Below are 54268 nucleotides of genomic sequence, written 5' to 3' on the forward strand. Positions count from 1 at the left end.
TCGGACTGATGCTGATGGTCGTGCTGCTGGTCTTCTCCACGATCTACCTGCGGGTGTCGCGTGAGGAGGATGCCCGATGAGGACCTTGGTATCGCCGCTCGCGCTCCGCAGCCCGCGCGGCCGGGTGATCTACTGGACGATCCTGATCGTCACGGTGGTCGGGTTCACCGGCGCGTTCGTGTTCCCGCTGTACTGGATGGTGACCGGCGCGCTCAAGTCCCCGGACGAGCTCGCGCAGATCCCGCCGAGCTTCTTCCCGAAGCATTTCGACTTCAAGGTGTACGCCGAGGCCTGGGACCAGCTCCAGCTCGGGGTCTTCCTGAAGAACACCGTGTTGTACGCCGGTGGCGCGTGGCTGTTCACGCTCGCGGTCGATGTCAGTGCGGCGTACGCGTTGTCGAAGCTGCGACCGATGTTCGGCAAGCTGGTGCTGGGCGCGATGCTGGCGACCTTGATGATCCCGCCGATGGTGCTGCTGCTGCCGACGTACCTGGTCGCGAAGGACCTGCCGATCTTTCACGCGGATCTGCTGAACACACCGTGGGCGATTTGGTTGCCGGCGGCAGCGAACGGGTTCTTCGTGTTCCTGCTCAAGCGGTTCTTCGACTCGATCCCGCGGGAGCTGCTCGAGGCGGCGGAGATCGACGGGGCTTCGCCGGCCAGGATTCTCTGGTCGATCGTGCTGCCGGTGTCGCGGCCGATCATCGGCGTGGTGTCGATCCTGTCGGTGGTGACGGTGTGGAAGGACTTCGTCTGGCCGCTGCTGGTGCTGCCGGAGACGGACAAGATGTCGATCAGCGTCGGCATCGCCTCGCTGTCCGCCCAGATGCCCCAGAACGTGCTGATCGCGTCGCTCGTGATCGCCAGCCTGCCCACCATCCTCGTGTTCTTCATCTTCCAACGGAGCATCATGGCAGGCCTGACGGCCGGAAGCCTCAAAGGATAAGGAGATTCGATGGCCGACGAATGGTGGCGCGGAGCAGCGATCTACCAGGTCTACTTGCGGAGCTTTGCCGATGGCAACGGTGACGGGATCGGGGATCTGGCTGGGTTGCGCGCCAAGTTGCCATACTTGGCCGAGCTCGGTGTGGATGCGATCTGGCTGAACCCGTGGTACCCATCGCCGATGGCCGACGGTGGGTACGACGTCGCCGACTACCGCGCGATCGACCCGGCGTTCGGCACCCTGGCCGAGGCTGAGGCGTACATCGCGGAAGCACATGCGCTGAACATCCGCACGATCATCGACATCGTCCCGAACCACGGCTCGGACCAGCAGGACTGGTTCGTCCAGGCCCTGCGGGCCGGCCCGGGATCGGTCGAGCGCGAGCGGTTCCTGTTCCGGGCCGGCGTCAACGATGGTCCTCCCAACGAATGGCAGTCGATCTTCAACGGCCCGGCCTGGACCAAGGTCGAGGACGGCGAGTGGTACCTGCACCTGTTCGCGCCCGAGCAGCCCGACTTCAACTGGCGCAACCCCGAGGTCGTCGAGGAGTTCCACGACATCCTCCGGTTCTGGCTGGACCGTGGCGTCGACGGGATCCGGATCGACAGTGCCGCCGTACTGTTCAAGGACCTGGACAGCGTCGAGGAGTCGTACACCGACCACGACGAGGTGCACGAGGTTTACCGGGGCTGGCGGCAGATCACCGACGAGTACGAGGGCCGGTTCCTGGTCGGGGAGATGTGGATGCCGGACCAGGAGCGATTCGCGCTGTACTTGCGCCCGGACGAGATGCAGACCGCGTTCAACTTCGACTTCCTGTCTCGCCCGTGGGAGGCTGACGAGCTGCGTGCGTCCATCGACCTGACGTTGTCCACCCACGTCCCGATCGGCGCGCCGCCGACCTGGGTGCTGTCGAACCACGACGTGACCCGGCCGGTGACGAAGTACGGCCGAGCGGACACGTCGTTCTCGCACCAGGACCGCAAGCACGGCATGCACACGGACCTCGTCCTCGGTGAACGTCGAGCCCGAGCCGCTGCGCTGCTCGCGATGGCGCTGCCCGGCGGCCTGTACGTGTACCAGGGCGAGGAACTCGGTCTCCCCGAGGTCGAGGACCTCCCGGACGCCTTGCTCCAGGACCCGATCTTCACCCGCTCCGGCGGCACCGACCGCGGCCGAGATGGTTGCCGAGTGCCCCTACCGTGGTCCGGCAAGGAGCCCCCGTTCGGCTTCGGCGCAGGTACGTCGTGGCTTCCGCAACCGGCCGACTGGAAGAACCTCACCGTCGAGTCCCAGCACGACGACCAGAACTCGATGCTGACCCTCTACCGGACGGGCCTGAGGCTCCGTCGCGCCCACCTCGGCGACGGAACGCTGACCTGGCAGGACTCCCAGCCCGGCGTCCTCGCGTTCGCCCGCGAGAGCCTGACCTGCATCACCAACCTGACCGCCGATCCCATCGCCCTCCCAGCACACGACGAGCTGCTGCTGACCAGTACTCCGTTGGACGACGGGAAGCTACCTTCGGACACGACTGCCTGGTTGCGCTGACCAGGCAACGATCGAGGCAACGAACAACAAGCAGAATCCGGTAAGCAACGGCCACGCAAGTGGCTTCCCGGAGTTGAGCTCGTCGCGAGCACGGAACGCGGCGAGCAGTATCGAGCCGACCATGATCAGTTCGACCTCGAGCATCCGCCGGAGCGTCGACCAGCGGGCGTCACACCACGCCCAGGCACCGGCGCCGCCCAGGCACGACACGGCCGCGAGGGTCCGGCACGACAGCGGAGTGAGAGTCCACGGCCACAGGTCCAGGAACGTCGAGGGTGAGCCGAACATGGCGGCTCCCTGGGCCAGCGCGAGTACGCCGACGAGTCCGGCTACCCCACGTATGGCGGGTGGCAGCAGGTCGTCGTCCCGTCTCACAGGGTCGGCGTACCTGCGGTTTGCCAGCCAGGCGGAGAAGACGAGGACGGGCGCGGCGAAGTACAGAGCCGACCAGATCCAGAACGCCGGGTTGTGATGGCTGAACTTGTTCCAGTGCAGCACCGTCGTCACGCCGGCAGCGTCGCGAACAACGCGACCGACAACATGCCTGGGGCAAGGACATGCCACCGTCGCTCGAACACCGCACGAACGAAGAAGTAGGCGCCACCGAGGTACGCCGACGCGAGGACCATCGCGGTCATCGTCGGGTGGAGCGGCCAGGCCCACAGCCGTGCTGTGTGCTCAGGTAGCAGGTACAGGATCGCGAAGCCCGCGACCAGGAACGGCACGATGCAGAGTGACAGAACCCGGGTGTATAGCAGCACGCGGTCGTCAGCCGTCGTCTTCATCAGCGCCCCCTGACTCGCACGATCGACCGGGTCGTCGTGCGAGTCAAGGGGTCAGCTGAGGGACTTGAACCGTCGCAGTCGCAGGCTGTTGGAGACGACGAAGACCGAGCTGAAGGCCATCGCGGCGCCGGCGAGCATGGGGTTGAGGAGGCCAGCGGCTGCCAGGGGGAGGGCGGCTACGTTGTAGGCGAAGGCCCAGAAGAGGTTGCCCTTGATGGTGCGGAGGGTGCTGCGGGAGAGGCGGATCGCGTCGACGGCGGCACGAAGGTCGCCGCGGACCAGGGTCAGATCGCTGGCCTCGATCGCCACGTCGGTGCCGGTGCCCATACTCAGTCCGAGGTCGGCCTGGGCGAGGGCGGCCGCGTCGTTGACGCCGTCGCCGATCATAGCGACCACGCGGCCCTCGTCCTGCAGCTTCTTCACCGCGTCGACCTTGCCGGCCGGCAGTACCTCGGCGATCACTTCGTCGATGCCGACCTCACCGGCCACCTTCAGCGCGACCGCTTCGTTGTCACCGGTCAACAGGACCGGTCGGAGCCCGAGCTCGCGAAGCTCCCGGATCGCCTGCACGGACGTGGGTTTGACGGTGTCCGCGACGACCAGCACGGCCCGTGCCTCACCGTCCCAGCCGACCGCCACCGCCGTACTGCCCTCGGCCTCGGCGTGCTCCTTCGCGTGTGCGAGATCTGCCGGCAGGTGCTGGCTCCATTCGTCCAGTAGCCGCGTCCGCCCGACGAGTACGGCGTGACCGTCGACGATCCCTTGCACACCAAGGCCTTCGACGTTCCCGAAGTCCTCGACCTCGGGAAGCTTCCCGGCTTCCGACGCGGCCCGGGCGACGGCCTGCGCGATCGGGTGTTCGCTGGAATGCTCCAGCGCGCCGGCCAACCGCAGTACCTCGGCCCGATCCTGACCAGGAACCAGCAGTACGTCGACCAGCTCCATCCGACCCGTGGTCACGGTGCCTGTCTTGTCCAGTACGACGGTGTCGACCCGGCGGGTGGACTCCAGGACCTCCGGCCCCTTGATCAGGATGCCCAGCTGCGCGCCGCGACCGGTCCCGACCATCAGCGCGGTCGGCGTAGCCAATCCCAACGCACACGGGCAGGCGATGATCAGTACGGCCACCGCAGCCGTGAACGCGACCTCCGCCGGCGAACCGTTCCCGAGCCAAAACCCCAATGTGGCAAGGGCTAACCCGATCACGATCGGCACGAAGAACCCGGACACCTTGTCGGCCAGCCGCTGTACTTCGGCCTTCCCGTTCTGCGCGTCCTCAACCAGCCGGGCCATCTGGGCCAGCTGCGTGTCCGCACCGACCCGAGTCGCCCGGACGATCAGCCGCCCGCCGGCATTGACGGTCGCACCAACGACCGCGTCCCCCGCGCTGACCTCGACCGGCACGGACTCGCCGGTCAGCATCGACGCGTCGACCGCGCTGCTCCCGGTCACGATCACGCCGTCGGTGGCGATCTTCTCGCCGGGCCGTACGACGAACTCGTCGCCCGTGACCAGTTGGTCGGCCGGGATCCGGGTCTCGGTCCCGTCCCGCAGTACGGCAACGTCTTTGGCGCCCAGCTCCAGCAGGGTCCGCAGTGCGGCACCGGATCTACGCTTGGCACGCGCTTCGAAGTACCGGCCGGCCAGGATGAACGTGGTGACGGCGGTCGCGACCTCGAGGTAGATCTCCTCGGCTCCGCTGCCGCGGGACGGGATCAGGGTGAACGGCATCTTCATGCCGGGTTGGCCCGCGGTGCCGATGAACAACGCGTACAGCGACCAGAGGAACGAGCTCAGCACGCCGAGCGAGATCAGCGTGTCCATCGTGGTTGCCGCGTGCCGCAGGTTCGTCCAGGCGGCCTTGTGGAACGGCCAGGCCGCCCACGTCACCACCGGGAACGCCAACGTCAGCGACGCCCACTGCCATGAGTCGAATTGCAGCGCCGGGATCATCCCGAACGCGACCACCGGCACCGCGAGCACGATGCTCGCGATCAGCCGCTCTCGCAGGGGCTTGAGCTCATCGGACTCCTCGGCTTCCTTAGCGACGGCCGGCGTCGGCAGAGCCGCTGTGTAGCCAGTCTTCTCGACCGTGGCGACCAGGTCGTCGGTCGAGGTGCTGTCGGGGTACGTCACCTTCGCCTTTTCGGTGGCGTAGTTGACGGTCGCCGTGACGCCGTCCATCCGGTTCAGCTTCTTCTCCACGCGGGCGGCGCAGGAGGCGCACGTCATCCCGCCGATGATGAGTTCGACAGACTGGTTACTCATGGTCGTGTGCCTCCTCTGCGTGAGTTGGTACGGCGGTGGGCGGCGCGATCGTCGTACCGGTCGAGCTGACCTTGACCGTGAACTCGGCCGTGTGCACCGCGCCGGCGTGCTGGAAGTCCAGGAACAGGCTGTATGTGCCCGCGGTGGGGAAGGTCGTCATGAAGGTGATCGACGGGCCGCCCTTCATCCCGGCGTCGGCGTGCTGCGCCGGGTGGTTGTGCAGGTAGGCCAGGTCACCGCTGCGCAGTGAGACCAAGTGGCCGAAGGCACCTAGATACGGCTGCAGGTCGGTGACCGGCTTGCCGCGCTTGCTGACCGTGAAGGTGAGCTCGGACTCCTTGCCCGCGACCGGGGTGCCGGCCAGCGTCACGTCGTACCCGTGGATGCTGTAGCTGCTCGCCGGATCGTTCAGCGGGACGGGGATGTAGAGGCCGGAGACGTTCACGTCGGTGCCGAGGGTGATGTTCTTGTCGAGGCCGGCCGGCTGGAAGTCGGCGTACATCCGCCAGGTCCCGCCGGCGGTGAACGTGAACGGGATGCTCCACGTGCCGTCAGCCGCCATCGTCGGGTGGATGTGGTGGAAGCCGGACAGGTCGCGCCGGACCACGATCAGATGCAGGTCCTTCTCATGCGTCTTCGTGTACTGCGTGACCGGTTTGCCGTCCGGTCCCTGGATCGTGAAACGCAACCCGGTCTTTGTGCCGGACGCGAAGAACGTCTGCGCCGGAGCGAACGTGTAGCCGGCGTCGGAGACCGCGAGCCCGGGCAGTTGCCCGCCTTGCCCGCCGGAATCGTGTCCGCCCATGTCACTCATGCTGTTCGGGTCGCTCATGCTGTTCGGCTGATCGGCAGGTTTTGCCGCCGCGATCGGGTCAACCGCGGAGCCGATGCCGTACGCCGCCCCGAAGGCGAGCGCGAGCACACCGGCGAACGCGCCGAGCCGGAGCGCGGCGGCCCGGCTCACGACGCAGCCAGTTCGTAACCCGCCTCGTCGACGGCCTCACGTACGGCGGCCTCATCGAGCCCGGCCTCACTCGTCACGTGCACCGCGGAGGTACCACCGGCAACGAGATCGATCTTCACCTCCTGCACACCGGCAAGCTTGCTCAGCTCGTCGGTGACCGCCGAAGTGCAGTGCGCGCAGGTCATCCCGGATACGGAGTACGTGGTGGTGGTCATATAACTGCTCCTTGCTCGATGTGGTTCTAGACAGATCAACCGCGAACTAGGTAGATCAGCTGCGAACGGGGCGGGGTCGGCTGCGGACGGGGCGGGTCAGCTGCTCGACCGCGGACAGGTCGTGGGTGATGAACAGGCGGCGAACGGAGGCCGGACCGTCGTGCGCAACCACCGCCATTCGCTGCGGGTCAGCTGCGGACGAGGCGGGCGATCGCGTCCGAGGCTTCGCGGACCTTCTCCTCGGCCTCGGCGCCGCCCTTCTGCGCGGCCTCGACCACGCAGTGCGAGAGGTGCTCATCGAGCAGCTCGAGCGAGAACGACTGCAGCGCCTTCGTGGCCGCCGACACCTGAGTCAGGATGTCGATGCAGTACTTATCCTCCTCGACCATCCGCTGCAGACCGCGAATCTGCCCCTCGATCCGCCGCAACCGCTTCAAGTGGCTGCTCTTCTCAGCGGTGTACCCGTGTACGTGCTCGTCGGTCATCTCAAACTCCTCAGCTACCCCTCGGGGGTATGTCGACACCCAGAAGGTACCCCCTCCAGGTATCGCATGCAAGTCGTGCTCAATACCTAGAGGGGGTATTTGGTGCGGATGTGGTCTGCCCCACGCGTGCTACGCGGTCGCCTCTCGTCGCGGCGCTCCTCGGCGCACCCGCTCCCGCCCACCCTCCGGCTGCCGCCGCCTTATCGCCGGTCTGGCGAGTTGCCGCTCGCGGTGAGTACTTGGCGGACGTGCGGTGTGAAGCTGGACGTGGTGAAGGCCGCTGCGGTCTAGGTCCGTGGCGAGTTGGCAAGCTGATCGCATTTCCGCCGGATCTGATCCAAGATTGAACCGATCCTGCCGGCAACCGAAGGAGTTGGTCGTGAACGCTCGTCCCCCCTTGCCCCCGTTCACCCGCGAGACAGCTGTCCAAAAGGTCCGCGCTGCGGAGAACGCCTGGAACAAGCAGGATCCGCAGGCAGTCTCGCTCGCCTACACGCCCGACACCTACTGGCGGAACCGAGACGTCTTCGTGAACGGCCGGGCCGAGGTCGTCGAGTTTCTGACCCAGAAGTGGGCGCGCGAGCTGGACTACCGGCTGATCAAGGAGCTGTGGGCCTTCACCGACGACCGCATCGCGGTTCGGTTCGTCTACGAGTCGCACGATGCGGCCGGCCAGTGGTACCGCTCACACGGCAACGAGAACTGGGAGTTCGACGAGAACGGGTTGATGCGGGTACGGCGAGCCAGCATCAACGACCAGGTGATCGCGGAGTCCGACCGCCTGTTCCACTGGGACGCGCCAGGTCAGCGCCCAGACGACCACCCCGGGCTCACCGAGCTAGGCCTCTGACTACGGCCCCAACGACAGCAACCACCCACCACGCCTCGCCCGACGAAACACGCCTCGGACAGACCACCTCCACCACCCACGACGCTCACCTCGACGACGCGCGTGGGCGGACCACGTTCGCCCGAACAAACCTGTCACGCTGTGCGTCTGCTGACTGACGAAAGGGGCGTGGATGTCCGACGTGGCCATCAGTACGCGTGGGTTGCGTAAGACGTACCGGACCCGGCGGGGACGCAAGGTGGTCGCGGTCCAGGGCCTCGACCTAGACGTACCAGCCGGCGGCGTGCACGGGTTCCTAGGCCCGAATGGATCTGGGAAGACGACCTCGATCAGGATGTTGCTCGGGTTGGTTCGCTCCGATGCCGGGACGATGACGGTCTTCGGCAAGACGGTGCCGGCCCAGCTGCCGGAGGTAGTCGGCCGGGTCGGGGCGATCGTGGAGTCGCCGAAGTTCTTTCCGGCGTTCACCGGCCGGAAGAACCTCGAGCTGCTAGCCGAAGCGATCGGCGCCCCACGGACGCGAGTCGGTGAAGTGCTTGACCAGACCTCGCTCGGTGAGCGCGGCAACGATCGGTTTCGCTCGTACTCGCTGGGCATGAAGCAGCGGCTGGCGATCGCCGCCACGCTGCTCAAGGATCCCGATCTGCTGATCTTCGACGAGCCGACCAACGGTCTCGACCCGGCTGGTATCCGGGAGATTCGCGAGACGATGCGCGGTCTCGGCGACCGGGGCAAGACCGTGCTGGTGAGCAGTCACATCCTGGCCGAGGTCGAGCAGGTCGCCGATACCGTGTCGATCATCGGCCACGGCCGGTTGCTTGCCTCGGGCACTGTCGCCGAGGTGATCGGTGGGGGCGCGGCGCCAACAGTGAAAGTTGCCGTCGCCAACCATGAGGCCGCGACCCGGATCCTGACCGCGGCCGGGATGACTGTGCGGGCCGACGGCAACTACCTGCTGGTCGAAGGCGCGCCCGAGCCCGCCGACGTGACTCGTCGCCTTGCCCACCAGGAGTTGTACGTGTCCGAGCTGGTCCCGGTCCGTGCCGACCTGGAGTCTGTGTTCCTCGAGCTGACCGAAGGCGAGGGCCTGTGATGATCCGCCTCACCAAGGTTGAGCTTCGTCGGCTGACCGCGCGCCGGCTCACTATCGTCGGCCTCGCCGGGCTGTTCGTGATCACCGTGATGCTGCTCACCGCGACCTGGTTCAACGCGCGGCCGCTGTCCACGGTCGAGCAGCAGCGGGCGCAGCAGCAGTTCGAGCTGGCGCACAAGGACTGGGTCGACAACGCGGCCGTGAACCGGCAGCAGTGCGAGGCGGACTGGAAGACCCAGCCTGACCCGAAGCCGACGCTCGAGGACATGTGTGCGTATCCGGAGCCCAAGCTCGAGGACTTCGGCAAACCGAAGACCGTGTTCGCCGAGATCATGCCGGACCTGCTGCAGGGATCGTCGTACTTCCTGGCCTTCGCCGCGTTCCTGATCGGAGCCAGCTTCATCGGCGCGGAGTTCAGTTCCGGTGCCATCGGCAACTGGTTGACGTTCGAGCCGCGCCGGCTCCGGGTGTACGGGAGCAAGCTGCTCGCGGCTGCGACCGGGTTCGTGCCGATCGCCGCGGTGACGCTGGCGATTGTTCTCCTAGGCACGTTCCTGATCGTCGACCGGCTCGGCGACACCGCGGGTGTGACCGGCCATACCTGGGGAGATCTGAGCGCGATCGGCGGCCGGGCCGTCGTGACGACCGCACTGGCGGCCGTGCTCGGCTGCGTCGTCGGCCTGTTGCTGCGGCACACGGCCGCCGCGATCGGTGTGGTGATGGCGTACCTGGTCCTCGCCGAGGGCGTGTTCGCCGCGTTCCTGGAGAAGGCCCAGCCGTGGCTGGTGAGGGTCAACTTCGACGCCTTCGTCCGCCACGACGCGCAGTACTACGTCACCGAGTGCAAGTCCGGCAACGACGGCAGCTACGGCTGTGAGTCCGTCGTGAAGACACTCACCTTCGAGCACGGCGCCTGGTACCTGGCCACTCTGGCCGTTGTCATGGTCTTGATCGGCGGATGGGTCTTCCACCGCCGCGACGTCAACTAGCTGCGCGCCGTCGCCGTCTGAACGCGCCGATCAACGCGATCCCGAGCGTGAGTACGGCGGCGGCCGCACCGATGGCCAGGCCGCGACGCAGACCCGGTGGGACGAACGTGCAGTCGATGCGGTCCGCCGTACCCGTCAGTGGGATGGCGATCAGGCCGCCGTAGTCCCGCGGGACCTGCGCCTTGCCGCCGCCGACCGAACCCTCCCCAGTCGAACAGAGCCAGCCGTCGATCTTCGGTACGGCGACGATCGCGTACCCCTTGCTGCCCGGCCGCAGCGTTGCGTGGATCGCATGGCCACTGGCCTCGACATCCGTCGCCCCGCTGTCCCGCAGCCGCCGGATCGTGGTGGCGAGCGCTCGTTGGTCGAGGCAACCGATCGCGTTCTTCGGCGGAATGCCCTGCGGGTCCTCGCCGAAGTTGAGCTCGATCAGCACGACCCCGGTCTTCGGTACGGTGCCGAGCCCGATCATCGCGCTGCTCGTGTTGATCCCGGGCCGGCGGGTCGCGCTCAGGTCCCACCACCGTCCGCCGGCCAGCCGTGCCCGGCCGCCGACCCGCGGCATGAACAGGTACGCCGACGAGCCGGGCTTGCAAGTTGCGACCAGCTTGACGTCACCGGTCTCGAACCGGGTGCCTTTGTACTCCGGGACTTCGTACACCTTGGACCCGAGCAGTCGCTCCTGGGTGGCGTACGCGTTCGGGGCATTGAAGTCGGCAGCGACCGGCGCGCCGAGTCGCCGCCGTACCGTGACGAGCGGTGGCGCCTCGTACTTCGTGATCTGCGGTTCACCGTCGCCGACGAGCCGCATCCGCGCCCCGACCGAGAAGATCGCGTCGGTGACCGGGTTGTCGAGGGTCCGCGACGCGCGACCGTACCCGGACCAGCCGAAGCCGAGGCCGGTCAGCGTCTCGTTGATTGTGTGCGGCAACAGGCTGCTGTACAGCCCGGCGCCCTGTCCACCAAGGAGAATCGGGTCGTTCGGCGTGATCGACGTACCCGGCTCGGTCCGGTACTTCGGCCACCCGCCGGCCTCCCGAAGTGCGTCGAACCGCGCGGTCTGCTTGTCGTCCCACGGAGCCGCCGAGGCGCCCAGCACCTTGCTGCGGTACTGGTCGGTGATCACCGCGGTCCACGTGGTCTCCACCGCCACAACCACCAGCAGTACGGCGAACGCGGCAGCCACCGGCCACTTGATCCGCCGCGTCTTCGGGAATCGGCGCAGCGTCCAAATGGTGCCGAACGCAACCAAAGTCACCGCTCCGGAGACGATCAGCACGAACATCGAGTGATCGCTGAGCAGCGGACTGCCGTTGGACAGTACGGCGATCAGCACCAGGAGCGCACCGCCGCCCACCAGAGCAAGCGGTCCAGGCAGTCGATGAGCCACGGAGGCCCAGGCGACCACCACGATCACACCGCAGAGCACGAAGGCCTCGCGATACTGACTGCCGTTCGGGGTGTCGAACGCGTGCCAGAACTTCTGTGTCGGCGCCCACCGGATGGACAGCGCGATCAGGACGGTCGTGATCACCCACACCGTCTTCGTCAGCCAGGGTACGAACTTGTTGAACGGCAGCGTCAGCGCGAGCAGGAGGGCAACAGTTCCGACGTACAAGCTGGCGGTTCGGCCTACGCCCTCGGTCAGCGGCAGCAACCGGGAGAGGAACAGGTCCAGCGGGGACGCGTGGAAGATCCCGGACGGCGACGGCGTTGCGGCGCGGTTGGTGGTGATGATCGGTAGCAGGATGGGCGCGACCAGGGCCATGCCGAGCACGAACGAGATGCCGTGCCGGACGATCGCCCGCAGCCGCAGGGACCACTTGAGGTCGCTGGTCAGCAGCCGGGCGAGCAGATAGATTCCACCCGCGATCGTTGCCATGTAGGCGGTGTAGAAGTTGGACAGCCAGAAGACGGCGACGACCAGCACACTGAGCAGCCGGTTGGTCCGGCGCAGTGACCACTCCGCGACCATGAAGAACATCGGCAACGCGATCAGGCCGTCCAGCCACATCGGCACGTACGATCCGTCGTCGAGGGCCCAGCCGCAAACTCCGTACGACACGCCGAGCATTGCTGCAACCCAACGGGGGCCGGGACGCATCTTCATCAGTAGGGCCGCCATCGCGGCCGCTGCCAGGCTGAGCTTCAGGGTGGTGATGACGTAGACGGCCAGGTCGATCTGGTCGCGGGGGAACAGCCCCACCAGCAGGGACAATGGGCTACCGAGATCGACACCGAGGTCGGCCAGGAAGCCGACCCCGAACGCGCTCTGCCAGTTGTACAGCAGGTCGCCTTGGGCCTGGCCGTGCAGGACGTCCCACAGGTGGGCGAAGAAGGGGATGTACTGCGTGCCAAGATCGTTGGTACTGCGCGACAGCGAACCGAAGGGATAGGTACCGCGGATGATTCCGGAGGTGGCGAAGACAGCCGCCACCACGACAAAGGCGACGACGGCTGGCAGTAACGCCGTACGTCGCCGGACAGTTTCTGGTGGATCGCCGTCCTCGGAAACCATGCGCCGCCCCTTCGCTCCGTTCACCTGGTCGCCAAAACTAACCGGTGATTCTGGTCTGGACAACAATCGCATCGTGATCAACTACTGGGGCGGATGGGGACGACGATGCGTTTGAGTCTGGTGGTGCCGTGTTACAACGAGGTCGAGGTCATCGCGCGGTTCCATCAGGCCCTGACCCACGAGCTGACCGCCACCGGCCGGCCGTACGAGGTCCTGTACGTCGACGACGGCAGCACTGATGGGACGCTCGAGGCGCTCGTCGAGTTGGCAGCCACCGACGAATCGGTCCGCTACCTGTCCTTCAGCCGGAACTTCGGCAAGGAGGCCGCGATGCTGGCCGGCCTGCGCTACGCAGGAGGCGACGCGGTCGTGATCATGGACGCGGACCTGCAGCATCCACCGGAACTGATCGGCCGGATGCTGACGGAGTACGAACGCGGCTTCGACCAGGTGATCGCCCGGCGGAATCGGACCGGCGACCCGGCGACCCGGACGCTGGCCGCGCGGGCCTACTACTGGCTGATCAACAAGTGGGCCGACGTCGAGTTGATGGACGGGGTCGGCGACTTCCGGCTGCTGTCGCGGCGTGCGGTCGACGGGCTGCTCGAGCTGAACGAGTACAACCGGTTCTCGAAGGGGCTGTTCGCCTGGATCGGATTCGAGTCGATCCTGTTCGAGTACGACAACGTGAAGGCGGCGCCGGATCGGAAGAGTCGGTGGACGTTCCGGCGGTTGGTGGAGTACGGCCTCGACGGGCTGCTGTCCTTCAACAACAAGCCGTTGCGGATGGCGATCTACGTCGGTCTGCTGCTGACCGCGGTCGCCGCCGGCTACGCGATCTGGGTGCTCGTGGCGGCACTTCTGCACGGGGTGGACATGCCCGGGTACGTCACGCTGATCGCGGCGATCACCGGGCTCGGCGGGCTGCAGATGGTGATGCTCGGCGTGATCGGCGAGTACATCGGCCGGATCTACTACGAGACCAAGAAGCGGCCGCACTACCTGCTCAAGCAGACCAACATGGACCCCTCGAGCCGGGTAGAGAAAGCACCGGCCCCGGGCGGACGAACCACCCGGGGCCAGTAACTGCTGCTGCTGAGGATCAGGCGGTGAGCCGCTCCTCGGTGGAGGTGGAGAACAGGTGCAGCTTGTCCGGCACCGCCGCCAGGCGGATGGTCGAACCCTTCTCGACCGTCATCCGGGCGTCGATGCGGGCCACGATCTGCGCCTGGTCGCTGTGCTCCGTGGTGCCGTAGAGGTACGCGTCGGCGCCGAGCTCCTCGACCACGGCGACCTTGACCGGCAGGCCCTCGTCGGCGACCTTGAAGGCCTCCGGACGAACGCCGACGGTCAGCGTCTTGTCGCTACCGGCCTTGGCCAGTAGGTCGCGGCTGATCGGGATGGTGTAGTCGCCGACCTTGGCGCCACCCTCGACGATGTCGGCGGTCAGCAGGTTCATCGCCGGCGAACCGATGAAGCCGGCCACGAACTTGTTCTTCGGGCCGTCGTACAGGTTCAGCGGGGTGTCGACCTGCTGGAGCAGACCGTCCTTGAGGACCGCGACCCGGTCGCCCATCGTCATGGCCTCGACCTGGTCGTGCGTGACGTACACCGTGGTGACGCCGAGACGCTGCTGCAGCTCGGCGATCTGGGTGCGGGTCTGCACGCGCAGCTTGGCGTCGAGGTTCGACAGCGGCTCGTCCATCAGGAAGACCTGCGGGTTACGCACGATCGCGCGACCCATCGCGACCCGCTGACGCTGACCACCGGAGAGCGCCTTCGGCTTGCGGTCCAGGTACTCCTCGAGGCCGAGCAGCTTGGCGGCCTCCATGACGCGCTTGGCGCGGTCTTCCTTGGAGACGCCCTGCATCTTCAGCGCGAAGCCCATGTTGTCCGCGACCGACATGTGCGGGTAGAGCGCGTAGTTCTGGAACACCATCGCGATGTCGCGCTCTTTCGGCGGGCGGTGCGTGACGTCGCGGTCGCCGATGTAAATCGAACCCTCGTTGACCTCTTCGAGGCCGGCGAGCATCCGGAGCGAGGTGGACTTGCCGCAACCCGATGGGCCGACGAGCACCATGAACTCGCCGTCCTCGATCTCGAGGTTGAGCTTGTCGACGGCGGGAGTGTCAGAGCCCGGGTACACCCGGGTTGCCGCCTTGAAAGAGACAGTAGCCATGACGAATCTTTCCCTTCACCGGCAGGAACGTGCCGGACGATCCGAGTAAAGGCCCCCCAAGCCGGGGGAGTGCGCCTATCCTCCCCGGGCCCGCACGTCCTGACAAGACATCCGGCGTGTGACATGTCCGTTCTGTTCACGTTGTGGACACCTGTGTGCATCCTGCAAGTTCTTGCAGGATCTTGCTGAAATGTCAGGGGTAGCTCGGTACAGTGCCGGGCGTGAGTAGCAGAGCACGGCTGGCGGACATCGCGGCCAAGGCGGGGGTCAGTGAGGCGACGGTCTCGCGGGTGCTGAACGGCAAACCGGGGTCGCGGACGATACGAAGCAGTCTGTTCTCACCGCACTCGACGTACTGGGGTTCGAACGGCCGACCAGGTTGCGGCGGCGCTCGGCGGGGCTGATCGGGCTGGTGATGCCGGAGCTGATCAACCCGATCTTCCCGGCGTTCGCGCAGGTGATCGAGTCGGCGCTGTCGCAGCGCGGCTTCACCCCGGTGCTCTGCACGCAGTCGCCGTCCGGCGCGACGGAGGAGGAGTACGTCGAGATGCTGCTGGAGCGCGGCGTCTCCGGGATCATCTTCGTATCCGGCCTGCACGCGGACACCGGAGCGGACCACGAGCGCTATCAGGCTCTGGTCGACCGGCGGCTGCCGGTGGTGTTCGTGAACGGCTGGCTGCCGTCCGTCGAGGCGCCGTTCGTGTCGTCGGACGAGTACGCCGCGATGGAGCAGGCGGTCACGCACCTGGTTGCCCTCGGCCACCGGCGGATCGGGTTCGCCTCCGGGCCGGAGCGGTTCATCGTCGTACAGCGGAAGCTGACCGGGTACCGGACCTCGATGAAGGCTCAGCTGGGGTTGTCGGACGAGGACCTGGATCCGTTGGTTGCCTTGAGCATGTTCGGCGTGGAGGGCGGTGAAGCGGCCGGCCGTCAACTGCTCGACGCTGGGGTCACAGCGGTCGTGTGCGGCTCGGACATGATGGCGCTCGGTGTGATCCGGGCCGCCCGGCAGCGCGGTCTCGCAGTACCTGGTGATTTCTCGGTTGTCGGTTATGACGACGCTCCGATGATGGAGTTCACGGATCCGCCGATGACCACGATTCGCCAACCGGTGCAGGCGATGGGGCTAGCTGCTGTGCAGTCCCTGCTTGAAGAGGTCCGCGGTCACGCGACTCCTCATACCGAGTTCCTCTTCCGGCCGGAACTCGTCGTCCGTGGATCGACCGGGCCGGCGCGCTGATTCACTGCTGAACCAGTCGTCCGGACACTGCCCACAGCCGGGCGGCGGTCTCGGGGTCCAGTGCCCACGCCTTCACGCCGTGCGGATGGTCGGCGAGGCTCGCGTCGTCCGGCACGGTGTACGCCTCCTGGCAGTCGTCGAGGTAGTGGCCTCCCGAGCGGGCGAACTGCGGTGCGACCGCGGCGACCACCGTGGTGGCGGCGCCCTGCGCGACGGTCTTGTAGGTGAAGGTGCCCGCGGCCTCGGCTGCGGCGAGGGAAGCTCGCTGCTGCGTCGTGAAGTTTCGCTGCAGGCCGGTCGTGACGCCTCCCGGGTTGACCGCGTTGACGACGATCCCGTCCGCGGTCCACTGGCGTGCGGCTTCGACTGCGAACAGGGAGTTCGCCGTCTTCGACTGGGCATAGGCGAGTTGCGGGTCGTACTCCCGGCGCTCGAAGTGCAGGTCGCCGAAGTCGATTCCCGCCCGCATGTGGGCCGTCGAACTGACGGACACCACCCGGCTCCCGCCGTGGCCGGCCGCGCCGTCGGCCAAGGCATCGCGCAGTCCGGTGGCGAGCGCGAAATGCCCAAGATGGTTGACCGCGAACTGCCACTCCCAGCCCACCGGTGTTCGCTCGAGCCCACCCGTGACGACTCCGGCGTTGTTGACGAGCAGGTGCAGTACGCCGTCCCACTCGCGGACGAACCGTCGCACGCTGCGGAGATCGGCGAGATCGAGCTGCACGACCCGTGGCCGGGGTCTGCCGGTGGTGCTCGCGATGGCGGCCGCGGCAGCGTCTCCGGCTGCCTTGTTCCGGACGGCGATGGTCACCTCCGCGCCGGCGGCCGTGAGTGCGCGCGCGGTTTCGGCCCCCAGGCCGGACGACGCGCCGGTGATGACGGCCCGTGCGCCGGTGAGGTCGATGCCGAGCAGCACGTCGTCCGCGGTGCTGTCGGCGTTGAACGACGTGCTGATCAGAGGCATGCCTTGACCTTACAACTCTGACCAAATCTGTAAAGTTTGTTCAGTGGAAGACTATGCTGGGCCGGTGAGTCGCAGAGATCCTGCCGAGGCGGTGTCCGCACCCAGCCGTGCCGGCCGTCGTCGGGAGGCGGTGCTCGACAGCGTGCTGGCGACGTTCGCGCGCTTCGGCTACCAGAAGACCTCGCTCAGCGAGGTCGCGCGGGCGGCCGGTGTCTCCCGACCCACGCTCTACTCCTGGTTCGAAGCCAAGGACGAGCTCTTCCGCGCGGCGGTCGAACAGTCGCTGAGCCGGGACCTCGCGGCCTGTGAGCGTGCGCTGTCCGACTCGTCCCGTCGGCTGGACCGGCGAGTCCTGGACGCCTTCGACCACTGGGCGGGGCGGTACGTCGGACCCATGACTCGGGAGATTCCTGTTCTGATCGAGGCGAGTCCGGAGCTACTCGGGCCTGTTGCCACCGCGGCTCCGGGACGCTTCGAGCGGCTGTTGGCCGGGGCGGTCGCGGAGGCATTGGACGCCAAGCGCGCCCGAGCTGTTACTCAGACCCTCATCAGCACCTCGATCGGCATCAAGCACCAGACCGACTCCCGCGAGGAGTACCGCCGGCGGATGACGGTCGCGATCGATCTCATTCTGCAGGTCGCGTCCTGAACCGGCTCCGAACCTGGTCCTGTGACGAACCAGCTCCGGCCCGGAAACCGTCCCCTGCCGGGCGGCTCCGGGCCGGAGGTTTGTTAGGGCCTACTTAGAGGTGTGGAAGGCGGCAGCCGGGAGGCTGGTCTTGCCGTTGGCCCAGAGGGCGTTCACCTTGGAGACCTCGGTGGCGTCCGGGTTCGGGTTGGTGCAGGACGGGCCGGGGCCGCCGCCGGACATCAGCTCGGAGCACGGACCGGAGTAGTGGTCCGGCAGGCCGAGCACGTGGCCGGTCTCGTGGGCGGTGATCCGGGTCGAGTCGTACTCCTGCGCCTGGGCGTAGTCGATGAAGACGTAGCCGCTGCCGTGACCGTCGGTGGACGCGTACGAACCGCGCGGGTCGTTGCCCTCGGTGTAGTAGAAGTCGTAGTTGCTGCCCTCGACGAGCTTCACGTTGCTGACATGCGAGTTCCAGATCGACGAGCTGGACGCGATCTGGGACGCGAAGCTCGGCGCGTCGACGGCGTACGTGACGGTGACGGCCGTGACCTTCTGGCCGGCCTTGGCCTGCTTGGCCATCTTGGCGTGGGCGGACTTCATCACGGCGTCATAGAACGCCTTGCTGGCGGCTTCGTCCTGCGGCGAGCCGACGTACGCCGCACGGCTGGCGGCGGTGGAGACGTGTGAATCGGTGGCCGGCGCGGCAGTCGAGGGGGACGCTGCAAACGCGGGCACAGCCAAAGCGGCGGCGGCAAGCCCCGCGAGACTGCTCAGGATACGGCGATGCGACATGGGAGGGCCTCACTCCGGATCGGTGGCGGATAGCGACGGGCGGATTACCGATCGCCACCATCGGATGCTCCCAAGCGCCTCGGATTTCCGCATCACATCGCGGAAAACCCAGGGGATAACCCGCGTATCCCGACCGCCGTTCTATGCCGGCCATAACCCTCGCGCTATGAGTTCGACGCTGGTGGAGGCGGTCGCGTCGGCGGTCGACGCGGCGGCCGCCGCCGAGATGCTTGTCGGCGTCGTCGAGCGTGGGCTCCTGTAGCTCTTACGCCTCGCCGGGGATGCCGACGTTGAGGAGGCGGGCGCCGGGGCCTCGGGTGGAGAGCCGGTCGTCCTTGTTGTAGAGGTTGCAGCGCTGGAGGCTGAGGCAGCCGCAGCCGATACAGGTGTCCAGGTCGTCGCGGAGGCGCTCGAGCTCGGCGATCCGGTCGTCGAGGCGGCTGCGCCAGGACTTCGACAGCTTGCTCCAGTCGGCACGCGTCGGCGTACGGTCCTCGGGAAGTGAGTCGAGGGCCCCTTTGATCTCGGCGAGCGCGAGACCGACCCGCTGGGCCGCCTGGACGAAGGCGACCCGTCGCAGGGTGCTCCGCTGGTACTGACGCTGGTTGCCGGCCGTACGCCGGGACGCGATCAGACCCTGGTCCTCGTAGAACCGCAACGCCGACGCCGCCACTCCGGATCGCTGTGCGATCTCCCCGATCGAGAGCCAATGCTCCTTGCTCGGGACGTTCACCTCTCCCATGCCGCCACCCTAGAACGGCACACCAAAAACTCAACCGCCCTTGAACTGCAACCGGCAGACCAGTAGGGGTGATGGTCTGCGTGGTCGGGGTACGCCCTCGGTTCGGGTATACTTTCTTGGTGTCGGTGCGCGCGTCGCGTCACCAGAGATGTTCCCAGGCGCTCCGACCCGTCGGTTTCAGCATCCGCTGAGATTCCGGCGACATGGGTGCAACGCGATAGCACCCGCAGGTCGATGCCCGTCTCCTGCTGAGCACGTAGTCCGGTCATGTTTCGTGACCGGACCTTCGCTGCGGCTGCGATCCGGCGCCAATCGTCCGTGAATCCGAGAGAGAGTTTGCGTGACCCAGCACCACCAGCCCGACTCCGAGTCCGCTGACGGGCGGATCAAGAAGCCCCGACACAAGAAGTACCAGAACCAGTCGTACGGCGAGCGCCTCGCCGCCGATGCGACCTATGACGCTCCGCGCGAGGACCCCAAGCCAGTGGTTCGCGAAGACTCGAAGCCAGTGGTGAAGGGTTACCGCGCCGAGCAGGCACGCCCGGACCGCAGCCGCGACGACCGTCCGGTCCGTTCCGACGACCGCAGCAGCGACGAGCGGCCGCGTTACGAGCGGACCGAGCGCCCGTACGCCGGTAACGCCCGCGACGACCGTCCCGCGTTCCGTCGTGACGACCGCCCGCAGCAGAACCGCGGCGACCGGCCGTACGCGCGGACCGAGCGCGACGGCAAGCAGTACCCGCGGGCCGCCGAGCGCACCGACCGTCCGCAGTACCGTCGCGACGACCGTCCGCAGGGTGACCGGACCGAGCGTCCGCGTTTCAACCGGGACGACCGGACCGACCGCCCGCAGTACCGGCAGGACGACCGTGGGCCGCGTTCCGACGACCGTTCGTCGTACCGTCGGGACGACAAGCCGTTCGTACGGCGTCCGTCGCAGGAAGAGCGCCGGGGTGAGCCGATTCGTCGCGAAGAGCCGGTGATCGACCTCGGCACCGTTGCTGACGACAACCAGTTCGCCGCCCTCGGTATCGCGCCGCGGCTGGTACAGCGCCTGGCTCGTGACGGCATCACCGCGCCGTTCCCGATCCAGACCGCGACCATCCCGGACGCGCTGGCCGGCCGGGACGTGCTCGGCCGTGGCCAGACCGGCTCCGGCAAGACCCTCGGCTTCGGGCTTCCGACGCTGATGCGGCTGTCCGGCGGTCACACCGAGTCGCGCCGTCCGCGCGGGATGATCCTGGTCCCGACCCGCGAGCTGGCGATGCAGGTGCACGACGCCCTCGAGCCGCTGGCGCACGTGATGAACGTGTCGCTGAAGCTGATCGCCGGCGGTCTCCCGTACCCGAAGCAGATCGAGTCGCTGCGTCGGGGTGTCGACCTGCTGATCGCCACCCCGGGCCGCCTGATCGACCTGTGCGAGCAGGGTGCGGCCGACCTCGGCGCCGTTGAGGTCGCAGTACTCGACGAGGCCGACCACATGTGCGACATGGGCTTCATGCCGGCCGTCACCACGCTGCTGGACATGACGCCGCCGGAGGGTCAGCGCCTGCTGTTCTCCGCGACGCTGGACAACGACGTCGACAAGATCGTGAAGACCTACCTGAAGGACCCGGTGCAGCACTCGACCGAGTCCGGCCAGGCGACGGTCAGCACGATGGAGCACCACCTGCTCGTGATCGAGCCGGCGCACAAGCAGTCCCTGACGGCCGAGCTGGCCAGCCGGGACGGCCGGACCATCGTGTTCGTCCGGACCAAGCTGGGTGCCGACCGGATCGCGACGCAGCTGCGCGACCGCGGCGTGATGGCCGCGGCCTTGCACGGCGGCCTGACCCAGGGCATGCGGAACAAGACGCTGGACCAGTTCAAGGACGGCTCGGTTCCGGTGCTGGTGGCAACGGATGTCGCGGCCCGCGGCATCCACGTCGACGACGTCGGCCTGGTCGTCCAGGCTGACCCGCCGGCCGAGCACAAGGACTACCTGCACCGTGCCGGTCGTACGGCGCGTGCCGGTGGCAAGGGTGCCGTCGTCACGCTCCTGCTGCCGCACCAGCGGCGCGGGATGATCCGGATGGCGGAGTCCGCCGGCGTCAAGGCCGAGCCGGTTCGGGCCCGTCCGGGCGACGAGCTGGTCACCGAGCTGACCGGCGGTACCAAGCCGTCCGGCTACCCGGTGAAGCTCCCGGCCCCGAAGCCGCAGCGCTTCAGCAAGGGTGGCGGCGGCAAGCGGTTCGGTAGCGGCCGTCCGGGTCGCGGCGACAACCGCGGCAGCAGCGGACCGCGCCGCAGCAACGGCGGCCCGCGTCGTACCGACGGCAAGTCGTACCAGCACTGAGTAAACTCGGCCCTGATTCCCTGTGAAACAAGGGGATCAGGGCCGACTCATGTCAGGACGGCCCAGAGCCTGGCCAGCACCGTCGCGATCTCGTCGGCGTCCAGCGGGATGAGCTCGAGCATCAGTTCGCCCTCGGCCGTCCGGTCGGTCATCACGTAGATCGACGGCGTCCCGGCCTCGAGCTCGGTCGCGACCCGCTTGGCGTCCGCAACCTTGAGCAGGACCCGCGACACCTGCAGGCCCGTCGGGTCCTGGACCGTCTCGGCGATGACGTCCGGGATCCGGGAAGCCGCGGCGACGAACTCTTCCACCTTGGCCAGCTGGTCAGCCTCCCACTTCACCCGGTCGACCGCCTGCCACTCCTCCAAAGCCGCGAGTACGCCGACGATCGCTTCCTTCGTCGGCTTCATCCCCCGCCCGATGCCCTTCTCCTGGGCCCGCAGCGCCTGGACCAGCGGCCACGACCCGGCGACCAGCCCGGCGGTCGGGGAGCCGAGGTACTTCTGCCCGCTCACCAGGACCAGATCCGCGCCGGTCGCGAGCACGTCCGCGATCCGCGGGAACTGTGCGGCCGCGTCGATGATCGCGGGTACGCCGCGACGGTGGGCGGCACGGACCGCGGCCACCAGGTCGATCGGCTCGCCGCGCGTCAGCCGGGACGACACCAGCATCAGGCAGGCCACGTCCGGCCCGTCGAGCTCGTCCTCCAGTTCGGCGGCGGTGCATCCGTTCTCGTCACCGGCAAGATCGACCTGGGCTCCGGACAGCCGGATGCCCTGCAGGTTCGAGTGTCCGTAGTCGATCACCTGGCACGCCGGCAGCACGACCCGGTTGGGCATGTCGGTTGCGTCCGGCAACGCCGCAGTACGGCGGGGATCGCCGCCGGTCATCGTGGCCGCGACGGCCAGCGTGATGCCGGCCGCGGTGCAGTGCACGACCGCCCCGGCCTGGGCGCCGGTCAGCTGCGCGATGGCCTCACTGGCGCGGTCGCCGAGCTCGTCCATCACGAAGAATTCTGGCAACGCCTGAGCGACGGCTTCCGCGACCCCGTCCGAACTCCGCGACACCCCGAGCGGGGTGTACGTCCCCTTGGCGTTGATCACCACACTCAATCGGTAACGATCGTGGATGCTCATGGTGTTGCTGAGCGTAGTGGTCACGGACGGCAATTGGCGAGAGTCTGGACGTGAGTTCTTGACCCGATGCTACTGGTGAGTCATCCTCACTTTTACCGACCTGAGGAGGGAACCGTGCCCCGCCCCGCACCCCGAACCCGCCTTCGCGCGACCATCGCCGCGGCTGCCGTCGTGGCAGTCCTCGCGGCCTTGCCCGCACCGACCCAAGCGGCGCCACAAGCCTTTGCCGCCACCCCGGGTGATTATTGCCTCGAGCAATGTCGCGACATCCTGCCGCCGGGGCAGAACGGCAACGCGACCTTCACGGATCTCCTTGCTTTCAAGGCGTTAGGGGTCAGACCGCCGCACTTCAGCGACACGGTCAAGCCGTACCAGGACCTGGTCTGGAACTCCCAGGGCATCATCGACGACGGCCTCGCGCCGTACTACGACGACTCGTCGTTCGGGGTGAAACCGGACGACGTCGCCAGCACGATCCACCCGCGCGACGACGTCACGATCGTGCGGGACAAATCGCGCGGCATCCCGCACGTCACCGGCACCACCCGGCTGGGCACGATGTTCGGAGCCGGGTACGCCGGCGCGCAGGACCGGCTGTTCGTCATGGACGTGTTCCGGCATCTGGGTCGCGGACAGCTGACGCCCTTTGCGGGTGGCGCGGCGGCGAACCGCGAGTTCGAGCAGGAGTTCTGGCGGACCGCGCCGTACACCGAAGCTGATCTGCAGCGGCAGTTCGACGACGCCGACGATTTGTACGGCGCCGACGGCGTGAAGATGCAGCAGGACATCCAGGCCTGGGTCGACGGCGTCAACCACTACATCGACACGGTCGGCATCGGGTACCCCGGCGAGTACGTCGCGCTCGGCCTGGACTGGCCGACCCCGCACTGGAAGGTGACCGACGTGGTCGCCACGGCCGCCGTGGTCGCAGGCATCTTCGGCACCGGCGGCGGCGCCGAGGTCACCTCGGCGCTCGCATTGCTTGAAGCACAAGCGAAGTACGGTGTTGCTCAAGGCACCAAGGTGTGGGAGTCGTTCCGTTCCCAGAACGACCCGGAAGCCAGTACGACGGTGCACAACGGCACCAGCTTCCCGTACGGAACCACCGGACCGAACCCAGCCGGCCGCGCGATGCCGGACCGCGGATCGGTCACCGCAGAACCCGAGGTCATCGACCAGACCGTCAATAAGACGGCGGCCGCGAAACCGGCTCCCAAGGGCTCCGACGCGCTGAAGGGGATCTTCGACGACGGCCTGTTCCCGGAGGGCTTCGGGACGAAGGGAATGTCGAACGCGCTCGTCGTTTCCGGCGCTCATACCGCTAGCGGCAACCCGATCGCGGTCTACGGACCGCAGACCGGCTACTTCGCGCCGCAGTTGCTGATGCGCCAGGAGCTCCAGGGGCCGGGCGTCAGCTCGCGCGGCATCGCGTTCGCCGGACTGAACTTCTACACGCTGATCGGTCGCGGCCCGGACTACTCGTGGAGCGCCACCTCGGCCGGACAGGACATCACCGACACGTTCGCCGTACCGCTGTGTGAGCCTGGCGGTGGGACGCCGACGAAGGACTCGCAGTACTACGAGTTCCGCGGGCAGTGCGTCCCGATCGAGCGGCTCGAGCGGCACAACTCGTGGTACTCCAGCCTTGGTTCGTCGGAGCCGGCTGGGTCGTACACATTGGTTGCCCTGCGCACCAAGTACGGCATCGTCACGCATCGAGGGACCGTTGGTGGGAAGCCGGTGGTGTTCACCAAGAACCGGTCGACCTACGGGAACGAGGCCGGGTCGGCGCTCGGGTTCATGCAGTTGAACGATCCGGACCGGATCCACTCGGCCGCCGATTTCCAGAAGGCTGCGACGAACATCGGCTACACGTTCAACTGGTTCTATACCGACAAGGACTCGATCGCGTACTTCAACTCCGGCGACAACCCGGCCCGCGCGGCCGGCGCCGACCCGAACCTGCCGACCTGGAGCTCGTACGAGTGGCAGGGCTGGAATCCGGACACCAACCGGGCGACGTACACCCCGCCGGCCCAGCATCCGCAGGTGGTGAACCAGGACTACCTGACCAGCTGGAACAACAAACAGGCGCCTGGGTACTCCGCTTCGGACGGGCAATGGGGTTACAACGCAGTTTACCGCAGCCAGCCGCTCGACGACCGGATCAAGGCGGTCATCAACAGCGGGCAGAAGTTCACTCGCGGCAAGCTGGTCGAGGCGATGGAGGACGCGGCGACCGTCGACCTTCGCGGAGACCAGGTCCTGCCGTACCTGCTCCGCGTCCTCAAGAGCGCACCGATCACCGACCCGGCGGTTGCCGATGCGGTCGCCAAGCTGACCGCCTGGCAGCAGGCCGGCGCGCATCGGAAGACACCGAGCGCGTCGTCGAAGACGTACGACAACGCCGAAGCGATCCGCATCCTCGACGCCTGGTGGCCGCTGCTGGTCCCTGCCGAGTTCAAGGATCTTGGGCCTGACTTGTACGGTGCGATGGTCGCGAATCTGAAGATCGACGAGCGACCGAGCGCGCAGGGTTCGTCGTTCCAGAGCGGCTGGTGGGGCTTCGTGCAGCGCGACCTTCGGAAGGTCCTCGGCGACCCGGTGAAGGCGTCCCAGCCGGTGACGTACTGCGGTAGTGGAGCACTGGCCGCCTGTCGGTCGGTGCTGACGGACACGTTGCTCGCAGCAACCAAGGTGCCGGCGGCGACGACGTACCCCGCGACGGCGGACTGCGCGGCGGGCGACCAGTTCTGCGCGGACCAGATCGTGCACCAGCCGATGGGTGGCATCACCCAGGACCGGATGGCTTGGGTCAACAGGCCGACGTACCAGCAGGTGGTCGAGTTCCCGGCGCGACGCGGTGACGACGTCAGCAACCTGGCCGCGGGGAAGACGGCGACCGCGAGCAGTTCCGAGACCGGTTGGTACAACTCGCCGCCGGCGCAGGCGGTGGACGGCAACCAGGCGACGCGGTGGGCGAGCGACTGGTCGGATCCACAGTGGCTGAAGGTTGACCTCGGCAACGAGCAGACCGTTCGGCGGGTGGTGCTGAACTGGGAGTCGGCGTACGGGAAGTCGTACCGCGTGGAGGTGTCGCGGGACGGGTCGACCTGGCAGCAGGTGTACGCGACGACGACCGGGAACGGCGGGGAGGACGTGGTGCGGTTCGGCGCCGTGCCGGCTCGGTATGTGCGGGTGACTGGGACGCAGCGGGCGACGTCTTACGGGTATTCGCTGTATGAGCTGCAGGTGTTCAGGTGGTGATGCCAGGATGAGTGCATGAACCAGAACTTTCCTCCGAACCAGCCGTTCCCGCCGCAGCAGCCGGGCTACCAGCAGGGTCCGCCGCCGGGGTACCAGGGACCGCCGCCGGGATACCAGCAGGGGCCGCCGCCGCAGGGGTACGGGCAGCAGCCCGGGTATGGCCAGGCGCCGGGCAACTACCAGCCGGCCCAGCAGAACGCGCCGCATGTCGCTCCGCAGGGTTCGCCGTACCCGGTGCTGGTCTCGACGATGAACGACCTGCCCGGCTACACCGCAGAGATGGTGTTCGGTGAGGTCTTCGGGCTGACCGTGCGGAGCCGGGACTTCGGGTCGAACTTCACCGCGAGCTTCCGGTCGCTGGGCGGTGGCGAGGTGCCGGAGTACACCCAGATGCTGGCCGAGTCTCGGCACGTCGCGGTGATGCGGATGTGTCAGATGGCGCAGCAGATGGGCGCGAACGCGATCCTCGCGATGCGGTTCGACTGCAACGAGATCGCGCAGACGATGAGTGAGGTGGCGGCGTACGGCACGGCCGTGATCGTCCGCAAGGTCGTCCAGGACACCACTCCCGATGAGGATGATGCGCATGACAGCTGAGCTTTCGTTTCCGCCGGGATTTCGGTGGGGGGTTTCGACGTCGGCGTACCAGATCGAGGGTGCTGTGACCGAGGATGGTCGCGGCCCCTCGACCTGGGACACGTTCTGCGCCGAGCCCGGCCGGATCCTGAACGGCGACACCGGTGCGGTCGCGTGCGATCACTACCACCGGTACGCCGAGGACGTCGCGCTGATGCGGGAGCTGGGGGTGGACACCTACCGGTTCTCGTTCTCCTGGCCGCGGATCCAGCCGTCGGGGAGTGGGCCGGGGAACGCCGCCGGTCTGGACTTCTACGACCGGCTGATCGACACCTTGCTCGGCGCCGGGATCCAGCCGGCGCCGACGCTGTACCACTGGGACACCCCGCAGCCGCTCGAAGACGTGGGCGGCTGGCTCTCGCGGGACATCACGGATCGCTTCGCCGACTACGCATCGTTGCTCGGCGCCCGTTTCGCTGACCGGGTACCGATGTGGATCACAATCAACGAGCCGGTGGTGCTTACGTTGATGGGCTACGCGCTCGGAGCGCATGCCCCGGGCAAGGAGTTGTTGTTCGACGCGCTTCCGGTGGCGCATCATCAGCTGCTTGCTCACGGTCGCGCGGTTCAGGCGCTGCGGGCTGCGGGTGCTTCGCAGATTGGTATCGCCAGCAACCACGCTCCGACCTGGCCGGCGAGTGACAGCGCCGAGGACAAGGAAGCGGCGGCGCTTTACGACAACCTCGTCAACTGGCTGTTCGCCGACCCGATCCTGCTCGGGGAGTACCCGAACGGCATGGGTGACGCGATGCCCGGGCCGGTCGCCGACGACCTGGCGATCATCTCGACGCCGCTCGACTTCTTCGGCATCAACCACTACGCACCGGTCTCCGTCGGCGCGGCCACCGGTCAGGCGGATACTGCCGCGACGGATGGGGTGCAGTTGCCGCCTGGTCTGCCCTTCGAACCACGTCCGCTCACTGGCTACCCTTTGACCGACTTCGGTTGGCCGGTGGTGCCGGATGCGTTCGGCGAGCTCCTGCGGACCTTCAAACAGCGGTACGGCGACAAGCTGCCGCCGATCTACATCACCGAGAACGGGTGCGCGATCAACGACGAACCTGTCGACGGGGTCGTCTCCGATCAGCGGCGGATCGACTATTTGGACGGATACCTGCGGTCGCTCCGGGGTGCGATGGACGACGGGGTCGACGTACGGGGCTATTTCCAGTGGTCCTTGCTGGACAACTTCGAATGGGCCGCGGGGTACTCGCAGCGGTTCGGGTTGGTGCACGTCGACTTCGAGACACAGGAGCGGACACCGAAGGCGTCGTACCACTGGCTGCGTGATGTGATCGCCCAGAGTCGAGCATGATTCCTGAGCCCGGGGTGGTGCCGGCTGCGCTGGCGGAGCCGACGGTCCGGGTACGAGCGGGCTGGACGGCGGCCGTCGTACTGGCGAACGTCGGCGTGTTCGCCGCTTGGCTCGGCCCGATCCAGGTCCTGCTCGCGCAGCAGTCCGAGGCGGTTGCTCCAGGCAACAAAGAGTTCGTGTTCGGACTGGTGACCGGGGTCGGCGCTGCGGTGTCGGTATTCGCGAACCCTGCTTTCGGCGCGATCTCGGACCGGACCACGTCCCGCCGCGGCCGGCGGGCGCCGTGGGTACTCGCGGGTGCGGTCGGCGGCGCCGTCGGGTTGCTGGTCCTGGCCGGCGCGACCGCGGTCGGGTTGATGATCGTCGGTTGGTGCCTGATGCAACTGTTCGGCAACGCGCTGCTGGCTGCCGCTACGGCGACCGTGCCGGATCGGGTGCCGGTCGACCAGCGCGGAGTCGTCGGCGGCTGGGTCGCGATCTCGCAGGTATTGGGTGCGCTCGTCGGGACCGCGCTGGCGACTGTTGCCGGTGGCATCGGGCTCGGGTACGTCGCGTGCGCCGGGTTCCTGCTGTTGTCCGTCGTACCGTATCTGCTGCGCAGTCACGACGCGCCCCTGGTCACGCCGCCGCCACCGTTGGTACTGCGGGAGTTCCTGCGCGGCTTCTGGATCAGTCCGCGGCGCTATCCCGATTTCGGCTGGGCGTGGCTGACGCGGTTCCTCTTCAACGTCGGCAACGCGCTCGGCACGCTGTACCTCTTCTACTACCTGCAGGACGAGGTCGGACGTGCGGACGCAGACACCGGCGTACTGATCCTGACCGCGATCTACAGCGTCTGTGTGCTGGTCACGGCGATCGGATTCGGCGGATGGTCGGACCGGAGCGGCCGACGGAAGGTCTTCGTCACCGGCTCCGGCCTGGTGATGGCAGTCGCCGGCGTGATCCTCGCCGTCTGGCCGACCTGGCCCGGCGCAATCCTCGGCGCGATAGTCCTCGGCACCGGCTTCGGCGTCTACCTCTCCGTCGACTTCGCCCTCCTCACCGAAGTACTCCCCAGCGCCCGCGACCGCGCCAAGGACCTGGGCGTCATCAACATCGCCAACTCGCTGCCCCAGGTCCTTGCCCCGGCCATCGCGGCTCCGATCGTCAAACACCTGGGCGGTTACCCGGTGCTCTACCTCTTGGCGTCTGCCGTCACCCTCCTGGCCGGCGTACTCGTTCGCCAGATCCGCTCGGTCGACTGAACCCTGGTAACAGACTGCCGACGAGCGCCAGGGCTACGGCGAGCCCGGCTGCTACGACGAAGACCAGGTCGTAGCCGGCTGCGGTCGCGGCTCTGGTGCCCGCCACCGTTGTGAGTACCGCCAACCCGATCGCCCCGCCCACCTGACTTGCTGTGTTCGCTAGGCCACCGGCCACACCGGCGTCGCCTTCGGGTACGTCGGCGGTCACGGCGGCCATCAGGGTCGGGAAGGTCAGCCCGATGCCGATGGCGACCAGCAGCGTCGGCCCGAGCACGCTGGTGACGTAGCCGCTGCCGGCGCCGGCCTGAGCGAGCCAGCCGAAGCCGATCAGGAAGCAGGCACTCCCGGCCACGATCAGTCGACGTACGCCGGTTCGCGGCAGCAGCGTGGCGGCCAGCCGTGCGACGACCACGAACGTCACCGCCGCGGGCGTCTGCCCGAGGCCGGATCGAAGAGCGCTGTAGCCGAGGACGTTCTGCAGGAACAGCGACGTGAAGTACCACATGGCGATGGCGATCGCTCCGAACAGCAGCAGCATTCCGTTGCCGACAGCAACCGTACGGAGGGTGAGCAGCCGCAGCGGCATGATCGGCCGGGCGACCCGCGCTTCGACCACGGTGAAGACAACGAGCAGGAGCAGGCCCGCCGCCCCCGGCAAGGCGACCCGCAGAGAGGTCCAGTCGTGATCGGCGCTCTGCATGACGCCGTAGATCAACGCGGCCAGCCCCGCAGTACCCGTTGCCGCGCCGATGAGGTCGAGCGGCTCCCGGCGGCGGGTTCGGGCGGCGGCCAGTGACTTCATGGCCGCGCCGATCAGTACCGCGCCGATCGGGACGTTGATCAGGAACACCCATCGCCAGGACAGGCCGGTGGTGATCGCACCGCCTGCCACCGCACCGGCCATCCCGCCCACGCCGCCGGCGGCGGACCAGGCGCCGAACGCCCGGGCACGTTCGCGCTCCGCGGTGAAGTTGGTGTTGATCACGGCCAGTGTCGCCGGAGCCAGCATCGCGGCTCCCACGCCCTGCACGACCCGAGCCGCCACCAGGACGCCCGGAGCGGATGCCAGGCCCGCCGCCAAGCTCGCCGCGGAGAACAGGATCAACCCGGTCACCAGCATCCGGCGTTGGCCGAACAGGTCAGCGGCTCGGCCACCCAGCAGCATGAAGCCGGCGAACGTCAGCAGGTAGCCGTTCACCACCCAGGCGAGGCCGGTGACGGTGAAGCCGAGCTCCCGCTGGATGGAGGGCAGGGCGACATTCACGATGGACGCGTCGAGGATCACCATGAACTGGCTGACGCAGGCGAGCGCCAGAACCGCCCAGGTGGTTCTCTTGAGTGTGGAGGGCATGTCGAAGCACCTTTCTCAGCGCGTCGCGAGCGTCGGGTAGTCGGTGTAGCCGCGATGGTCGCCGCCGTAGAACGTGGCGCGGTCCGGCTTGTTGTACGGGCCGTCCGCGGCGAGGCGGGCCGGCAGGTCTGGGTTGGCCAGGAACATTGCCCCGAAGGCGATCAGGTCCGCCGTACCATCGCCGATCAGTGCCAGCGCGTCCGGACCGGTCGGTTCGGCGAGCGTGTGCGGATTGAGGATGAACGTGCTCGGCCACTGCTTGCGCAGCCGCTTGGTCAGGGCGCGGTCCGGGCCTTCCATCAGGTGCAGGTAGCTCAGCCCGAGTGGTGCCAGCCGGTCGACCAGAGCGTCGTACGTCGCCTCGAGGTCGTCTTCGGCGATGTCGTTGTTCGGGATGCCGGGAGAGATGCGGAACCCGAGCCGTTCCGCGCCGATCGCGTCGGCCACCGCGGTCGCCACCTCGACACCGAAGCGGACGCGTCGCTCTGCCGACCCGCCCCAGCTATCGCTTCGGCGGTTGGTGTTCGGCGCCAGGAACTGGTGGATCAGATACCCGTTGCCGCCATGCAGTTCGACCCCGTCGAATCCGGCGGTCATCGCAGTACGCGCGGCCGCGGCGAAGTCGTCGATCGTCTGCGAGATCTCCGACCCGGTCAGCTCCTTCGGCCTGACCAGGTCCTGGGGACCGTCCGGGGTGAAGACCTGTCCGCGGGCGGGTACGGCGGAGGGAGCGACCGGATGCAGGCCGGCCGGTAGCAGACTCGGGTGCCCGATGCGGCCGGTGTGCAGGAGTTGCGCGTAGATCACGCCACCGCTGCTGTGCACGGCGTCGGTCACCGTTCGCCAGGCAGCGGCCTGCTCGCTGGTGTGCAGTCCGGGAGTGTTCGGGTAGCCCTGGCCTACCGGCGACGGCTGGGTTCCCTCGGTGACGATCAGTCCGGCGCCGGCGCGTTGCGCGTAGTACTCCGCGGTCAGAGGCGTCGGGCTGGCCCCTGGTCCGTACGCGCGACTGCGGGTCATCGGGGCCATCGCGATGCGGTTGGCCAGGCGCTTGCCGCCCAGCTCGTAGGAGTCGAATGCGGTTGGCATTGAGTCACTTCCCGTCGTTGGGCAATTACCTGTTCGAACAGGTAATAACCCGAAGCGATTCCATTCGAACCTGTGAGCTGGCTCACAGTCGATGCGTCCGCCTGCGGAAAGACCTTCGCGTTGAAGCGGCTCGGTTGGTGGCTGCTTGAACAGGTATGATCGGTGAAATGGATCCCTCGATGCCGGCCGAACCGCTCACCAACGCCATCGTGCGAGTGGCCCGCCTGCACCGGATGATCGCCGCGCAACTGCTGCGCCGCGTCGGCCTGCGGCTCGGCCAGGAGCTCGTGATGATGCAGTTGTGGGAGCGTGGTCCGCAGAGTCAGACGGAGCTGGTCCGGACGCTCGGCTCCGACTCCGCCACGATGACGCGGACCGTGCGCCGGCTGGAACAAGCCGGCTTCGTGCGGATCACACCCAGCGCCACCGACAAGCGCGCCACGGTCGTCGAGCCGACCCCGGCCAGTCAGTCCGTGCGGCGCGAGGTCGAGCGCATCTGGGCTCAGCTGGAAGAGAGCGCGACCGGCGACCTCACCCCGGCCGAACAGGCCGAGGCGTTGGTAGTTCTTCAGCGCATCGAGGACAGCCTCAGTCGCGCGGCGTCTGCCTAGGCGGCGACCGCTTGGGCGACGGCCCGGCCGACGCGGCTGGTGGCGGTTACCTGGATGTGCTCTAGGTCCAGCCAGGCGGCCATAAGGCGGAGTTCAGTGGCCAAGGGGGCGACGAGGTCGGGTGGGTTCGGCTCTGCGGTGAGGGTGGGGACGACGAGCGTGGAGGTACGGCGGTCTGCCTTGAGGTCGACGCGGGCTACTAGGCGGTCGCCGAGGAGGAACGGCAGGACGTAGTACCCGTGGATGCGTTGTGGGGCTGGGGTGTAGATGCTGATGCGGTAGAAGAAGTCGAACAGGTGATGGGTGCGGTCGCGGTTCCAGATCAGCGGGTCGAACGGGGACAGCAGGGCGCGGGCGTTCTGGTCGATCGGGCGGTCCTTGGCTTCGTGCCAGCGGTAGCTCTGCTGGTTGACGCCTTCGACGCGGACGGGGATGAGTTCGCCGGCGTCTTTCAGTTCGCCGATCACCTGGCGGGCGGTTGCCGTGGGCAACGGGTAGTGAGCCTGACCGCTCGCACCGCAGAGTTCCTTGGCGGTAGCGATGCCGAGTCCGCGGGCCGCGATCCGGACCAGTTCGCGGCGGGCCTCGTCGGCAGTGGGTTCGGGAGCGGCGAGTACGTCGGCGGGCAGGACGCGCTCGGTCAGGTCGTACACCCGCTCGAAGTGCCGGCGGCCCGCGATCGTCACCTGGCCGGTGCAGAACAGGTACTCGATGGCGATCTTCGAATCCTGCCAGTTCCACATCCGGCCGGTGGTCGGATCCGGATCCGGATCGGTGCGCTTCCGCCGTACGCCGTCCGGACTCGCCTCGCCCGCGGTCAACGGGCCCTTCTCGGTGACGAGCTTGAGCACCTGCTCGACGTACCCGGGCCGCTCGGCGGTCAGCCGTCGCATCCCCGTCACGACCGACCATGGCACGCCTACGTCCGGGCTCAGTTCTTCGTCCCACACCTGCCGCTCGGCCGCCCGCATCCGCCACCGCATCAGTGGATAGTTAGTGAGCGGGATCAACGCCGCCTTGTGTCCCCAGAAGTACTCGAACAACTCCCGGCCCCGGCCCCACGCCAGCTTGTCGAGCATCTCCCGTGGATAGTTCCCCACCCGCGCGAACACCGGCAGGTAATGCGACCGAGTGAGCACATTCACCGAATCCAACTGCAGCACGCCGGCCCGCCCGATCGCCTTCCGCACCGCCCGCACATCACCACGCCTAGGCCGCCCGTCCCCGAACCCCTGCGCACCCAACGCAACCCGCCGAGCAACCCCCACCGACACCTCATCACCCACAGCCGCCACAAACCGAACCTATAGCGCGACACTGGCCAGTCCCTACAGATCCGCCTATTGCGCAGTCGTCTGCTCTGTTGCGTGTTGGCGGCGGTTGCGGTGCCAGAGGGCCCAGCTGACGAGGAGGCCTAGGGCGGCTATGTGCATTAGTGGTGACAGGTTTGCCATCGTGTTGACGGGGAGGGTGTAGACCAGCACCAGGCGGATGATTGCGTCTGCCAGGAGGACGCCGCCGAAGACTGCGGTGAGTGAGGTGAAGTGCTTGCGGAACGCCGGATCGTTGGGCCAGCGCGCGTCCCAGTCGGCGAGTACTTCGGGCTTGCCGGCGTTGGCCTTGCGGGCGAGCGTGTAGACGAGCGGTCGGCGAATCAGACACGAGCCGACCAGTAGCAGTCCCGCCGCGCCAGACAGCACGGACTCCTTCGCGAGCAGAATCCGGGGGTCGCCGGTGAGCAGGGATACGACGAGCAGTAAGGCGAAGGTGCCGCCGACAACGGCTGCGATTCCGTTCAGGCGCCGCTGTACGACGGCGACAAAAGCGACCCGCAGTAGAGCAGCACCTGCGGCGGCGGCGAGGGACGGGAAGACGTCGTACCCGAGGATGCGGCCGGCGTAGTAGACGACGATCGGCAGGCCGACGTCCCAGAGCAGACCGGTGAGGAGCTTGCGCATGATTCGAACCCTTCTCTTAAGATACTGCTAGTAGCTTAAGAGAGGGCAGAGGAGCCGAATTAGGCCGAATGTCATGAGATACCCTGAGTATCGTGACGACACGGCGGCGGGGTGCTGCGCTGGAGCAGGCGATCCTGCAGGCGGCGGTCGACGAGCTGATGGAGGTCGGGTACCGCGAGCTGACGATGGACAACGTCGCCGCCCGGGCCGGCACCGCGAAGAACGTGATCTACCGGCGTTGGCCGAGTCGGGCCGCGCTGTGCATCGCGGCGTACCGGCACATGCTTCCGACCGGTCCCGACTCGACGCCCGACACCGGCTCGCTGCGCGGTGACGCGCTCGCGCTGCTCACCCGCGCCAACGACCGGATGGCCTCGCCGTTCGGCCGCATCCTCCGTCAGCTTCTCGGCGACATCCAGTCCGACCCCGAGCGGATGCGCGAACTGCGCGACCAGGTCGGCCGCGCCGGCGTCTCGCACTGGCTGACCGTGATGGCCCGAGCTGCGAGCCGAGGCGAAGTCGGCCAATCCGCCCTCACCCCGCGCGTGGCCACGGTCGCGGTCGACCTGCTCCGCAACGAGTACGCCCTCAACGGCGCGACCGCGGTCTCGAACGACGTCCTGACCGAGATCGTCGACCAGATCTTCCTCCCGCTGGCAATGCAGTCGGGCTCAATCGGTCATGACTGATCGCAGCGCCTCGAAGTCCTCCGGTTCCAGCGGGACCAGGCCGCGGCGGAGTTGGTAGCCCCAGTTCGGTTGCTGAGTCAGCCTCAGCTCGACCGCTTTGACGTCTGCGCGATGCACCGGCAGGAACTCGATCCGTCGGCGCCAAGGTTGGACAACGCCATGCGAGCCCATGTTCATGGCCTCTGCCTGGTACGGCGTCGTGTCGGCGACGACTCCGAGCGCGGTGAACGCTCGGAGCGGACTCTTCTCGCCGTACCGCTCGGTCGGGGAGTAGATCACGAACCCGTCGCCCTGCTGGAGCCGTGCGACGCCGTACCGCTTGCCGTGGTTGAGCTGGATGAAGCCGCCGTCGACCGCCCGCTGGGTGTGATCCGCGGAGATCACACCCAGCCAGGCCCTCTGAAGATCTGTCATAGGACTACTGTCCGCCGGAATATACGACATCTTTCGTCATGATTTTGCGGCGGAGTTTCGCGACCAGCGGCCAGGCGATCAGCAGCAGGATGACGGCGTAGATCACGTACGCGACCGGACCGCCGATCAGGCCGGAGGCGTTGCCGTTGGAGAGCTGGAGCGCCATTCGGGCCTGCCGTTCGGCGATCGGGCCGAGGATCACGCCGATGATGAGCGGGAGTACCGGCAAACCGAACCGTCGCATCCCGAACCCGAGCAGGCCGAGGACCAGGAGCAGCAACAAGTCCAGCGGCTGCGCGTTCACGGCGTACGCACCCATCGAGGCGAAGAAGATGATCCCGGCGTACAGGTACGGCCGTGGGATCTGCAGCAGCTTCGCCCAGGCCGGCGCCAGCGGCAGGTTGAGCAGAAGCAGGAACAGGTTGCCGATGAACAGACTCGCGATCAGCGCCCACACCAGCTTCGACTCTCGCTGGAACAGCAGCGGCCCGGGCTGGATGCCGTACGACGTGAACGCGGCCAGCATCACCGCAGCGGTTGCGTTCGTCGGCAGACCGAGTGCGAGCATCGGAACCAGCGTCCCGGCGGCCGATGCGTTGTTCGCCGCCTCCGGCCCGGCGACGCCCTCGATCGCACCGTGCCCGAACTCCTCTGGATGCTTGGAGAGCTTCTTCTCCGTCGCGTACGACAGGAACGTCGGGATCTCGGCACCGCCCGCCGGCAGCGCTCCGATCGGGAAGCCGTACGCCGTCCCACGCAGCCACGGCTTCCACGAGCGACGCCAGTCCGACTTACCCATCCACGGCCGCCCGACCGGGATCACCGTGCCCGGATTCCGCCGCAGATGGGCAGCGACCCAAAGCGCTTCACCGACCGCGAAGATGCCGACGGCAACCACTACGACATCGATGCCGTCGGCAAGCTGTGGTACGCCGAACGTCAACCGCTGCTGCCCCGTCACCTTGTCGATCCCGACCAGCCCAATCACCAGACCGAGCAGCAACGCCGCGAACCCGCGGATCCGGGACGACCCGAGCACTGACGTCGCACCGGCGAACGCGAGCAGCATGATCGCCAAGTAGTCCGGCGCACCCAGGCTGATCGCGAATTTCACCACCTGCGGTGCCACCAGCACCAGCAATACAGTCCCGATCGTCCCGGCCACGAACGACCCGATCGCGGCCGTCGCCAACGCCTGCGCGGCCCGTCCGGCCCGCGCCATCTTGTTGCCCTCGATCGCCGTCACCACCGATGACGACTCGCCTGGCGTGTTCAACAGGATCGACGTGGTCGAGCCGCCGTACATGCCGCCGTAGAAGATGCCGGCGAACATGATGAACGCCTGCACCGGCTCGAGTCCGTACGTGATCGGCAGCAGCAGCGCGACCGTCATCGCCGGCCCGATCCCGGGCAGTACGCCGACCGCCGTACCGACAATGACGCCGACCAGCGCGAGCAGCAGGTTGATCGGGGTCAGCACGTCACCGAACCCCTGCATCAGATTCATCAGGTTGTCCATCAGAGAATCCCTTGCAGTACGCCGGCCGGCAGGTTGACCCCGAGTCCGATCGCGAACGCGTAGAACGTGGTCAGCGACAGCGCGACGGCGATGAAGACGTTGCGGATGTGGTGCCGGCTACCGAGCGCGAACGCCGATCCCCAGAACAGCAAGGTCCCGCTGATGACCCAGCCGAGCGGCTCGATCACCGCGAGGTTGACCACGAAGGCTCCGACGAGCAACAGAACAGTCTTCCAGTCCACCGGCAGTGTCGGGTCGACGTCCTCGCCGGCTTCGGCTTCACCGGTCCCGCCGCGGGCGACGTCGACGGCGTACAGCACGGCGACGACGAGCAGCAGTACGCCGAGCACGATCGGGACCGGTTTCGGGCCGATCGGATCGTTGCTGTTGGCAATGTGCCGGATCCGGGCGGCGTCGACGATCACCAGGACGCCGACCACCGCCAGGAACCCACACACTCCGAACTGCGCACGATCCGGCCGCCGGGTAGCGGCCTCGGTCATGCGGCGAGGCCCAACTTGGTCAGGATGTCGGCGACCGCCTTGTCCTGGTCGGTGAGGAACTTGCCGAACTCGTCACCGGTCACGAACGCGTCGCTCCAGCCGTGCTTCTGCAGCTCGGACTTCCACTCGGCCGAGTCGTGCATCTTCGTCAGGGCGTCGATCCAGACCTTCTTGTCCGCGTCGCTGATCCCAGGCGGAGCGACGATGCCACGCCAGTTCGTGAACACCAGGTCGATTCCGGACGACTTCAGCGTCGGCACGTCCTTCAGCGCGTCGATCGGCTTCTCGCTCGTGACCGCGAGGACGCGGACCTGACCGCTCTCGACCTGGTCCAGGAACTCGCCGAATCCGCTGGCACCGAAGGCGATCTTGCTCCCCAGCAGGGCGGGCAGCAGCTCGCCGCCACCGTCGTACGAGACGAAGTTGACGTTCTTCGGGTCGATGCCGACGGTCTGCGCGAGCTGCATCGGCAGCAGGTGGTCCGGTCCGCCCGGCGACGAACCGCCGCCGACCGCCATCCCCTTCGGGTTCGCCTTCCAGGCCGTGACCAGGTCGCCGATCGTCTTGTACGGCGAGTTCTTCGGTACGACGATCGCACCGGCCTCCTCGACCAGCTTCGCCAGCGGAGTGGTCTGGGTGAGCGTCGCCTTCGACTTCGAGGTGTACGTCGCGCCGACCACGCCGAGCCCCATCTGCATGGCGAGCTTGCCGTTGCCCTTCTCGTTCACGGTCCGCTGCAGGCCGACCGTACCGCCGGCGCCGGGCAGGTTGAACACCTGCACGCCGGTCGCGATCTTCGCGTCGTCCATCACCTTCGCGGCGACCCGGGCAGTGGTGTCGTACCCACCGCCGGCCGTGTTCGGCACCATCAGCCGCAGGCCGGTCGCGGGCTTGCCGCTATCGGCGTTCGAGTCGGATTTGTTCGCAGTCGCGCCGCAGGCGGTCACGCTGGCGAGCGCGAGCGCTGCTGTGGTGACCCAGAGCATCGGCCTCATGGCGGGGTCCCTTTCGGTGGGGGTCAGGTGGCGACGATCGTGGACCTCCGGTGGGTACGGCGTCTGCGTTGTGGCCGCAGCGGTGGTTGAGTTCATTGTGGTCACGAGCGGAATCAGGGTGAAGTGTGGCACTTGAACGCTCGAGCGGTGATCATGCGGCAGAACCGGTTAGGAGGTGGGTATGGCGATCAGAAGGCGGCCGACGCTGGCTGGGCAGCTGCTCGTGCTGCAGCTGGCGATCGTGGTGATCGTGCTCGTCGCCGTCGCCGCGGTCTCGCTCGCGCAGTCCGCCGCCACCTTCAACCGGGTCGAGGGCCGTCGGGTGACCGCATTGGCCGAGCAACTCTCCGGGAACCAGACGCTGCGGTTCGGCATCCGGCACCCCGCGCCCTCGGAGGTCCTCGCACCGTTGCTCCAGACAACGTTGACGCAGTCCGGCGTCACCTCGATCACCGTCGCCGACGCGAACGGCCGGATCGTCGCGGCCACGAACCCCACCACCATCGGCAGTTCGTTGACCCTCGGTGATCCCTGGGTGGCCCAAGGCCGCGGATGGTCCGGTGAGTTGCGGCTCGGAGATGGGCAGGAGCTGGTCTCGCAGGTCCCCGTGCTCAGTCAGGGCACGGACGCGGCCGGTCGGCCGGACGGGACCCTCGGCAACCACATCGGCACGGTGATGGTCGGCGAGCAGGCTCCTTCTATCTGGCAACGGTTGCGCGGAGCATCGTCGTACCTGGCGATCTATCTCGGCATCGCGTGCGTACTCGGGCTGCTCGGGTCATGGTTGCTCGCTCGCCGGATCAAGCGGCAGACGCTCGGGCTCGAGCCGCGCGAGATCGCCGGGCTGGCCGAGCATCGGGAGGCGATGCTGTACGGGCTGGCCGAGGGAGTCGTTGCCCTGGACCCCCATCTGCGCGTCACGCTGGTGAACGACGTCGGCCGGCGGCTGCTCGACCTGCCTTCGAGCGCGGTCGGGCGCAGTCTCGACGAGCTGGGGATCGAGGGCCGGTTGCGCGACGTACTCGCCGGTGAGGACGAGGCGCGCGACGCGGTCGTCGTACGGCGTGGGCGCGTGCTGGTGATGAACCGGATGGAAGTCCTGAAGGATGGGCGATCACTCGGTTCGGTGACGACGCTGCGGGACCGGACCGAGCTGGCGCAACTCGAGCGAGAGCTGGGATCGTTCCGTTCGTCTGCCGAACTACTCCGGGCCCAGACGCACGAGTTCGCGAACCAGCTGCACACGATCTCTGGCCTGATCCAGATCGGGGAGTACGACGAGGTTGTCACGTACGTCGGCGCGCTCAACCGCTATCGTGAGTCGCTCGACCTGACCGTGACCCGGCGGGTCCACGACACCGCGGTCGCTGCCCTGCTAATGGCGAAGTCCTCGCTCGCGGCCGAACGCCGCGTCGAGCTCCGGGTGTCCGAACGTACGACGCTGCTCCGGCTCGACCCTGCGCTGTCCGCCGACGTGGCGACCGTCCTCGGCAACCTGGTCGACAACGCCGTCGACGCGGCCGCGCAGTCCGGTACGCCGCTGTCGCCCGCGTGGGTCGAGGTCGAACTGCGGCAGGACGCGACGAGCGTGGAGATTGTGGTCCGCGACTCCGGTCCCGGGGTGGCGCCCGAGTTGGCGCAGGAGGTGTTCGCCCACGGTTTCACCACCAAGGCCGCGGCCGAGGGCGAACGCGGGATCGGGCTCGCGATGACCCGGCTGATCTGCCGCCGACGCGGTGGCGAGGTCGCCGTCACCAACAACGACGACGGCGGCGCCGCGTTCGTCGCCCGGATGTCCGCCCAGCGCACCCCGGAAGGAGCCCGATGATCACCGTCCTGGTCGTCGACGACGACTTCATGGTCGCCCGTATTCACCGAGGCTTTGTCGACCGGGTGGACGGCTTCGAGGTCGTCGGTACGGCGAACTCCGGTGACCAGGCCGTAGCCGCGCTGTCCTCGTTGCGCCCTGATCTGGTCCTGCTCGACCTCTATCTACCTGACGTCTTCGGCCTGGACCTGATCGCCCGGATGCGCGCCGTACAGCCGGAGGTCGACATCCTCGTCATCACAGCTGCCCGCGAGGCCGACGCCGTACGCGGTGCTGTGCGGCAGGGGGTCGTCAACTACCTGCTGAAACCCTTCGGTTTCGAGGATCTGAGGACCCGTCTGCAGGAGTACGCCCGCCGCCGCGCCAGCGTCCCCGACCAGGTCACCTCCCAAGCCGACGTCGACCGAGTCCTCGCCCCCGCCGGACCGCAGGTCAACCGCCTGCCCAAGGGCCTCAGCCAGGAAACCTGCGATCTGGTGGCCGCAGCCCTCCGTACCACCCCGAAGAACTTGTCAGCCGCCGAATGCGCCGAAAAAGTAGGCATCTCCCGAGTCAGCGCCCGCCGCTACCTCGAGTTCTTCTGCACCCGGGGCCAAGCCGAAGTAGCCCTCCGCTACGGCACCACCGGCCGCCCAGAACGCCGCTACCACTGGAGAACCTGAAGCCGAACCCAACCCGGACAGGGGCGCGGCGAGCTGGATCGTTTGAGGGGTCAACCCCTGAGATGGCCCTGCGGATTACCGCCGCTCGGCTGTGCCGGGCGGGGATCGGGGAGTCGTGAATCGCCGACTGGGTCCGCGCAGGAGTTCTGCCGGAGTGTGGGGAGGATCTTGTGCCGTTCTGGGCACAAGATCCTCCCCACACCGGGCTGGTTCGGGGGCGCGCTAGTCCTCGACTAGTTCGACGGTGGTGGCGTGGCGTTCTGCCAAGGCGTGGTAGACGGTGGCGTTGTGGTCTACGAAGAGTTTGGCGGTGCCTTCTAGCGGGATGATCTTCTTGGCGGGGCTGCCCATTGCGACCGATTCCGGTGGGATGACTGCGCCTGGGGTCACGGTGGAGCCGGCGGCGACCAGGGAGCGCTTGCCGACGATCGCGCCGTCGAGGACGATGGCGCCGTTGCCGACCAGGGCTTGTTCGCCGATTGTGCAGTCGTGGACCAGGCACTGGTGGCCGACTGTCGCGTTCGGGCCGATCTCGCAGCCGTTGTGGCCGACGTGGATCACGGTGTTGTCCTGGATGTTCGCGCCGGCGCGGATCGTGATCGTACCCAGGTCGGCCCGGATCACCGCGCCGTACCAGATCGAGACGCCGGCCTCCACGACGACGTCGCCGACCAGCGTCGCGGTCGGCGCGATCCATGCGTCCGGGTGGACGGTCGGCCGCTTACCTTCGAACGAGTACAAGGGCATACGTCGCACCTTATGCCGCGTAGGTTGTGCGGATGCTCAAACCGGTCGTCGGATTCGCAGCGTTCGGTCTGTTCTGGGGTGCGTGGGGCGCGATCCTGCCCGCGGTCCGGAGCGGCGCCGGAGTTACCGACGGCGAACTCGGCGTCGCGCTCCTGATGGTCGGAGTCGGGGCGCTGATCTCCATGCGGTTCACCGGTCATCTCATCGATCGGTACGGCGGTGCTGTGCTGCCTGTGGTCACGGTCCTGTTCGGGATCTGCGGCGTACTGCCCGCCCTCGCCAACTCGGCCGTCACGCTGAGCGCGGCGTTGTTGTTGCTCGGAGCAACATCTGGCGCGACGGACGTGGCGATCAACGCGACCGGCTCGCACGCGGAAGCAGCCGCCGGTCGACCGGTGCTGAACCTTGCCCACGGACTGTTCTCGGTCGCGGTCGTGGTGGCCAGCCTGAGTACGGCGGGACTCCGAGCCGCCGGCGTCGATGCGCTGCCGGTGCTCGGCGGGACCGGGTTCGTGATCGTGCTCGCGGCGGTCATCGCCCTACGGCCGGACGGCTCACACCCGGTGATCGCTCCAGAAAGCGACGGTCCGGCAAGCGACAGGCCGGCGAAGCGGCGGTTGGAGCCGACGTTGATCGTCTTCGGCGGACTCTGCGCGCTCGCGTATCTGGTCGAGAACGCCTGGCAGAGCTGGGGCGCGGTCCACCTAGACACCTCGCTGCACGCCGCCGCGGGCCTCGCCTCCAGCGCCCCGGCCGTCTTCGCCGCCGCAGCTGCCGCCGGCCGCTTCTCCGGCAACGGCCTGCTCAAGCGGGTCCGCCCTGTGCGTCTCCTAGTCGCCGGAGGCGCGATCGCGGCGGTCGGCTCACTCTGCGCGGCCCTCGCGACCAACCCATGGGTCGCGCTGGCCGGGATCGCCGTCGCCGGCCTCGGTACGTCGGTCTGCGCGCCGACGATCATCGGGATGGCCGGCGCGTGGGCCGGACCGGAGCGGCGGGCGGGAGCCATCTCGGTCGTCACCACGATCGCCTACCTCGGATTCCTGGTCGGTCCGGCGGCTGTCGGCGCGGTGTCGTCTGTCTGGTCGCTGTCGATCGCGCTGGCCGGAGTCGCCGTGATCGCAAGCGTTGTCGCGGGCCTCGCCCCAGTGGCCGGCCGCGTCGCAGACGGTCGCGCGGCCCTTCGACGTACGGCGAAAGGGATTTGAAAGGACCGGTTGCGAGGCTACGGTGACAAGCACAGCGAGGAGGGTGTGGCATGACGGAGATCGCGAAATCTGGGGCCGCGGTGATCAGCCGGGCCGATGGGCGGGACGACGGCGAGGAGTGGACCGAGAACTACACCGAGCTGCCGGGTGGGGCCGGTGTCTCGTTGATTCTCGAGGCGACCACACAGGAGGGTGTCGGGCCGCGGTTGCACAAGCATCCGTACGCCGAGACGTTCATCATCCGGCGTGGTTCGGCGACGTTCACCGTCGACACCGAGGAGATCGTCGGCAAGGCCGGCCAGATCCTGGTCGTTCCGGCGGACACGCCGCACAAGTTCCGCACCGGGCCGGGCGGCTACGAAGCGGTGCACATCCACGCCAACCCGACGTTCGAAACCATCTGGCTCGAGTAGTCAGTCAGACCTGAACGCGGCCAGCAAGGTCGCGGTGATGTACGGCGCAGCCTGGTCGGAGGTAATGCGGCCGGCGTGGATCTCGCTGGCGGCGCCGTGCATCACGTTGTGCATGACGCTGACCAGCCACGACGTCGGCAGGTCGGTCCGGAAGACCCCTTCGTCGCGGCCGCGTTCGAGCAGCCGCTCGACGCGCGCCATCGGATCGGCGTGCAGTTCGCGTACGCGCCCAGGCGGCAGCGAGTCCTGAGCCGCGAGCAGCAGCGCACGGTACTGGTCGACCAGCTGCCAGCTCGACTCGACCAACCTCCCCAACGCCTCCCGCGGATCGCCGGTCAGATCGACCTGCCCCAGCGTCTCCTCGCCGGTCGCGATCGCCTGCACGAACACGGCGTCGATCAGCTCGGCCCGCGACGGGAAGTGGCCGTAGAGCGTGACTCGCCCGACCCCGGCTGCCTTCGCGATGTCCGACGTACTCGCGGCCGGATCGCGGCTCAGGCATTCGGCCGCCGCGGTCAGGATCGCCGCGATGTTCCGCTGCGCGTCCGCCCGCCTGGTGGTGACAGCCATCCAGCCTCCTCATCTCGAACACACTGTACGAGTTCCTCTTGTCGAACACCAGTGTACGAGTTACCGTAGCGATCATAACCCGTACAGCTGTGTTCGACTTAAGGATTGATGATGGAAGAACCCGATCCCCGGCGGTGGCGGCTGCTGGGCCTGCTCGCCGTCGCGCAGTTCATGCTGATCCTCGACGTCACGGTGGTCGCGATCGCGCTGCCGAACATCGAGACCGACCTCCAGCTCGGGCGCGAGACACTGACCTGGGTGGTCAGCGCCTACACGCTGATGTTCGGCGGGCTGATGCTGCTCGGCGGTCGCGCCGCCGACCTGTTCGGCTCGCGTCGCGTCGTACTGACCGGCCTGATCGTGTTCACGCTGGCCTCGCTCATCACAGGTCTCGCCGGGAGTCCTGAGGTCCTGCTCGGCGGTCGTGTTGCCCAAGGCATCGGTGCCGCGATGCTGTCGCCGGCCGCGTTGTCTGTTGTCACGAGGACGTTCGACGGCGAGGAGCGCAACAAGGCACTCGGCATCTGGTCCGCGATGGGCGGTGGCGGCTCGGCGATCGGCGTACTGCTCGGCGGCCTGCTCACCGCCGGCCCCGGCTGGCAATGGGTCTTCTACATCAACCTGCCGATCGGCCTGATTGTGTTCACCCTCTTGATCCGGATGCTCCCGGCCGATCGACCGAGCGAGCAGTCGGGCCGTCTCGACGTACCGGGTGCGCTACTGGTCACGGCCGGCACGGGTACGGCGATCTACGCGCTGATCAACGCCGGCGACCGCGGCTGGCTCTCGGCCGCAACCCTCGGCACCCTGGCCGGCGCAGTCGTTCTGTACGGCGCCTTCGCGTGGGTCCAGCGGACCGTCCGTTCACCGCTGATGGACCTCCGGATTCTCGCCCGCCGATCCGTTGCCGCAGGCACTTTCATGCTGCTGGTAGCGACCGCGCTGATGATCTCGATGTTCTTCCTCGGCTCGTTCTACCTGCAGCACTTCAAGCAGTACGGCGCACTTCGCACCGGACTGTTGTTCCTGCCGGTCGCGGTCGCCGCGATCGCCGGAGCGCATCTGGCCGGTCAGCTTGTCGGCCGAATCGGCGCGCGGCCGGTCGCCATGATCGGCTTCGTGGTCACGGCGCTCGGCGTCGCTGTCCCCGCCATCTGGGAGGGTGCTGTCGTGATCGTGATCGGGATGACTGTCGGGACGCTAGGGCTCGGCGCTGCGTTCGTGGCGGCGTCGACGACGACGTTCGCGCAGGTCGACCATCGGGAAGCGGGCCTGGCGTCCGGGATCCTGAGTACGTTCCACGAGTTCGGCGCGTCGCTCGGTGTCGCCGTGGTCTCGAGTGTCGCGGCGGCGAGTCTTGCCGGGACGGTGTCGACCGGGACAGTGTCGACTGGGTTCGGCCGCGGGTTCACGTTCGCCGCAATCACTGCGGCGGTGGCGGCCGTCCTCGCGCTGGTCGTCGTACCAGCGTTCAAGCCTTCGACCGGAGGGGTTCATGTCCATTGAGATTCGCCGCGCGGTGGTCGCGGATGCGGAGACGGTGCTGGCCATGCTGGGGGAGCTGGCGGGCCATCAGGATCAGCGGCAGTACGTGACGGCGAGTGTCGCGGACTGGGAGGGGTTTCTCGCGCGTGACGAGGTGATCGTGCTGATCGCCGAGGTCGACGGCGACGTCGCTGGGTACGTGTCCGCGTTGCGGCGTGCGTACCTCTGGGTCGGTGGCGATCAGCTCGCGCTCGACGATCTCTATGTCCGGGAGGAGTTCCGCGACGCCCGCGTCGGACGTCAGCTGATGCTCGGTCTCGCGCGGCTCGCTCTGCCGGACCGGCTGCCAATCGGGTGGGGTCTCCGGCTCGAGAACACCGCCGGCTACCGGTTCTACGAACGCCTCGGCGCCAAGCTGGTCACGAAGACCGCGGCCAGCTGGTCACCGGAGGCGTACGAGCGTCAGCTCAGCGAGTAGGTGGCCGCGACCGGAAGGTGGTCGGAGGCGAGGCTCGCCGGGACGGACGCCGCGGTCGGCACCAGTTGCGGACTGTGCAGCTGAAAGTCGATCCGCTTGGTCGGCAGCGGCACCGCGCTGGTGAATCCGAGCCCGAACCCCTTCTCCGGCCAGGTGTCCGTCCAGTGCGCGGTCAGCGTCTTCACCTCGGTCGACGTCGGTACGTACTGGCGACGCGGCTTGCCCGGCTCCAGCGGATCCCAGTCGAGGTTGGCAGCGAAAACGTAGTTCATCTTCAGTCGCGCCGCCAGCCAGGCCGGCTGGTCGACCCAGTTGCTGCGGGCATCGAAGTACTTGTCGACCTCCTGCAGCCCCACGACTCCGGCGCCGGACGCCTCGATCGTCTGCGCGACCCGCTCGACGCATTGCCGCAGTATCACATCGGAAAGTATCAACCCGTCGGACTTACCGAAACGGCATGGTCGTATGGCGGTGTGCTTCCTACGGTGTGGTGATGCGAAGGAGCGCGCCGTACTTCGTCGTCAGCGCGGTCTTCCATTATCTGGGGCCGGCGTTCGCCGTGCTGCTGTTCTCGCGGATCGAGCCGCTTGGCGTGGCTTGGTTGCGGATCGCCGCGGCTGGGGCGATCTTCTCGGTATGGCGTCGGCCGTGGCGAGCCTGGCGACTGCTGTCCTGGAGTACGCGTCGGTTGGTCATCGGCTGGGGCGTGGTGCTCGCGGTGATGAACTGTTGCTTCTACCTGGCGATCGATCGGATCCCGCTCGGAACGGTTGCCGCGGCCGAGTTCGCGCCGGTGATCGTGCTGGCCGCGATCGCGGTCCATTCGCTGCGGAACCTGCTGGCGCTGGTGTTCGCCGTGGTCGGTGTCTACGTGCTGACGGACATCCGGTTGTCGCACGACTGGATCGGGCTGGTGTTCACCGCGCTGAATGCGGTGCTGTTCGCGGCGTACGTCGTACTGGGTCATCGGGTGTCGCGGGCGGACGGGCTGCGGCGGATCGACGGGCTCGCTTTGGCGATGGGAGTCGCGACGGTGCTCGCGCTACCTGTTGGACTGGACGCAGCAGTCCCGGCGTTCAAGGACCCCGGACTGCTCGCTGCGGCCGTCGGCGTCGGGGTGTGTTCGTCGGTGATCCCGTACGTCGCGGATCAGTTGGCGATGGCGCGGGTGAGGCGGTCCACGTTCGCGGTGATGCTGGCGTTGCTGCCCGCCACGGCGACGGTGATCGGTGCCGTCGTACTGCGGCAGTTCCCGCAGCCGGCCGAACTGGCGGCGGTCGCGATCATCGTCGTCGCGGTCGGGCTGCATCGCGAACCTACGTAGCGCTCACGGAGAAGTCCTGCCAGTCGGCCCAGGTCTTCAGGCGATCGGCGTACGCCTGCCGCACCAGCTCGTAGCCCTGGCCGAGGAAGACATGCAGCGGTGGGTTGGGAGCATCGGCGAGCTCGAGGATCGCCCGCCCGGCACCGGCCGGATCGTCGAAGTCGACGGACGACACGTACGCCGCGAGGGCCGCCCGCTGCTCGTCGTACAGCGGGTTCGGGTCGGCGGACACGCCGCCGGTCAGGCCCTCGGTCGCGTAGCCGCCGGGCTCAGCGACGGTGACCTTGATACCGAAGCCGGCGACCTCTTGGGCGAGCGCTTCACTCAGACCTTCGAGGGCCCACTTGGACGCGCAATAGCCGCCGCCGAGCAGGAATCCGGTCAGGCCGGCGACCGACGAGATCTGGATGATGTGTCCGCTCCCTTGCGCGCGCAAGAACGGAAGCGCGGCCTGGACCACCCACACCGGACCGAAGAGATTGGTCTCGAGCTGGTCGCGCAGTTGCTGTTCGCTGATCTCCTCGATCGCCCCGGAGAGGCCGTAGCCGGCGTTGTTCACGATGACGTCAAGCCGGCCGAAGTGGCTGTGGGCCTGTTCGACGGCCTCGAAGACGGCGGCTTTATCGGTGACGTCGAGTTCGAGCGGGAGTACGGCGTCGCCGTACGTGTCGACCAATTCTGTGAGGCTCTTCCGGGCGGTCGCGGCGACCCGGTCGCCGCGAGACAAGGCGGCCTCGACGAAGTTGCGGCCGAGGCCGCGGGACGAGCCGGTGACGAACCAGACCTTGCTCATGCAGGCCTCACGTTGTGGTTGCCGGCAAAGAGGTTGGCCGGGTCGTACTCGCGCTTGACGGCCGCGAGTCGTTCGTACGTGCTCGCCGGGTAGACCTCGGCAACGTCAGCATCGTCGGCGTCGGACAGGAAGTTCGCGTAGGCGCCGGTAGCCAGTGGATTGAGCCGGTCCCAGAGCTTCTGCCAGGCCGGACGGGTCGCCTCGATCACCGGCGGCGGGCCGATCGTGGTCGTCGCGAACATCAGCTCCGCATCCCGGTACGCGTACGCCGTGGCGTCGGCCGCGACCTCGGCCACAGCTCCGCCGACAGTGCGGATTGCCATGATCGGCGAACTCTGCGTGGCGCCGGTCTCGGCGAGGATCCGCAGTACCTCAGGGACGGAATCCTTGTCGACAAAGGCACTTCGGGTGACCAGCTGGATGCCGGGCGGCGGGACCGCGCCGTCCACCAGAACCTCGGCGTACGGCCGGAGCGCGACACCGTCGGCGAGCACGGTGCCGAGCTTGCGGATCGGATCGATCGCCTGGGCGGCGAGCGCCGGGTCGTCACCGTCGAAGGCGACCTCGATCTCCAGCGGAGCCTCAGGCCCGCCCAGGAACGGGTTCGAGCGCTCGGTGGTCGAGTTCCGGTTGAACGTGTAGGACTTACGGGCATGGCAGATCTACAGCAGTTCGAGGACGCCTATGACCGCGCCGAAGCTGCTTATGTGGGCGGGATCCAGGCGGACCTTCCGAGGGCGGAGATGGCGCGGCTGGCAGGTGCGGTCGCGGCTGCGGCCGACGAGTTGAACACCGAGGCCTACCGCCGCCTGAGTGCCTCGCCCGAGTCCGAAGAGCTGGACCGCCTGACCGACCTGACCGAGCCACTCAACGAACTCTGGACCGACATCCACAACGCCTACCGCGCCTAGCCCAGCAGTTGTTGCCACAGCCGGCGTCGGTACATGCCTCGTGGAGCTAGCTGCTACCGCCGACATTCTTGGCTGTTGTGGAGTTACAGGCGGCCAGGTGATGCTCAGTGGGAGGTCGCGATGTAGAGGGCGGCTTCGCGGACCATTGTGATGAGTTCTGGGGGAGCTATTACCTGGGCGGCGCCGGCTTGGGCTAGGACGGCGGCTTGGGCTTCGTGGGGGTTTTCTAGGTCGGTGTGGAGGATCCACCAGCCGTCGGAGGCCGGGAGCATCGGGGTGGTGGGGCGGAAGCGGCGGATGGCGTGGTCTCGGACTTTTAGGGTGATGGGGTAGGAGGGGCGGGAGGCTTGGAACTCTCGTTGGGATTGGGCCCAGTAGGTGGCTAGGTCGAAGTCGGGTGGGCGGGTGAAGGGGGTGCTGGTGAGTTCGGCTGAGGTGAGGCGGGAGAGGCGGTAGGTGCGGAGACGGCCGTCGGTGCGGGCGGCCACGAGGTACCAGGTGCGGGCCTTGGCGACCAGGCCCAAGGGGGAGACCTCGAATGGTTCGGTGCCGTCTGCGTAGATGATCGCGAGACGTAGTTCTTCCCAGAGGGCTTGGCGGGTTAGGTCTAGCCAGCGGGGGGTTTCGCGGCGGTCGTCCCAGCCGGCGTGGTCGATGAGGAGGCGCTGGCGGGCGTACTCGGCCTCTCGGCGGGTGGCTTCCGGGAGGGACGCGATCAGTTTGGTGACGGCCAGTTCGCTGGAGGCGTCGAGGCCGAGATCGGCCAGGACGTGGGCGGTCGCGCCGACGAAGACCGACATCACCTCGGACGGCGTGAGTCCTGTCAGCCGGGTGCGGTAGTCGGGGAGGAGCGCCCAGCCACCGCGGCGGCCGCGGATCGAGTAGATCGGGACGCCGGACAGGCTCAGGACCTCGAGGTCGCGCTGGATCGTGCGCGGCGAGATGTCGAGCGCCTGCGCGAGCTGCGCGACCGTCGTCTGGCCGCGCGTCTGCAGGTACAGCAGGAGCCGGAGGAGCCGTTCTGCGCGCATATCTCGACTATCTCAGGAAAATAAGCCATGGATGGGCGTCTTTTCTCCCTACGGTCGCCCACATGACTGCAGTCGAGGTCGAAAACCTCTCGATGTCCTACAAGGCTCCGGTTCGCAAAGGCGGCCTCCGCGCGGCTCTCGGGTCGCTCGTCAAGCGGGAGTACAAGACGGTCCAGGCCCTCGACGAGGTGTCGTTCGCGATCGCCCGCGGTGAAGTCGCCGGCTTCATCGGGCCGAACGGCGCCGGCAAGACCACGACGATGAAGATCCTCTCCGGGATCCTGCACCCGACCGGCGGCGCGGTACAGGTTCTCGACAACGTCCCGTGGCAGCGCCGGGCCGTCTTCCTCAAGCGGATCGCGTTCGTCCGCGGCAGCCAACCGGTCGGCGGTTCGCAGGAGCTGACCGTGATGGACTCCCTCGAGTACCAGCGCCTGCTGTACGACGTCCCGCGCCCGGACTTCCGCCGTACGCTCGCCGAACTCGAAGCGCTCCTCGACCTGGAACCCCTGCTGGAACGGCAACTCCGCGCCCTGAGCCTCGGCGAACGGATGCGGGTCGGCCTGGCGATGGCGCTGATCTACCGGCCCGAGGTGCTGTTCCTCGACGAGCCGACGATCGGGCTCGACGTCAGCGCGGCGAGTCAGATCCGCGAGTTCGTCTCGGAGTACGTCGAACAGACCGGCGCGACCGTACTCCTGACCAGCCATTACATGGCCGACGTCGCGTCGTTGTGTCCGCGGCTCATCCTGATCGACCGCGGGCGGGTCGAGTACGACGGTCCGCTGGCGGAGCTGTCCGCGCGATTGTCACCGTACAAGCTGATCCGGATCTCGACGCAGGGGGATCCGACCGCGTTCGGCGAGGTGGTGGAGAAGGCTGACGGGCAGTGGGTACTGCGGGTGCCGCGGGATGAGGTCGCGGGGACGACCGGCCGGCTGCTGCAGGCGCTCGACGTCGTCGATCTCGCGATCGAGGAGCCGCCGTTGGAGAAGGTCATCGACCAGGCATACCGGGGCGGGTTGCGATGAGAACCGCAGTATTGCTGGGGTTTCGGCTCCGTCAGGAGGTGCTGGAGTGGTCCGGCGCCTGGTGGTTCCTGCTGACGCTCGTGGTGCAGGCTGTGGTCGCGCCACTGATCGGACTGTTCGTTTGGTCCGCGGTCTATCCGGACGATCCGTCGATCGCGCGGTACTACGTCGCGGTCATCCTGGTGACGTTGATGACCGAGTCGTTCGAGCAGCACACGTTCTCCGAGCGGATCTACGACGGGACGCTGAGCCACGAGTTACTTCGCCCGCAGCCGGTGGTGATCGGTGTGATCGGGATGAACCTCGCGATCCGGGCCTGGTTGACGTTGCTCGGTGCGCCGGTTGTGGTGCTGACCGGGTTCGCGTTGCGGGCCGGGTTCGATTGGTCGGCGGTGCTGCGGAGTACGCCATACATCGTGGTGGCCGCCGTACTCGTTTTCTTGTGGACGTTCTTGCTGGCGCTGACCGCGTTCTGGACCGATCGAGTGCACGCGGTGGTGGGCTTTGGGAGCCAGCTGATCTTCCTGTTCGGCGGTACGGCGGCGCCCATCGGGCTGCTGCCCGACACCTGGCGCCGGGTCGCTGAGGTGCTGCCGTTCTACGGGATGAACGGTCTCCCGGCCGAGATCGCCGCCGGCAGGCGGTCGGGCGGCGGGCTTGGTTATCAACTGATTTGGGTGGTGGTGCTGGTGGCAGTGGTCACGGTCGTATGGCGGATCGGCGTACGGCGGTATACGGCGGTGGGATCGTGAAGCTGCTGCGGCTGGTGGGGGTGGGGTTCTCGATGGCGCTGCGGCGGAGTGTGGCGTTCCGGATCAACCTGGTGTTCGACGTACTGCTCGCCTTCACCGGCCTTGGTACGGCGGTGGCCGCGGTGCTGATCGTGTTCACGCGGGCGGACAGTCTGGCGGGGTGGTCGAAGGCGGAGTTCCTGGTGCTGATCGGGACGTATCAGTTGATCACCGGGCTGCGCGGGACGTTCATCGATCCGAACCTGTCGTGGTTCCCCGAGACCGGGATCCGGAACGGGAAGCTCGACGGGTATTTGTTGCAGCCGGCATCGAGTTTGTTCCTCGCCAGCCTGTCGTTGTCGTCGCCGCTCGCACTGATCCAGTTCGTGCTGGGCATCGGCGTGCTGGGCTGGGGGATCGCTGGTCAGTCGCTGACCGCAGCCGGGGTGGTCAGTTGGTTGGTGCTTGTCGTGGCGGGGCTGGTGGTGACGTGGGCGTTGAGCGTGCTGCTTGCATGTCTGGCGTTCTGGGCGCCGAAGCTGCAGTTGGACGTGTTCTTCCACTCTGCTTGGCAGTTGGGCCGATATCCGACGGATGTGTTCGCGCGGCCGATTCGGGTGGTGCTCACCTACGTGTTCCCGATGGCGCTGATCGCGTCGGTCCCGTCGGCGGCACTGTTGCGTGGGCCGCAGGTTGGGGTGTTGGTCGGCGGGGTGCTTGCGGCCGTCGGGGCGGCTGTGTTGGCGGGGGCGGCGTGGCGGGCCGGGTTGCGGCGCTATACCGGTGCGACGTCTTGATGTGCGCTAAGGACAGGAGGTAGTCCGCTTTTGGCCCCGTTCCAGCCCAGCGTCAGGCGGGGGATGGCATATGCGTACATGTCTACGTCCTGTTCTTAATGCACAGGAAACCAGCCGCCTGCCGGGTTAGTCTCCCGGGCATGGTTGATGCCAAGTTCGGTGAGCCTCGGTTGGTGGCGGTTTATGACTTGCTGGATGCGGGGCGGGGGGATCTGGAGCACTACGCGGCGATGGTGAGTGAGTTCGGGGCGCGCCGGGTGCTGGATGTGGGGTGCGGGACGGGCGAGTTGGCTTGTCTGCTGGCCCGGGACGGCGTGGACGTGGTCGGGGTGGATCCGGCGGAGGCTTCATTGGAGGTTGCTCGGGGCAAGGAGTTTGCGGACCGGGTGCGATGGATCCATGGGGATGCGACGACGTTGCCGCCGTTGCGGGTGGACCTGGCGGTGATGACGGGGAACGTGGCGCAGGTGTTCCTGACCGACGATGAGTGGTCGGCGACACTCGACGGCGTACATGCGGCCGTGAAGCCTGACGGGCGGTTCGTGTTCGAGACGCGGGATCCTTCGCAGCGGGCGTGGGAGGAGTGGACGCGGGAGAACACGCATCAGGTGCAGGAGATCCCCGGTGGGACGGTCGAGAGTTGGACCGATCTGCTCAGCGTGGAGTTGCCGTTCGTGTCGTTCCGGGGCACGTACGTGTTCTCGTCCGATGGCGCCGTACTCACGTCCGACTCGACGCTGTGGTTCCGGGAGCGGGACGAGATCGAGGAGTCGCTGGTGGCGGCCGGGTTTGCGGTTGACGAAGTACGTGGGGCTCCGGATCGGCCGGGGAAGGAGTTCGTCTTCGTTGCTAGGAGGCTTTGAGCAGGGCAGTCAGCGTGTGGTGGGCGGTGCGGGACATGACCGGGTTGGTCTCGACGTAGTACCAGAGGCAGCCGATGGCCTGTGCGAACGACCAGCCCATGCCGCGGCGCCACTCGGCGTCGTCGCTGCCTAGCGCAGTGCGGAAGACAGCGCGTGCGGTGGGATCGAGCAGGTTCCACGCGGGCTGGAGATCCATCGCGGGGTCGGAGACGGTGAAGGTGCCGACATCGATGACGCCGGCCAGGCGGCCGTCGTTGGCGAGCAGGTTGCCGGGCATCAGGTCGCGATGTGTCCAGACGTCCGGCTCGGTGCGGGGCGTCGTCCGCAGATCCGCCCACAACCGGGCGAGACCGTCAACGTCGATCATCCCGCGACTGCGCTCCAGCCCGTCCGCGACGTACTCGTCCTGCGACGTCAGCACCCCACCGCGCCACGACCCCGTGAACACCCGCCCATTGGTCGGGTCCGCCCGCAGCGCCAGCACAAACCGGGCCAGGTCCTCGGCGAAAGCAGTCGATCCGGCCACGTCTGCGTCGTACGCGATCGTCCCGTCGACCCAGCTGTAAACACTCCAAGGCAGCGGATAGGTCTCGCCCGGCGCGCCGATCGCGATCGGTTCCGGCGTCGGGTACGGCGAGATGCGCCGCAACCGCCGTGCCGCATCGGCCTCGTCGTCGAGTTCCTGACGAATCGCGACCGCATCACCCGGCATGATCGGGAAGCGGGCAACGAGGTCCTCGCCGATCCGGAACAGGGCGTTGACCGTCCCGTGCGAAGGGGCCGCCCGCACCGCGAGCCCGCTCCAGTCCGGGAACTGCGTCCGTACCAGACCCTCGACCAGCTCGACCGTCACGTCCAGTTGTCCCGCATGCATCACCACCCGACGAAGTATCCCGGGCGGCCTAACCCGCCTGCACGTCAATTACCGGCGCCACTCGGGCCGACCCGATGCCGCGATCCGGCTTGCCCAGCCGGAACCGGACCTTGCCCTTCAGTACGGTCCCGGACTCGGCCTGCCCGTCGACCAACTCCTCACCGGGGAACAGCGTGAACGTCCACCGCTCGTTGTCCTCGCAGTCCGGCGGCGTCGCACCACACTGCAGTACGCGCGCGCCCCAGACCTGA

Annotated in this window: 56 protein-coding genes and 1 pseudogene (2 of these 57 only partly in view); 29 read left to right on the plus strand and 28 right to left on the minus strand. The window is 67.6% G+C overall.

Annotation, left to right across the window (positions count from 1 at the left end):
* The 3 genes in view from EV650_RS28635 to EV650_RS28645 are tightly spaced (at most 9 nt apart) and all read left to right on the plus strand, a layout consistent with a single transcriptional unit that may run on beyond the window.
* Positions 1-80: the 3' end of a carbohydrate ABC transporter permease gene (locus EV650_RS28635; RefSeq protein WP_134122065.1), read on the plus strand. Its footprint begins 874 nt before the window's first position; only the last 80 of its 954 coding nucleotides appear in the window; its start codon lies beyond the left edge, outside the window; the stop codon is at positions 78-80.
* Positions 77-946, plus strand: a complete 870-nt coding sequence (locus EV650_RS28640; protein ID WP_134122066.1) for a carbohydrate ABC transporter permease — start codon at positions 77-79, stop codon at positions 944-946. The genes EV650_RS28635 and EV650_RS28640 overlap by 4 nt, the downstream gene beginning before the upstream one ends.
* Positions 947-955: 9 nt before the next feature.
* Positions 956-2497: a glycoside hydrolase family 13 protein gene (locus EV650_RS28645; protein ID WP_134122067.1), complete on the plus strand. Its 1542-nt coding sequence runs from the start codon at positions 956-958 to the stop codon at positions 2495-2497.
* On the opposite strand, the gene EV650_RS28650 is transcribed toward EV650_RS28645, so the two are convergent.
* From EV650_RS28650 to EV650_RS28675, 6 genes are all read right to left on the minus strand, one after another.
* Entirely contained in the window at positions 2465-3004 is a 540-nt protein-coding gene (locus EV650_RS28650) for a hypothetical protein (RefSeq protein WP_134122068.1), read from the minus strand. The genes EV650_RS28645 and EV650_RS28650 overlap by 33 nt on opposite strands.
* A complete protein-coding gene (locus tag EV650_RS28655) occupies positions 3001-3282 on the minus strand; it encodes a hypothetical protein (protein ID WP_134122069.1) in 282 nt (93 codons plus the stop codon). Before EV650_RS28655 ends, EV650_RS28650 begins: the two co-directional genes overlap by 4 nt.
* Positions 3283-3333: 51 nt before the next feature.
* On the minus strand, positions 3334-5550 hold the full coding sequence (locus EV650_RS28660) for a heavy metal translocating P-type ATPase (RefSeq protein WP_134122070.1): 2217 nt from the start codon (positions 5548-5550) through the stop codon (positions 3334-3336).
* Positions 5543-6514: a DUF8832 domain-containing protein gene (locus tag EV650_RS28665; protein WP_134122071.1), complete on the minus strand. Its 972-nt coding sequence runs from the start codon at positions 6512-6514 to the stop codon at positions 5543-5545. Before EV650_RS28665 ends, EV650_RS28660 begins: the two co-directional genes overlap by 8 nt.
* Positions 6511-6729: a heavy-metal-associated domain-containing protein gene (locus EV650_RS28670; protein WP_134122072.1), complete on the minus strand. Its 219-nt coding sequence runs from the start codon at positions 6727-6729 to the stop codon at positions 6511-6513. Before EV650_RS28670 ends, EV650_RS28665 begins: the two co-directional genes overlap by 4 nt.
* A 188-nt stretch (positions 6730-6917) precedes the next feature.
* Positions 6918-7214, minus strand: coding sequence for a metal-sensitive transcriptional regulator (locus EV650_RS28675; RefSeq protein WP_134122073.1), 297 nt, complete (start codon positions 7212-7214; stop codon positions 6918-6920).
* 379 nt (positions 7215-7593) lie between these two features.
* On the opposite strand from EV650_RS28675, the gene EV650_RS28680 reads away from it, so the two are divergent.
* The 3 genes from EV650_RS28680 to EV650_RS28690 all read left to right on the plus strand — a co-directional run bounded on the left by EV650_RS28680 (position 7594) and on the right by EV650_RS28690 (position 10146).
* Positions 7594-8064, plus strand: a complete 471-nt coding sequence (locus EV650_RS28680) for a nuclear transport factor 2 family protein (RefSeq protein ID WP_134122074.1) — start codon at positions 7594-7596, stop codon at positions 8062-8064.
* 172 nt (positions 8065-8236) lie between these two features.
* Entirely contained in the window at positions 8237-9157 is a 921-nt protein-coding gene (locus tag EV650_RS28685; protein WP_134122075.1) for an ABC transporter ATP-binding protein, read from the plus strand.
* On the plus strand, positions 9157-10146 hold the full coding sequence (locus EV650_RS28690) for a DUF2705 family protein (protein WP_134122076.1): 990 nt from the start codon (positions 9157-9159) through the stop codon (positions 10144-10146). Before EV650_RS28685 ends, EV650_RS28690 begins: the two co-directional genes overlap by 1 nt.
* On the opposite strand, the gene EV650_RS28695 is transcribed toward EV650_RS28690, so the two are convergent.
* Positions 10139-12664, minus strand: coding sequence for a YfhO family protein (locus tag EV650_RS28695; protein WP_166678305.1), 2526 nt, complete (start codon positions 12662-12664; stop codon positions 10139-10141). The genes EV650_RS28690 and EV650_RS28695 overlap by 8 nt on opposite strands.
* A gap of 105 nt (positions 12665-12769) precedes the next feature.
* Here EV650_RS28695 and EV650_RS28700 point away from each other — a divergent pair, with 105 nt between their 5' ends.
* Entirely contained in the window at positions 12770-13750 is a 981-nt protein-coding gene (locus tag EV650_RS28700; protein WP_134122078.1) for a glycosyltransferase family 2 protein, read from the plus strand.
* 16 nt (positions 13751-13766) lie between these two features.
* Here the strand turns inward: EV650_RS28700 and EV650_RS28705 are convergent, their stop codons facing one another.
* On the minus strand, positions 13767-14843 hold the full coding sequence (locus EV650_RS28705; protein ID WP_134122079.1) for an ABC transporter ATP-binding protein: 1077 nt from the start codon (positions 14841-14843) through the stop codon (positions 13767-13769).
* Between the two features lie 221 nt (positions 14844-15064).
* Here EV650_RS28705 and EV650_RS28710 point away from each other — a divergent pair.
* Positions 15065-16083 (plus strand): annotated as a pseudogene (locus tag EV650_RS28710) (LacI family DNA-binding transcriptional regulator).
* 1 nt (position 16084) lies between these two features.
* Here the strand turns inward: EV650_RS28710 and EV650_RS28715 are convergent.
* Positions 16085-17047, minus strand: coding sequence for an SDR family NAD(P)-dependent oxidoreductase (locus EV650_RS28715; protein WP_134122080.1), 963 nt, complete (start codon positions 17045-17047; stop codon positions 16085-16087).
* Positions 17048-17111: 64 nt separating this feature from the next.
* Between EV650_RS28715 and EV650_RS28720 the strand changes: the two genes are divergently transcribed.
* Entirely contained in the window at positions 17112-17696 is a 585-nt protein-coding gene (locus tag EV650_RS28720; protein ID WP_238174504.1) for a TetR/AcrR family transcriptional regulator, read from the plus strand.
* A 90-nt stretch (positions 17697-17786) separates the two neighbouring features.
* On the opposite strand, the gene snpA is transcribed toward EV650_RS28720, so the two are convergent.
* Together snpA and soxR are read right to left on the minus strand one after the other, a co-directional pair.
* A complete protein-coding gene (snpA, locus tag EV650_RS28725) occupies positions 17787-18470 on the minus strand; it encodes a snapalysin (protein WP_134122081.1) in 684 nt (227 codons plus the stop codon).
* A 265-nt stretch (positions 18471-18735) separates the two neighbouring features.
* Positions 18736-19212, minus strand: coding sequence for a redox-sensitive transcriptional activator SoxR (gene soxR, locus EV650_RS28730; RefSeq protein WP_134122082.1), 477 nt, complete (start codon positions 19210-19212; stop codon positions 18736-18738).
* Positions 19213-19552: 340 nt separating this feature from the next.
* Between soxR and EV650_RS28735 the strand changes: the two genes are divergently transcribed.
* Positions 19553-21547, plus strand: coding sequence for a DEAD/DEAH box helicase (locus tag EV650_RS28735; protein ID WP_134122083.1), 1995 nt, complete (start codon positions 19553-19555; stop codon positions 21545-21547).
* 47 nt (positions 21548-21594) lie between these two features.
* On the opposite strand, the gene EV650_RS28740 is transcribed toward EV650_RS28735, so the two are convergent.
* A complete protein-coding gene (locus EV650_RS28740) occupies positions 21595-22683 on the minus strand; it encodes an aminotransferase class V-fold PLP-dependent enzyme (protein WP_134122084.1) in 1089 nt (362 codons plus the stop codon).
* 114 nt (positions 22684-22797) lie between these two features.
* Here EV650_RS28740 and EV650_RS28745 point away from each other — a divergent pair, with 114 nt between their 5' ends.
* Genes EV650_RS28745 through EV650_RS28760 form a run of 4 tightly spaced genes read left to right on the plus strand, consistent with a single transcriptional unit; the run spans position 22798 to position 29145 of the window.
* Positions 22798-25950: a penicillin acylase family protein gene (locus EV650_RS28745; protein ID WP_238174505.1), complete on the plus strand. Its 3153-nt coding sequence runs from the start codon at positions 22798-22800 to the stop codon at positions 25948-25950.
* A gap of 15 nt (positions 25951-25965) precedes the next feature.
* On the plus strand, positions 25966-26547 hold the full coding sequence (locus EV650_RS28750) for a YbjQ family protein (protein ID WP_134122086.1): 582 nt from the start codon (positions 25966-25968) through the stop codon (positions 26545-26547).
* Positions 26537-27901: a GH1 family beta-glucosidase gene (locus EV650_RS28755; protein ID WP_134122087.1), complete on the plus strand. Its 1365-nt coding sequence runs from the start codon at positions 26537-26539 to the stop codon at positions 27899-27901. Before EV650_RS28750 ends, EV650_RS28755 begins: the two co-directional genes overlap by 11 nt.
* Positions 27898-29145: an MFS transporter gene (locus EV650_RS28760; protein WP_134122088.1), complete on the plus strand. Its 1248-nt coding sequence runs from the start codon at positions 27898-27900 to the stop codon at positions 29143-29145. Before EV650_RS28755 ends, EV650_RS28760 begins: the two co-directional genes overlap by 4 nt.
* Here EV650_RS28760 and EV650_RS28765 read toward each other — a convergent pair.
* Entirely contained in the window at positions 29096-30496 is a 1401-nt protein-coding gene (locus tag EV650_RS28765) for an MFS transporter (protein ID WP_134122089.1), read from the minus strand. The genes EV650_RS28760 and EV650_RS28765 overlap by 50 nt on opposite strands.
* 15 nt (positions 30497-30511) lie before the next feature.
* Positions 30512-31585: an alkene reductase gene (locus EV650_RS28770; RefSeq protein ID WP_134122090.1), complete on the minus strand. Its 1074-nt coding sequence runs from the start codon at positions 31583-31585 to the stop codon at positions 30512-30514.
* Between the two features lie 167 nt (positions 31586-31752).
* Between EV650_RS28770 and EV650_RS28775 the strand changes: the two genes are divergently transcribed.
* Complete coding sequence (locus EV650_RS28775; RefSeq protein WP_134122091.1) at positions 31753-32196, plus strand: MarR family winged helix-turn-helix transcriptional regulator; 444 nt, start codon at positions 31753-31755, stop codon at positions 32194-32196.
* Here the strand turns inward: EV650_RS28775 and EV650_RS28780 are convergent.
* On the minus strand, positions 32193-33491 hold the full coding sequence (locus EV650_RS28780) for a winged helix-turn-helix domain-containing protein (protein ID WP_134122092.1): 1299 nt from the start codon (positions 33489-33491) through the stop codon (positions 32193-32195). The two genes, EV650_RS28775 and EV650_RS28780, sit on opposite strands and share 4 nt — an antisense overlap.
* Positions 33492-33536: 45 nt before the next feature.
* Positions 33537-34154, minus strand: coding sequence for a VC0807 family protein (locus EV650_RS28785; protein WP_134122093.1), 618 nt, complete (start codon positions 34152-34154; stop codon positions 33537-33539).
* Between the two features lie 92 nt (positions 34155-34246).
* On the opposite strand from EV650_RS28785, the gene EV650_RS28790 reads away from it, so the two are divergent.
* Positions 34247-34843, plus strand: a complete 597-nt coding sequence (locus EV650_RS28790; protein ID WP_238174506.1) for a TetR/AcrR family transcriptional regulator — start codon at positions 34247-34249, stop codon at positions 34841-34843.
* On the opposite strand, the gene EV650_RS28795 is transcribed toward EV650_RS28790, so the two are convergent.
* Genes EV650_RS28795 through EV650_RS28810 form a run of 4 tightly spaced genes read right to left on the minus strand, consistent with a single transcriptional unit; the run spans position 34826 to position 38274 of the window.
* Positions 34826-35257: an EVE domain-containing protein gene (locus EV650_RS28795; protein WP_134122095.1), complete on the minus strand. Its 432-nt coding sequence runs from the start codon at positions 35255-35257 to the stop codon at positions 34826-34828. The genes EV650_RS28790 and EV650_RS28795 overlap by 18 nt on opposite strands.
* Positions 35258-35261: 4 nt before the next feature.
* Positions 35262-36776, minus strand: coding sequence for a tripartite tricarboxylate transporter permease (locus tag EV650_RS28800; protein ID WP_134122096.1), 1515 nt, complete (start codon positions 36774-36776; stop codon positions 35262-35264).
* Positions 36776-37279, minus strand: a complete 504-nt coding sequence (locus EV650_RS28805) for a tripartite tricarboxylate transporter TctB family protein (protein WP_134122097.1) — start codon at positions 37277-37279, stop codon at positions 36776-36778. The genes EV650_RS28800 and EV650_RS28805 overlap by 1 nt, the downstream gene beginning before the upstream one ends.
* A complete protein-coding gene (locus EV650_RS28810) occupies positions 37276-38274 on the minus strand; it encodes a Bug family tripartite tricarboxylate transporter substrate binding protein (RefSeq protein WP_134122098.1) in 999 nt (332 codons plus the stop codon). Before EV650_RS28810 ends, EV650_RS28805 begins: the two co-directional genes overlap by 4 nt.
* A 181-nt stretch (positions 38275-38455) precedes the next feature.
* On the opposite strand from EV650_RS28810, the gene EV650_RS28815 reads away from it, so the two are divergent.
* A complete protein-coding gene (locus tag EV650_RS28815) occupies positions 38456-40102 on the plus strand; it encodes a sensor histidine kinase (RefSeq protein WP_134122099.1) in 1647 nt (548 codons plus the stop codon).
* Positions 40099-40764: a response regulator gene (locus tag EV650_RS28820; RefSeq protein ID WP_134122100.1), complete on the plus strand. Its 666-nt coding sequence runs from the start codon at positions 40099-40101 to the stop codon at positions 40762-40764. The genes EV650_RS28815 and EV650_RS28820 overlap by 4 nt, the downstream gene beginning before the upstream one ends.
* A 222-nt stretch (positions 40765-40986) precedes the next feature.
* On the opposite strand, the gene EV650_RS28825 is transcribed toward EV650_RS28820, so the two are convergent.
* Positions 40987-41511 carry a gamma carbonic anhydrase family protein gene (locus tag EV650_RS28825; protein WP_134122101.1) on the minus strand — a complete coding sequence of 175 codons (525 nt, stop codon included), beginning with the start codon at positions 41509-41511 and terminating at the stop codon, positions 40987-40989.
* A gap of 32 nt (positions 41512-41543) precedes the next feature.
* On the opposite strand from EV650_RS28825, the gene EV650_RS28830 reads away from it, so the two are divergent.
* A complete protein-coding gene (locus tag EV650_RS28830; RefSeq protein ID WP_134122102.1) occupies positions 41544-42716 on the plus strand; it encodes an MFS transporter in 1173 nt (390 codons plus the stop codon).
* A gap of 50 nt (positions 42717-42766) precedes the next feature.
* Positions 42767-43129, plus strand: a complete 363-nt coding sequence (locus EV650_RS28835) for a cupin domain-containing protein (RefSeq protein WP_134122103.1) — start codon at positions 42767-42769, stop codon at positions 43127-43129.
* Here EV650_RS28835 and EV650_RS28840 read toward each other — a convergent pair whose 3' ends face one another.
* Positions 43130-43699, minus strand: a complete 570-nt coding sequence (locus EV650_RS28840; RefSeq protein WP_134122104.1) for a TetR/AcrR family transcriptional regulator — start codon at positions 43697-43699, stop codon at positions 43130-43132. It lies immediately after the preceding gene.
* A gap of 111 nt (positions 43700-43810) precedes the next feature.
* On the opposite strand from EV650_RS28840, the gene EV650_RS28845 reads away from it, so the two are divergent.
* Both EV650_RS28845 and EV650_RS28850 read left to right on the plus strand, forming a co-directional pair.
* Positions 43811-45205, plus strand: a complete 1395-nt coding sequence (locus tag EV650_RS28845; RefSeq protein WP_238174507.1) for an MFS transporter — start codon at positions 43811-43813, stop codon at positions 45203-45205.
* On the plus strand, positions 45195-45662 hold the full coding sequence (locus tag EV650_RS28850) for a GNAT family N-acetyltransferase (protein ID WP_134122106.1): 468 nt from the start codon (positions 45195-45197) through the stop codon (positions 45660-45662). The genes EV650_RS28845 and EV650_RS28850 overlap by 11 nt, the downstream gene beginning before the upstream one ends.
* Here the strand turns inward: EV650_RS28850 and EV650_RS28855 are convergent.
* Positions 45647-46081 carry a hypothetical protein gene (locus tag EV650_RS28855; RefSeq protein WP_134122107.1) on the minus strand — a complete coding sequence of 145 codons (435 nt, stop codon included), beginning with the start codon at positions 46079-46081 and terminating at the stop codon, positions 45647-45649. The two genes, EV650_RS28850 and EV650_RS28855, sit on opposite strands and share 16 nt — an antisense overlap.
* Positions 46082-46155: 74 nt before the next feature.
* Between EV650_RS28855 and EV650_RS28860 the strand changes: the two genes are divergently transcribed.
* The gene (locus EV650_RS28860) at positions 46156-46986 is read left to right on the plus strand and encodes an EamA family transporter (protein WP_202874966.1); all 831 of its coding nucleotides are present in this window, start codon (positions 46156-46158) and stop codon (positions 46984-46986) included.
* Here the strand turns inward: EV650_RS28860 and EV650_RS28865 are convergent.
* Together EV650_RS28865 and EV650_RS28870 are read right to left on the minus strand one after the other, a co-directional pair.
* Positions 46979-47779 carry an SDR family NAD(P)-dependent oxidoreductase gene (locus tag EV650_RS28865; RefSeq protein WP_134122109.1) on the minus strand — a complete coding sequence of 267 codons (801 nt, stop codon included), beginning with the start codon at positions 47777-47779 and terminating at the stop codon, positions 46979-46981. The two genes, EV650_RS28860 and EV650_RS28865, sit on opposite strands and share 8 nt — an antisense overlap.
* Positions 47776-48273, minus strand: coding sequence for a BBE domain-containing protein (locus tag EV650_RS28870; RefSeq protein ID WP_238174508.1), 498 nt, complete (start codon positions 48271-48273; stop codon positions 47776-47778). Before EV650_RS28870 ends, EV650_RS28865 begins: the two co-directional genes overlap by 4 nt.
* 10 nt (positions 48274-48283) lie before the next feature.
* Here EV650_RS28870 and EV650_RS41175 point away from each other — a divergent pair, with 10 nt between their 5' ends.
* Together EV650_RS41175 and EV650_RS28875 are read left to right on the plus strand one after the other, a co-directional pair.
* Positions 48284-48421, plus strand: a complete 138-nt coding sequence (locus EV650_RS41175; protein WP_238174509.1) for a hypothetical protein — start codon at positions 48284-48286, stop codon at positions 48419-48421.
* A gap of 11 nt (positions 48422-48432) precedes the next feature.
* The gene (locus tag EV650_RS28875; RefSeq protein WP_134122111.1) at positions 48433-48690 is read left to right on the plus strand and encodes a hypothetical protein; all 258 of its coding nucleotides are present in this window, start codon (positions 48433-48435) and stop codon (positions 48688-48690) included.
* 104 nt (positions 48691-48794) lie between these two features.
* On the opposite strand, the gene EV650_RS28880 is transcribed toward EV650_RS28875, so the two are convergent.
* Positions 48795-49721, minus strand: a complete 927-nt coding sequence (locus tag EV650_RS28880) for a helix-turn-helix transcriptional regulator (RefSeq protein WP_134122112.1) — start codon at positions 49719-49721, stop codon at positions 48795-48797.
* A 62-nt stretch (positions 49722-49783) separates the two neighbouring features.
* Between EV650_RS28880 and EV650_RS28885 the strand changes: the two genes are divergently transcribed.
* The 4 genes from EV650_RS28885 (at position 49784) to EV650_RS28900 (ending at position 53143) form a co-directional block, all read left to right on the plus strand.
* The gene (locus EV650_RS28885) at positions 49784-50752 is read left to right on the plus strand and encodes an ABC transporter ATP-binding protein (protein ID WP_134122113.1); all 969 of its coding nucleotides are present in this window, start codon (positions 49784-49786) and stop codon (positions 50750-50752) included.
* The gene (locus EV650_RS28890) at positions 50749-51504 is read left to right on the plus strand and encodes an ABC-2 family transporter protein (protein WP_134122114.1); all 756 of its coding nucleotides are present in this window, start codon (positions 50749-50751) and stop codon (positions 51502-51504) included. Before EV650_RS28885 ends, EV650_RS28890 begins: the two co-directional genes overlap by 4 nt.
* Positions 51462-52280 (plus strand): ABC-2 family transporter protein, encoded by an 819-nt coding sequence (locus EV650_RS28895; protein ID WP_134122115.1) that lies wholly within the window; start codon positions 51462-51464, stop codon positions 52278-52280. Before EV650_RS28890 ends, EV650_RS28895 begins: the two co-directional genes overlap by 43 nt.
* 140 nt (positions 52281-52420) lie before the next feature.
* A complete protein-coding gene (locus tag EV650_RS28900; protein ID WP_134122116.1) occupies positions 52421-53143 on the plus strand; it encodes a class I SAM-dependent methyltransferase in 723 nt (240 codons plus the stop codon).
* On the opposite strand, the gene EV650_RS28905 is transcribed toward EV650_RS28900, so the two are convergent.
* Entirely contained in the window at positions 53130-54017 is an 888-nt protein-coding gene (locus EV650_RS28905) for an aminoglycoside phosphotransferase family protein (RefSeq protein WP_238174593.1), read from the minus strand. The two genes, EV650_RS28900 and EV650_RS28905, sit on opposite strands and share 14 nt — an antisense overlap.
* A 28-nt stretch (positions 54018-54045) precedes the next feature.
* Positions 54046-54268: the end of a hypothetical protein gene (locus EV650_RS28910; RefSeq protein ID WP_134122118.1), read on the minus strand. Its footprint extends 443 nt past the window's final position; 223 of the gene's 666 nt are visible here — the last part of the coding sequence; its start codon lies beyond the right edge, outside the window — the gene reads right to left on this strand; its stop codon occupies positions 54046-54048.

The organism is Kribbella kalugense (assembly GCF_004365875.1).
GTDB lineage: Bacteria > Actinomycetota > Actinomycetes > Propionibacteriales > Kribbellaceae > Kribbella > Kribbella kalugense.

What these genes read in the sequence shown, in the direction of transcription:
- EV650_RS28900 (WP_134122116.1), top strand. Translation starts at nt 52,421, where the DNA reads ATGGTTGATGCCAAGTTCGGTGAGCCTCGGTTGGTGGCGGTTTATGAC.
- EV650_RS28895 (WP_134122115.1), top strand. Translation starts at nt 51,462, where the DNA reads ATGGCGGATCGGCGTACGGCGGTATACGGCGGTGGGATCGTGAAGCTG.
- EV650_RS28885 (WP_134122113.1), top strand. Translation starts at nt 49,784, where the DNA reads ATGACTGCAGTCGAGGTCGAAAACCTCTCGATGTCCTACAAGGCTCCG.
- EV650_RS28690 (WP_134122076.1), top strand. Translation starts at nt 9,157, where the DNA reads ATGATCCGCCTCACCAAGGTTGAGCTTCGTCGGCTGACCGCGCGCCGG.
- EV650_RS28830 (WP_134122102.1), top strand. Translation starts at nt 41,544, where the DNA reads ATGCTCAAACCGGTCGTCGGATTCGCAGCGTTCGGTCTGTTCTGGGGT.
- EV650_RS28655 (WP_134122069.1), bottom strand. Translation starts at nt 3,282, where the DNA reads ATGAAGACGACGGCTGACGACCGCGTGCTGCTATACACCCGGGTTCTG.
- EV650_RS28775 (WP_134122091.1), top strand. Translation starts at nt 31,753, where the DNA reads ATGGATCCCTCGATGCCGGCCGAACCGCTCACCAACGCCATCGTGCGA.
- EV650_RS28660 (WP_134122070.1), bottom strand. Translation starts at nt 5,550, where the DNA reads ATGAGTAACCAGTCTGTCGAACTCATCATCGGCGGGATGACGTGCGCC.
- EV650_RS28805 (WP_134122097.1), bottom strand. Translation starts at nt 37,279, where the DNA reads ATGACCGAGGCCGCTACCCGGCGGCCGGATCGTGCGCAGTTCGGAGTG.
- EV650_RS28810 (WP_134122098.1), bottom strand. Translation starts at nt 38,274, where the DNA reads ATGAGGCCGATGCTCTGGGTCACCACAGCAGCGCTCGCGCTCGCCAGC.
- EV650_RS28695 (WP_166678305.1), bottom strand. Translation starts at nt 12,664, where the DNA reads ATGGTTTCCGAGGACGGCGATCCACCAGAAACTGTCCGGCGACGTACG.
- EV650_RS28905 (WP_238174593.1), bottom strand. Translation starts at nt 54,017, where the DNA reads ATGCATGCGGGACAACTGGACGTGACGGTCGAGCTGGTCGAGGGTCTG.
- EV650_RS28705 (WP_134122079.1), bottom strand. Translation starts at nt 14,843, where the DNA reads ATGGCTACTGTCTCTTTCAAGGCGGCAACCCGGGTGTACCCGGGCTCT.
- EV650_RS28715 (WP_134122080.1), bottom strand. Translation starts at nt 17,047, where the DNA reads ATGCCTCTGATCAGCACGTCGTTCAACGCCGACAGCACCGCGGACGAC.
- EV650_RS28645 (WP_134122067.1), top strand. Translation starts at nt 956, where the DNA reads ATGGCCGACGAATGGTGGCGCGGAGCAGCGATCTACCAGGTCTACTTG.
- EV650_RS28860 (WP_202874966.1), top strand. Translation starts at nt 46,156, where the DNA reads ATGCGAAGGAGCGCGCCGTACTTCGTCGTCAGCGCGGTCTTCCATTAT.
- EV650_RS28765 (WP_134122089.1), bottom strand. Translation starts at nt 30,496, where the DNA reads ATGCCCTCCACACTCAAGAGAACCACCTGGGCGGTTCTGGCGCTCGCC.
- EV650_RS28685 (WP_134122075.1), top strand. Translation starts at nt 8,237, where the DNA reads ATGTCCGACGTGGCCATCAGTACGCGTGGGTTGCGTAAGACGTACCGG.
- EV650_RS28850 (WP_134122106.1), top strand. Translation starts at nt 45,195, where the DNA reads ATGTCCATTGAGATTCGCCGCGCGGTGGTCGCGGATGCGGAGACGGTG.
- EV650_RS28760 (WP_134122088.1), top strand. Translation starts at nt 27,898, where the DNA reads ATGATTCCTGAGCCCGGGGTGGTGCCGGCTGCGCTGGCGGAGCCGACG.
- EV650_RS28840 (WP_134122104.1), bottom strand. Translation starts at nt 43,699, where the DNA reads ATGGCTGTCACCACCAGGCGGGCGGACGCGCAGCGGAACATCGCGGCG.
- EV650_RS28865 (WP_134122109.1), bottom strand. Translation starts at nt 47,779, where the DNA reads ATGAGCAAGGTCTGGTTCGTCACCGGCTCGTCCCGCGGCCTCGGCCGC.
- EV650_RS28825 (WP_134122101.1), bottom strand. Translation starts at nt 41,511, where the DNA reads ATGCCCTTGTACTCGTTCGAAGGTAAGCGGCCGACCGTCCACCCGGAC.
- EV650_RS28755 (WP_134122087.1), top strand. Translation starts at nt 26,537, where the DNA reads ATGACAGCTGAGCTTTCGTTTCCGCCGGGATTTCGGTGGGGGGTTTCG.
- EV650_RS28820 (WP_134122100.1), top strand. Translation starts at nt 40,099, where the DNA reads ATGATCACCGTCCTGGTCGTCGACGACGACTTCATGGTCGCCCGTATT.
- snpA (WP_134122081.1), bottom strand. Translation starts at nt 18,470, where the DNA reads ATGTCGCATCGCCGTATCCTGAGCAGTCTCGCGGGGCTTGCCGCCGCC.
- EV650_RS28845 (WP_238174507.1), top strand. Translation starts at nt 43,811, where the DNA reads ATGGAAGAACCCGATCCCCGGCGGTGGCGGCTGCTGGGCCTGCTCGCC.
- EV650_RS28890 (WP_134122114.1), top strand. Translation starts at nt 50,749, where the DNA reads ATGAGAACCGCAGTATTGCTGGGGTTTCGGCTCCGTCAGGAGGTGCTG.
- EV650_RS28795 (WP_134122095.1), bottom strand. Translation starts at nt 35,257, where the DNA reads ATGACAGATCTTCAGAGGGCCTGGCTGGGTGTGATCTCCGCGGATCAC.
- EV650_RS28750 (WP_134122086.1), top strand. Translation starts at nt 25,966, where the DNA reads ATGAACCAGAACTTTCCTCCGAACCAGCCGTTCCCGCCGCAGCAGCCG.
- EV650_RS28700 (WP_134122078.1), top strand. Translation starts at nt 12,770, where the DNA reads ATGCGTTTGAGTCTGGTGGTGCCGTGTTACAACGAGGTCGAGGTCATC.
- EV650_RS28740 (WP_134122084.1), bottom strand. Translation starts at nt 22,683, where the DNA reads ATGAGCATCCACGATCGTTACCGATTGAGTGTGGTGATCAACGCCAAG.
- EV650_RS28875 (WP_134122111.1), top strand. Translation starts at nt 48,433, where the DNA reads ATGGCAGATCTACAGCAGTTCGAGGACGCCTATGACCGCGCCGAAGCT.
- EV650_RS28670 (WP_134122072.1), bottom strand. Translation starts at nt 6,729, where the DNA reads ATGACCACCACCACGTACTCCGTATCCGGGATGACCTGCGCGCACTGC.
- EV650_RS28880 (WP_134122112.1), bottom strand. Translation starts at nt 49,721, where the DNA reads ATGCGCGCAGAACGGCTCCTCCGGCTCCTGCTGTACCTGCAGACGCGC.
- EV650_RS28800 (WP_134122096.1), bottom strand. Translation starts at nt 36,776, where the DNA reads ATGGACAACCTGATGAATCTGATGCAGGGGTTCGGTGACGTGCTGACC.
- soxR (WP_134122082.1), bottom strand. Translation starts at nt 19,212, where the DNA reads ATGGGAGAGGTGAACGTCCCGAGCAAGGAGCATTGGCTCTCGATCGGG.
- EV650_RS28640 (WP_134122066.1), top strand. Translation starts at nt 77, where the DNA reads ATGAGGACCTTGGTATCGCCGCTCGCGCTCCGCAGCCCGCGCGGCCGG.
- EV650_RS28770 (WP_134122090.1), bottom strand. Translation starts at nt 31,585, where the DNA reads ATGCCAACCGCATTCGACTCCTACGAGCTGGGCGGCAAGCGCCTGGCC.
- EV650_RS28785 (WP_134122093.1), bottom strand. Translation starts at nt 34,154, where the DNA reads ATGCGCAAGCTCCTCACCGGTCTGCTCTGGGACGTCGGCCTGCCGATC.
- EV650_RS28675 (WP_134122073.1), bottom strand. Translation starts at nt 7,214, where the DNA reads ATGACCGACGAGCACGTACACGGGTACACCGCTGAGAAGAGCAGCCAC.
- EV650_RS28835 (WP_134122103.1), top strand. Translation starts at nt 42,767, where the DNA reads ATGACGGAGATCGCGAAATCTGGGGCCGCGGTGATCAGCCGGGCCGAT.
- EV650_RS28815 (WP_134122099.1), top strand. Translation starts at nt 38,456, where the DNA reads ATGGCGATCAGAAGGCGGCCGACGCTGGCTGGGCAGCTGCTCGTGCTG.